The organism is Streptomyces hygroscopicus, assembly GCF_026168105.1.
Lineage (GTDB): Bacteria > Actinomycetota > Actinomycetes > Streptomycetales > Streptomycetaceae > Streptomyces > Streptomyces hygroscopicus_D.
The window spans coordinates 1-56,833 of record NZ_LBMW01000043.1 but is presented as its reverse complement, the minus strand read 5'-3'; the positions used below and the strand labels follow the sequence as shown (position 1 = coordinate 56,833).

Here is a 56,833-nt window from a genome sequence, read left to right as displayed (position 1 = left end):
GCGCGCCGGCCTGTTTCCCAGCGCCGTTGCGCGTCGGGGGCACAGCGGCACCGACATGGACATCAACGTGTGGTGCAGCAACGACTACCTCGGCATGGGACAGCATCCCGCCGTCCTCGAAGCCATCAAGGACGCCGTCGACGCGTTCGGTGCCGGGGCGGGCGGTTCCCGCAACATCAGCGGAACCAACCACTACCATGTGCTGCTCGAAAAGGAGATCGCGGCGCTGCACGGCAAGGAAGCCGCGGTCATCTTTCCCTCCGGGTACACCGCCAACGACGGCTCACTGTCCGTCCTCGCCGGACGTGCTCCTCACACGGTTGTCTTCTCCGACGAGCTGAACCATGCGTCCATCATCGACGGACTGCGCCACAGCGGCGCGGAGAAGCGCATCTTCCGTCACAACGACGTGGCGCACCTCGAAGCGCTGATGGCCGCCACGGACCCCGACCGCCCGAAGCTGGTCGTCCTGGAGTCCGTGTACTCCATGTCCGGCGACATCGCGCCGCTCGCCGAGATAGCCGCCGTGGCCAAGCGGTACGGCGCCACAACGTTCCTTGACGAGGTGCACGCGGTCGGCATGTACGGACCGGAGGGCGCGGGTATCGCCGCTCGGGAGGGACTGGCCGACGAATTCACGGTCGTCATGGGTACCTTGGCCAAGGGGTTCGGCACCGCCGGCGGCTACATCGCCGGACCCGCGTCGCTGGTCGAGTCCGTCCGCGGGTTCTCCCGTCCGTTCATCTTCACCACCTCCCTTCCTCCCGCCACCGCGGCCGGCGCCCTTGCTGCGATCCGGCACCTGCGGTCGTCCGAAGCGGAGCGGGAGCGGCTCGCCGAGAACGCGCGACTGCTCCACCGGCTCCTCACCGAGCGGGGCATCCCCTTCATCTCGGACGAGTCCCACATCGTCTCCGTCCTGGTGGGAGAGGACGCCCAGTGCCGCAAGGCGTGCGCCCTCCTCCTGGAACGGCACGGGATCTATGTGCAGTCCATCAACGCGCCGAGCGTCCGGGTCGGGGAGGAGATCCTGCGGGCCACCCCCTCCGCCACCCATACGTCCGGCGACGTCGAGAAGTTCGCCGAGGCGATCGACGGCGTCTGGCAGGAACTGGGACTGCCGCGCGGAGGAGAAACCCGCCACGCCTGAGCCGCCTCGGCAGGGCCTGGACGGTCCTCGCGCCGGGGAACAGGCATGGGACACCGGTGGCCGGGTGGGTTTGCCGCCGCCACCGGTGCCCTCAGCCGGCGCCCGTCGGTCGCCGGTCTGTCGGTTGGACAGCGATCGATGTGTGGAGCCCTCATGTCCCTCTCACTTGCGGCCGTACTCGCCGAGTCCGCAGCGCGGCGCCCGGACCACCCGGCCATCGTCCACGAGTCGCAGGAGATCGATTACCGGAGCCTGTGGTGCCGGGCGCGCCAGTATGCGTCGGTTCTCCGGGACCACGGAATCGGCCCCGGAGACAAGGTCGCCCTGCTGCTGCCGAACACGCCGCACTTCCCGATGGCGTACTTCGGCGTCCTGGCGCTCGGCGCGGCCGTGGTGCCCATGCACGCACTGCTCAAGGCGGAGGAGATCGGCCATGTCCTACGGGACTCCGGTGCCAGGACACTGGTCTGCGCCGCGCCGTTGCTGAGCGAGGGCCGCAAGGGCGCCGAGCAAGCGGGAGTCCCGGTACTCACGGTGATGGCGGACGACGACGCCGAAGGGGCACGCCTCGATGTACTCGCCGAACGGGCCGTACCGGTCGAGCACTACCGTCCGTGCGAGCCGGACGACATCGCGTTGGTCCTCTACACCTCCGGTACCACCGGCCGGCCCAAGGGGGCGGTGCTCACGCACTTCAACGTGACGATGAACATCACGGTCTCGATGCTGTCCCCGTTCGACTTCCGGGCCGATGACGTGTTGCTCGGTGTGCTGCCGCTCTTCCACACCTTCGGTCAGATCTGCGGGATGGGGGTGTGCTTCCGGGCCGGCGCCACCATGGTGCTGATGCCCCGCTTCGACGCCGCGCGCGCCATCGAGCTCATGGTGACCCACCGGTGCACCGTGTTCATGGGCGTGCCGACGATGTACATTGCCTTGCTCGACGCCGTCACACGAACCCCGCACCGGCCGACCCTCGACCGGGCGTTCTCCGGAGGATCGGCGCTGCCGGTCAAGGTTCTGGAGGATGTCCAGGAGACTTTCGGCTGTCCGATCTACGAGGGCTACGGTCTGACGGAGACCTCCCCGGTGGTCGCCTACAACCAGCGGGCGTGGCCGTGCCGCCCGGGAACCGTGGGACGACCGGTCTGGGGCGTCGATGTCGAGGTTGCCAGGGCCGAAGTGGAGGACCGCATCGAGTTGCTGCCGGCCGGCGAGGTCGGGGAGGTCGTGATCCGCGGTCACAACGTGATGGCCGGATACCTCAACCGCCCCGAAGCCACGGCCGAGGTGATGGTGGACGGCTGGTTCCGTTCCGGGGATCTCGGAGTGAAGGACGCGGACGGCTATCTGACCATCGTGGACCGCAAGAAGGACCTGGTGCTGCGTGGCGGATACAACGTGTACCCCCGTGAGGTCGAAGAGGTGCTGATGCGGCACCCGGCTGTCGCGCAGGTCGCCGTCATCGGGATCCCGCACGCCACTCACGGTGAGGAGGTCTGTGCGGTGGTCGTCACCGTGCCAGGAACAACGCCCGGAGCGGCTCTGGGCGAGCAGCTCGTGCTCTGGAGCAAGGAACGCATGGCCGCCTACAAGTACCCGCGGCGGGTCGAGTTCGTCGACGCGCTTCCGGTCGGTGCGAGCGGGAAGGTCCTCAAGCGGGAGCTGAAGACCTGGGGGGGAGATGATCCGGCTCCGCCACGTCCACGGGGCGCACTGGCGGGCGGTCATGAGACGCAAGGCCGGTCCATGCGGCAGTGCCTGAGGTTTCAGACGGACGTCACACGCTTGTGAACGGATCGCGTTGCTGAGCCCGTCATCGACCTCTTGCCCGAGCAGGACGATGCGTTCGTCCATGACCCGGTGCATGACCTGGTGGTTCAGGCTCCACCGCGCCGGGTGGAGACGACGCCCGTGGGTTCCATTGCTCCCGTCACGATGCCTTCCCTGCCTCGGGTTCGGTCACTGTTGTTTGGCTGTCTGTGACTGTTTGGCTGTCTGCGACGTCGCCTTTGTGTCTCCGGAGCCGTGCCGCGTGGCCTGGGCTTCGACGGCTCGTTCGGTTCGGAGGAGGTTCCTCCCCACGGCGAGGCCGCCGACGAACAGGAGAGCGGCACCGAGGAACTGACTGGACGACAAGCCGGTGATGAAGGCGTGACGGGTGGCGGCGATGAGTTCGGCGGAATCCGGTCGGGGCGCCGCCGCGGCCAGCGCAGCCGGCAAGGACTGACTACCCTTGTCTGCGAGCGCACTCGGCAGCAAGGACGTGAAGCGGGCGGAGAGCGCAGCACCCAGGACCGCCACGCCCAGGCTGGCGCCGAGCTCCTGGAGAGTGCCGTTGACTCCGGCGCCCGTGCCCGCGCGTTGGCGTGAAATCGCAGTCATGATCGCATTTGCCAGGGCGGGCATCGCAAGGCCCACCCCCGAACCGACAAGGACCAAGCCCACGAGAATTCCCCAGTAGCCTTCACGGGCGAAGAGACCGGCCGCTGCCATTCCCGCCGCAAGCAGGGGGATGCCCAGCATGACAGCACGGCCGGCGCCCAGTCGTCGCAGCACCCGCGCCCCCACGCCGGTCAGGTTGAAGGCCACCACGGTTGCCGCCATGGGCGCGATGGAAAATCCGGCCTTGATGGGGCTGAAACCCTGGATGAATTGCAGGTACTGGGTGAGCAGAAAGAGAGATCCGCTCATCCCTAACGCGACGAGAATTCCACCGGCGGCAGCGAAGCTGAACGACCGGTCACGAAAAAGGGACATGCTCAGCATGGGATGGTCGATGCGCCGCTCCCAGAGGATGAAGACCGCCATGACCAAGGCGCCGCCAATCATCGGAAGAACGCTCTGGAGTGATGTCCAGCCCTTCTCCGGACTGACGATCACGGCGTAGACGATTCCGACCATTCCGATGATGGACAGAGCGACTCCGACGAAGTCGGTTCGTCCTCCGCTCGGATTGCGGGATTCAGGCACCATGAAGATGACCGCGATGAAGCTGACGGCCGCAACCGGGAGGTTGATGAGGAAGATCGATCCCCACCATGCGTGGTCCAGCATGAATCCGCCGACCACGGGGCCCGCGGTGAACCCCAGGGCGCTGACACCGGCCCATACGCCGATGGCCTTGGGTCGCTCGGAGTCGGGGAAGATCTGCATGACCAGTGCCAGCGTCGTGGTCATGAGAAAAGCGCCGCCGATCCCCATGAACGCACGAGCGGAGATGAGTTGAAGCGGCGTGGTGGAGACGGTTGCGCCGAGCGACCCCAGACCGAAGATGCCGAGGCCGGAGAGTAGCGCGCGCTTGCGGCCGTACCGGTCTGCGGCGTTGCCGGCGGTCAATAACAGGCCGGCCTGCGCCAACGAGTAGGCGTTCACCATCCATTGGGTTTCGGCTGTGCTCGCGCTCAAATCCTTTACGAGGGATGGCAGGGCGACGTTCAGTACCGTGTTGTCCAGTACGACGGTCAACAGGGAGAAACTTAAGACACCGAGGATCAACCAGCGTCGCGGATGAGTGGCAGGATCGGTCACTATTACCTCCTATACACTGTAGAGGCCACACGTTAGCATCGGCGTCCGGTGCCGTGCAAGGAATCGCCCTTCGGTCGAACTGAACCGTTCCGGAACCGGTTGAGGAGCCCACCTGGGCGTCGATGTGGGCATGGATGCGGGCCCGGATGTGGGCGTAGGTGCGGGCATCGGCGCGTCCGGCGGTGCGGGCGAACCCGGCGTGAAGACCGTCAACCGTCGCGAGGGGCGGCGGCCCGCTCGGGCTCGGCGTCCTGACGCCGGGTCACTCCGCGTGCGTTGCCATGCCTGACCGGACTCCTGACCGCCGCGAACACCGGCTCGGTGCTCGGGGAGATCCCCAAGTCCCCTTGCCGACCAGCCCGGCGAAGGCCCCACGGCCTCAACGCTTTAGCTATTGCGCAAATGACGGAACCATTCCGGGGGTGCGGGCGTTGAAACAAGTGACCGTACGAACGGCCCGCAACCAGGAGGATGAGCCGTGGGAGTGTCCCTGTCCAAGGGTGGCAACGTGTCGCTGAGCAAGGAGGCGCCGGGGCTGAGTGCAGTACTGGTGGGGCTGGGGTGGGACGTGCGGACCACCACCGGTACGGACTACGACCTGGACGCCTCCGCGCTGCTGCTCAACGCGTCGGGCAAGGTCGTATCCGACCAGCACTTCGTCTTCTACAACAACCTCAGGAGCCCGGACGGTTCCGTGGAGCACACGGGTGACAACCTCGTCGGCGGCAGCGAGGGCGACGACGAGACCGTCAAGGTGAACCTCGCCGCCGTACCCGCCGAGGTCGAAAGGATTGCCTTCCCGGTGTCCATCCACGAGGCGGAGGTACGCGGGCAGAGCTTCGGCCAGGTGCGCAACGCGTTCATCAGGGTGGTGAACCAGGCGAACGGCCAGGAGATCGCCCGCTACGACCTGTCCGAGGACGCCTCCTCGGAGACCGCGATGGTCTTCGGCGAGCTCTACCGCCACGGCGCCGAGTGGAAGTTCCGCGCCGTCGGCCAGGGCTACGCCTCCGGACTGCGCGGCATCGCCGCCGACTTCGGCGTCAACGTCTGACCCTCCTCCCGCAGTCACCCGCCGCTCGCTGCCCATTGCCTTCCCGCGAGCGAGCGGCGGGCCCGGTCCCGGGCTCGGTCAGCGGCGGCTACCGCAGGCCGGGCAGAAGGCCGCACCGTCGGGCAGGTCCTGGTGGCAGGCCGAGCAACTCGTCGTCTGCGCGAGGCGGTTTCCGCAGGACGGGCAGAACGCCCCGCCGTGGGTTTCGGCACGGCAGTGCGGGCAGACCAGCTGACGCGGCGTCGTGACGTCGTAGCTGCCGGCCCGTTGCCTGCCCTCGTCGTAGGCGCGCTGCGCCACCGTGTCGTTCAGGCCTCTCTGCTGGGCCGCCTGCGCCTCGGCCGCGGTGTCCGGCGAACAGGTGAGACACAGTCCCTGTCCCGGGTTCCAGCAGCGGGCACAGACGTAGGCCGTGCAGCGGGGGCAGCGGTTGAAGTGGCCCTGCGCATGGGCGATGGCGCGGCTGAAGGCGGCGTCCCGCTGTGTGCCGAAGCTGGCCCCCGCCAGGCCGTCGGCCGCATCGGACACGGTGCGGCCGGCGCCGCCCATCAACGACCAGGCGGCGTTCACCCCCCGCGACAGCCAGCCGGCCATCTGGCCCGCGGTGAACGCCTCGAAGGGCGTGCGCCAGGTGTCGGAACAGCGTGAACAGTAGAACTCGAACTGGAAACCCGCCCCGGTGCCGTGCTGCTCGCACAGGTCGCGATAGTTGTTGCTGAAGTAGATCTCGGTACTCACGGCGTGCCCCCCAAGGCGACCTGTGGTGTTGTTCTGCCAAGGGGACGCGCGCGCACGTCCCGTAGTTCCCGCGCGCGGATCACGGTCGTACGATCTGGGTTTCGGCGGCGCTCACATGGGCGGCCGGAGTGGGCAGGGGCCGGCGCGCGGTGTCGCTCACCTTGATCAGGACGGCGATCATCAGCCAGTTGGCGACCATCGCCGAGCCGCCCTGGGCCAGGAACGGCAGTGCCTTGCCGGTGAGCGGGATGAGGCCGGTGACACCGCCTGCGACGACGAACACCTGGAGCACGAGGGACGTGGCCAGCCCCGCGGCCAGCAGTTTGCCGAACGGGTCGCTGACGGTGATCGCGGTCCGCAGGCCTCGTTCGGCGAGCAGGGTGTAGAGCAGGAGCACAACCGTCACACCGGCCAGGCCGAGTTCCTCGCCCACCGTGGTGAGGATGAAGTCGCTGCGCCCCGCGAAGCCGATGAGTTCGGGGTGGCCCTGGCCGAGTCCGGTGCCGAGCATCCCGCCCGAGCCGAAGCTGAACAGAGCCTGGGCGGCCTGGTCGGAGACCAGGCCGGCCGGCCGCTGGGCGGGCGGCAGATAGATGTCCATGGGGTGCAGCCAGGCCACCACGCGACCGTGCACATGCGGTTCCAGGGAGCCGATGACGAACGCGCCGACGGCGAACATACCGACGCCGAACACGACCCAGCTGGTCCGCTCGGTGGCCGTGTACAGCATGATCACGAACACCCCGAAGAAGATCAGCGACGTCCCCAGGTCCCGCTCGAAGATCAGTACCAGCAGGCTGAGGATCCACACCGCGGCGATGGGGCCGAGCTGCCGTCCGCGGGGGAGGTACAGCCTCATGAAACGCCGTCCGGCGAGCGCCAGGGCGTCCTTGCGGACCGTCAGATACCCGGCGAAGAAGACCACAATGATGATCTTCACGAACTCCCCCGGCTGGAACTCCAGCGGCCCCAGAAAGATCCACCGCTTTGCGCCGTAGACGTCACCGGGGTAGAACGCGGGTGCCATCAGCAGCACCAGGCCCACGGTGATGGTCACATACGGGTACCGCTGGAGCCTGCGGTGGTCCTTGAGCAGCACCATCACCGCGCCGAACCCGACGACCGCGATGGCGCACCACAGCAACTGGCCGGGGGCCGCCGCCGTCGAGCGGTAATGGGACCGGTAGGCGAGGTCGAGGCGGTGGATGAGGACCAGGCCGAGGCCGCTGAGCAGGGTGGCCATGGGCAGGATCAGCGGGTCCGCATGGGGGGCGAACCGGCGCACCGACACATGGCACACCAGCGGCAGCACGGCCGCGCAGGCGAGTTGGACCGCCAGCCCCGGCGGCAGCTTGCCGCTCGTGGCGAGGCCCGTCTCGATGTAGGCGTACCCGCAGATGACCAGTGCGCCCAGGACCAGGACGAGTTCCACGGTGCGGTCGGCGCTTCCGTGCCACGCATCCCGATGGCGTCGACCGCCCATTCGGCTCCCTCCGGTGAAGAGTCCCTTGCGAACTCGGGACCGTGACTCCGGACCCCGACGTGAAGGTTATACGCTTGCGCAATAACGCAACTGTAGTCGAGGGGAGGGCGAAGCCGAGGTGGCGGCAGGGAGGCGGCGCCGGAGGATGTGGCCGGCGGCGATCGGGGTGGGGCTGGTTCTGGCGCTCGTAGGTTATCTGGCGGCCCGCTGTACCAGGTCGGCGCAGGCCGAGCAGTGCACGGTGAACGGCGCGGACGGTACGAGCGTCACGCTGGATGTGGACCAGGCGTCCCATGCCGCGACCATCGCGGCGGTCGCCCACGCGCACGCCCTTCCGGAACGGGCCGTGACGATCGCCCTGGCGACCGCCCTCCAGGAGTCCAAGTTGAGGAACATCGACTACGGCGACCGGGATTCGCTCGGGCTGTTCCAGCAGCGCCCCTCCCAGGGCTGGGGCACTCCCTCCGAGGTGCGCGATCCCGTCCACGCCTCCGCACGGTTCTTCGACGCACTCGTCAGGGTGCCCGACTACCTGAGCCTCCCGTTGACAGAGGCGGCCCAGAAGGTCCAGCATAGCGGCTACCCCTCGGCGTACGCACAGCACGAGAGCACGGCGGCCGCCCTGGCGGCCGCCCTGACCGGCCGGGAGGGCCCCGCCCTGACCTGTACGGTGCACAAGGTGGCGGCGGCCGACTCCGCGGACCACGGCGGAACGGCGGTCACGGACGCGATCCGTCGCGAGTTCGGCCCCGGCCTCCACGGCGACCCGACCTCCGACACCGCCGACCTCGCCTACCCGGTGAGCGACACGACGACGGGATGGGCCCTGGCGCTGTGGACGGTCTCCCACGCCGCCACCCTGCACATCGCGTCGGTGACTTTCGAGAACCGCCGATGGAACGGCGCGGCCTCGGACCGGGGCTGGTCGCGCGGGGACGGCGCGTCCGGGGCCCCGCCCGAGGTCGACGTCACACTCGCCCGTGGCACGCGCTGAGGACACCACGGACGAGCGAGAGCCTCGGGGCGACGACGACGTCGCCCTGGGAATGTGCGACATCCCGCGATTTCACCTGAGCCCCGCTGAGTCCCTGCGCCCGTGGCCAGGGGGTTGTTCCTCCTTCGGGTGCTCTGCGGACTTGTGACGTAACTTCGGGATTCTTGAAGCGTTCTCACCTTGTCCGACCGATCCACAGTCGGGCCGAAGGTGAGGGGGCTTGGGTTGGCGGCGCTGGCAGCCGTACGGGACCTGCGCGAGCACTGGGCGCCCGCGTCGGCGGAGGAACTGAAGCAGTTCGAGACCGACGCGCTATCCGGGTTCGTCCTCGCACGCGCCTCGGCAGGACTGGCTGACGGCACGATCCGCGGGGATGTCGGGCATCTGGACCAGATCAGGTCCTGGTTCGGGCGACCGCTGTGGGACAGGGAGCCGGCCGACGCCGACGCGTACTTCGGGAAGGTGCTGCGTGGCTCGCCGAGCGGCACCCGGCTGGCCCGATCACAGGCGCTGACCACGTACTTCATGTTCCTGGAGCTGCGGCACAAGGTCGAGCTGCACAGGATGACCGGCCGGGTCATCGAGTGCCCGATCGACGAGATGAACCGGCTGCGCGGCACGAAGGACGCCCAGCTGCGGATCCCACCGAGTGAGCCAGAGGTCGGAACGCTCTTCGCCGGCTGGGGTGGTGAGCTGGCCACGTGCCGAAAGCTCGCTCCTACCGCGCGGAACGTCGCCGGGATGGAACGGGCTGCGAAGCGGCTGGAAGGACTGATCCGATGAGGTGGAACCTGCGGCTGACCGCCGCGAACAAAGGGGTCTGGAAGGCTTCTGAGCTTCAGCGGAGCCTGGCCGAGCACGGGTTGGTGATCTCGGCGGGGAAGATGTCCGGTCTGTGGTCCGGGCAGCCCGTCTCGCTCAAGTTGGAGGACCTGGACGTCATCTGTGTCGTCCTCGGCTGTGAGATCGGCGACCTGCTGATCCGCGAGCCGGAGAAGGTCAGCCGCCCGGGGCAGACGGAGACGGAACGAGCGGCGGTCGGTGCAGGGACCGCCGCACCGGCGGTGATCCCCAAGCGCCGGGACGGCCGGTCGCTGCCACCGGAGTGAACTGGTGGCACGCTTCCCGAAGGGCTACGTCAAGCCCACCAGCTCCTGCCCAGGTTGCCTGGCCTGGGGCGACTTCCGCGGTCGGCTCTGTCACACCTGCTACATGTTCGGCCGCAGCCACGAAACGGCCGTCTGCATCGGCTGCCAGCGAGTCCAGCCGCTGATGTGGGAGTACTGCCGTCTGTGCTGGTGCCAGGCCCGGCTCAACGCCAGGACCGCCACCGGCATGCCGACCGTCAGCGGCGAGGTGATGACCCCGTGGCTCCAGGCCGTCCGCCATCACCAGCTCTTCTTCGTGGGACTGCATTACCGCAGAGGATCGGCTCTCACCGCCCTGCACCACGTCAAGGCGCGAGAAGCATCCCGCAGGCCGCCGCCCGTGTCGCGCTCACGGCCGAGAACCGGTTGGAGGCAACTGCCACTGTTCGAGCAGGTTCCGCGTGACTACGGTCGGCTCGACCTGGCCGCCGCCGACCTGGCCAGCCCCTGGCTGGCCTGGGCGAAGCACCTCGCCCACCAACTCGCCGAAGCCCGGGGCTGGGACGCGGCATCCGCTTCGCTGTCAACCGCGGCCTGGCCATCGTGCTCACCGGATACACCGAGGGCGACATCCTCCGCCACAGCGAGATATTCACCCCGCTCCGTGCCCTCGACCTGCGGGTTGGCCACGTCGTCACGGTCCTTGAGGAGATGGGAATCTTCCTGGATGACGAGGAACCCTTCTTCGAGCGATGGCTCGCTGAGCGTCTGGAAGGCATTGCCCCCGGCATCGCTGCGGAAGCCGAACGCTGGACCCGAGTTCTGCGCGACGGCGGCCCCCGCAGCCTGCCCCGGCAGCAAGCCACGGTCCGGCTCTACCCAACCGGGCCCGCCCAGCGCTGTTGGCGTGGTCGAACCGCTACGACCATCTGCGGGAGGTGACCCGCGAAGACGTGCTGGCCCATGCCAAGACACTGCACGGCCGTCACCGCATGGACGAGCTGGTCGCCCTGCGCTCACTGTTCGCCTGGGCCAAGCGGTCCGGCCTGATCTTTCGCAACCCGGCCAGCCGTATCAAGGTCGGCCAGATCGAGTACAGCGTGCTCCAACCGCTCGCACCCGACAAGATCGACCGCTCCGTCGCCGCGGCCACCACCCCTGCCGCCCGGCTTGTCCTCGCTCTCGCGGCGGTGCACGCGGCCCGGGTCGCCCAGATCGCCACTCTCATGCTCGACGATGTCGACATCGGGAACCGCCGCCTGACCATCGCCGACCGTGTCCGGCCCGTCGACGATCTCACCCTGAAACTACTGCTGGCCTGGCTGGAATACCGGCGCGAGCGCTGGCCAAACACGGCCAACCTCCACCTGCTGATCAACAACCAGACCGCTACGGGCACTGGTCGCGCCAGTAACCGCTGGATCCGTGGGCCCCTGCGCGGCCAGGAGGCGACTTTGGAACGGCTCCGCGTCGATCGACAACTCGAAGAGGCCACGGCCCAGGGCCCTGACCCCCTCGACCTTGCTGAGGTGTTCGGGCTTCACGAGAAGACGGCCATGCGCTACGCGGAGTCCGCACGAGCTCTGCTGGAGCAGGCTGCCGAGACCGACCCCTCATGCGGATTCTTGGAAACGACCGGTGTTGCCCTCGCCTCACTTGATCCAGTTCTCAACGACTGGGGAGGGTTGGCAGGTATCACGCCGGCGACAAGCCGGTGCCGCGAGGCTGGTCAGGTGCAGCCCGGCTCGCGGCCCTGCTCAAGGCTGTACGAGAATCTTCCGGGCCTACTTTCGCCTCTTCCGCGGGAATGGCCGGCCGTGCCGCGTAGCGGCTGCGCATCGTGTCGCTGGCTGCGGGGCCCGCGGTGAAGACGTAGGCGGCGCTGTCGTCGAGTCGGCGGCCGGTTTTGGCGTCGACGACCACGGGCTCGACTTCCTCGCCGCTGTGCGCGTCGACGAGGATCATGCTGCGCTCCGTCGGCGTGAGGCGGGAGTTGCCCCACGCGGCCAGGGCGACGATCACCGGGCGCAGGGAGCGCCCGAGTTCGGTCAGGACGTACTCGTGCCGGACAGGGCTGGTCTGGTAGGGCCGACGCTCCAGCAGACCGTCCGCGACCAGGGTCTTCAGCCGGGTGGTGAGCATGCTGGAGGAGATGCCCAGACTCTCCTGGAACTGGTCGAAGCGGGTGTAGCCGTCGAAGGCGTCGTGAAGGATCAGCAGCGTCCACCACTCGCCGACGTGTTCCACCGTCGTGGACAGCGGGCACTCCCGGTCCTCCAGCCTGATCCGGCTCGCCACGGCGACCATCCCCTCAGTTACTGCTAAAGTCGAAGTTAGTAGCTTCTATTTTAGCAGTGGAGACGGGAGCGGCGCCTCGTATACCCGCACCCGGGAACGGAGCACAATGTGACCACCTCCATCAGCGAATCCCTCGAAGGCCGACGCGCTCTGGTCACCGGCGGTACCAAGGGCACCGGAGCCGCGATCGCCCGACGCCTGGCCCAGGCCGGTGCGATCGTGCTGGTCACCGCCCGCAGCCGCCCCGACGACGTCGAGGAGAAGACGTTCATCACCGCCGACCTGTCCACCGCCCAGGGCGCCGCCCACGTCGCCTCCGAGGTGGACGCCCGCATGGGAGGCGTCGACATCCTGGTCAACACCCTCGGCGGCTCCGAGGCACCGGCAGGAGGATTCGCCGCGCTCGGCGAGGACGACTGGGCAAGGGAGCTGAACACGAACTTGCTGGCCGCCGTCCGCCTGGACCGCGCACTCCTCCCGCAGATGATCGCCACGGGCAAGGGCGCGGTCGTGCACGTCACCTCGATCCAGCGCCGCATGCCGCTGTGGAACGGCACCCTGGCCTACGCCGCCGCCAAGGCCGCCCTGACCACCTACAGCAAGGGCCTGGCCAACCAGGTCGCCCCGCACGGCGTCCGCGTCAACACCGTCTCGCCCGGCTTCGTCCAGACCTCGGCCGCGGACAACCTCGTCACCCGGATCGCCGACGACGCCGGCATCAGCCAGGAAGCGGCGCTGGGCCGGCTCATGGACTCCCTGGGAGGCATCCCGCTCGGCCGTCCCAACCGGCCCGAGGAGGTCGCCGAGCTCGTCGCCTTCCTCGTCTCCGACCGCGCCTCCGCCATCGTCGGCGCCGAACACGTCATCGACGGCGGCACCACCCCCACCGTCTGAACCCGCCACCACCATCAGGAGCGTCATGCACGACAACCAGCCCCGGACCATCACCCCGGACGACCTGCCCGAGGTGATCACCCGCTACCTCACAGCGCACCGCGCCCACGACACCGCCACCGCGGTCACGACGTTCACCGACGACGCCACAGTGATCGACGACGGCAACACCTACCAGGGCAGCGCCGCGATCGAACGGTGGCTGGACCGATCCGCCACCGAATTCACCTACACCATCCACCTCGCGAACGCCCAGCAGACCGACACGGCCCACTACATCGCCACACACCACCTCGAAGGCAGCTTCCCCGGCGGCACCATCGATCTCCGCTATCGGTTCACGCTGCGCGACGACCTCATCGAACACCTCGCCATCGAACCCTGAGCCCGCTCCCACACCACCTATTCCCGGCCAGGGGAGAGGCCCCACCCACTCCAGACCGCCCCGTCCCAGCCCTCGTACCCATCCAGCCACCCGACCAAGAGCCAGCCCTCAAGTTCGGCATCCACCCGCAGATCAGCACTTGCACGCCTGAGGAATCAAGGCGAGCAACTCCGGGGCCATCCTCAGCACAGGGTGAGGAGATTCAAAGGTCTCCATCACCCCGCGAGTTGACCAACATCGGTACAGCGGTTATCAGCATCCGGGCCGGTCCGGCGGCGTTTCGCCGGCGGTGGATCGGCCTGGTGCCCCTGAGTACGCCGGTCAGCCGGCAGCGAGTCAGAACTTCCTCGTGGAGGCGCTCAGAGCCTGCCGGTGTGCCGGCTGCCAGGTGCGGAACGGTCGTCACGGCCAACGGCTACGCCAGGTTCACCATGGACGCCGTCGTCCAGCGCGCCGGCACCAGCCCTCCCGTGCCCTACCGCCGCTGGTCCGACCGCGACGAGCTCGTCCGGGCGGCCATCGCCCACGTCCTGGAGCAGTCCCGAGTCGACATTCCCGACACCGGGAGCCTGCGCGAGGACGTCCTCACCATCATGCGGACGATCAACGCCACCCGCGTCCAGCTCGTCACCGTCATGAGCGTGCACCTGGCCGGCTACTACCAGGAGACAGGCACCAGCCCCGGCGACCTCCTCGCCACAGGACGCGAGAAAACCGCCGACGTGCTCTTCGACCGCGCCGTCGGCCGCGGCGAGATCAAACCGGAACACCTCAGCGAACGCATCAGTCCCTCCTTTTCGACCTGCTGCGCCACGAAATCCTCACGACCTTCGCCCCCGTGCCCGACCGCGTCCTCGAAGAAATCGTCGACACGACCTTCCTCCCCCTCGTGCGCTGACCGCGACACCTGTCACAAACGGCCCTTTGACGCAGTACGGATCCCAGCCCCTCGGCTCAACGGCGGGGAGCTCTTCGACGGCGGCGACCATCTGCCCCCATGAAAAGGGCGTGCGGGCGATGGCCGACGCCGTCGACCTCACGAGTCTCGACCGCCGTCGTTGACGCGAGCCGCGTCGAAGCCGGTGACTCCGTTCGGCGTGTCGTTCAGGACAGACAGCCGACGTGGGCCAAGGCCTGCTTGAGCAGCACGGCCTGGCCGCCCGGCATCTCGTTCTGCACCACGGCCGAGGATGCCTCCTGCGGGCTGAACCACTCCAGGTCGAGCGCGTCCTGACGGGGGCGGCAATCGCCGGACACGGGAACGATGTAGGCGAGGGCCACCGCGTGCTGGCGCGGATCGTGGAAGGGGGTGATCCCCAGCGTCGGGAAGTACTCCGCGACGGTGAAGGGCTGCAGCGAGGGCGGGACGCGGGGGAGCGCCACCGGTCCGAGGTCCTTCTCCAGATGGCGCAGCAGGGCGTCACGCACCCGTTCGTGGTGCAGGACCCGCCCCGAGACGAGGGTGCGGCTGACGGTCCCGTCGGGCCCGATCCTCAGCAGCAGTCCGATGCTGGTGACTTCACCGCTGTCGTCGACGCGCACGGGCACGGCTTCCACGTACAGGATCGGCATGCTGGCGCGTGCGGACTCGAGCTCGTCGGAACTCAGCCAGCCGGGCGTGGTTTCGGTCGTGTCATGCATTGCCTGATCGTACGGTCAACGCCTCGCACTGTGGGCGTGTCACTCCAGGTCAGACGCAAGTCACACGACATCCGGGCCGCGAGCCGGTTCGGGCACCGTGCAGATCAGGTGACGATGCGATAGCGGTGTTCCGGACGACCTGTGGCCCCGTAACGGAGTTCCAGCCGCACCATGCCCTCTTTGACCAGGTACGACAGGTAGCGCTGGGCCGTGGCGCGGGATACCCCGGTGAGTTCGGCCGCCTCGGCCGCCGACACGGCGCCGCGGGCGCCGCGCAAGGCCTGATGGACCAGTGTCAGGGTGGGCGCGGAGTGGCCCTTGGCCGGTACCCGGGGGACGGCCGGCGGCCGGGTGGCGCTGAACAGGGCATCCACGTCGGCCTGGTCGGTCTCGGCGGCCGGGCCCAGAGCGCGCACCCGGTGCTGCAGCTCGCGGTAGGCGGTGAGCCGCTCTGCGAGGTCGGATGAGCCGAACGGCTTGACCAGGTACCCCACGGCGCCGAGTTTCATGGCGGTGCGGACCGACTCGATGTCCCGGTCCGCGGTGATCATGAGGGCGTCGGGCCGGGCGCCGCCCGCGTCCCCGGTGAGCCGGCGCAGCACGTCGAGTCCGCTGCCGTCCGGCAGGAAGACGTCGAGCAGCAGCAGCTCCGGGTGCAGGCTGTCCACCGCGTCCAGGGCCTCGGTCACGCTCGCGGCCTTGCCGACCACCTCGAAGCCCTCGACCCGGCTCACGTACTCGCTGTGGATGTGGCTCACCCGGAAGTCGTCGTCCACGACCAGGGTGCGGATCATCAGCGGTCACCTCCCACCGGCAACGCCGTCGTGAACAGTGCGCCCTGCGGCGCGGGTGCCGTGTCCGGCAGCGGCAGTACGACCGTGAAAACCGCGCCGGGCCCTTCGCTGACAGTGACCGTGCCACCGTGCCGCTGCACCAGCCGGTGCACCAGGGCGAGCCCCAGTCCGCGCCGGGCGGTCTCCCGCTCGGGCCTGGTCGACCAGCCGTCCTCGAAGATCGACTCGGCTGCGCCGGACGGGATCCCGGGACCGGTGTCCGCGACTCGCACCATCACCTGGCCGGGGTCCTCGACGAGGGTGAGCCGCACCTCGCGGCCGCCCGCGGGGGGCGGTCCGTCGCCCGCCGCGTCGACCGCGTTGTCCAGCAGATTGCCGACGATGGTCAGCAGCCGCCGCAGATGCGGCGGGTCCTGGCCGAGCGCGGAGCCGTCATCGAGCGCGATCCGCACCCCGCGTTCGGCGGCGACCGTGGTCTTCGCCACGATCAGCCCGACCATCAGCGAGTTCCCGATCCGCTTGCGCACGGACTCGGTCAGCGCCTGCCCGGCGCCGGCCGACCCGACGGCGAACTCGTACGCGTCGTCGTACTCGCCGATGTCAAGCAGCCCGGCCAGCGTGTGCATCCGGTTGGTGAACTCGTGCTGCTGGGCCCGCAGCGCATCGGTCAGCCCCCGGACGGAGTCCAGCTCGCGCAAGAGCCCGATCAGCTCGGTGCGGTCGCGCACGGTGACCACCGCGCCGAGCTCGCGGCCGCGCAGGGTCACCGGCATCCGGTTGACGACCAGGCAGTGCTCGTCGGTCAGGACGCTGACGTCGGTGCCGGTCAGGGTGCCGTCGAGCGCGCGGCGCAGCCGGCCGTCGGGCAGAGCCTCCTCGAGCGTGCTGCCGAGTGCCGTGCCGAGGCCGAGCAGCCGCCGGGCCTCGTCGTTCACCACGGTGATCCTGCCGTGCGGATCGAAGGCGACCACGCCCTCCCGGATGCCGTGCAGCATCGCCTCGCGGTCCTGCAGCAGTCCGGCGATCTCCTCCAGCTCGAGCCCGAACGTCGTCCGCTTCAGCCGCCGGGCCAGCAGATACGCGGCCGCGGCACCCAGTGCGGTGGCGATCGCGGCGTACAGGCCGAAGGTGGGCAGTTCACGCCAGAGCTCGCCGAGCACATTGCGCTCGGGGATGCCCGCCGACACCTCGCCGACAAGTCTGCCCGTCGGCCCGTACAGCGGGGCCTTGCCGTTGGCGGACCGCCCGGTGGCGCCCTGGTCGGCGCCGACGTGCGGGCGGCCGTCCCGTACGGCGATCCGGTCGCCCGTCGGCTCGCCGACCAGAGCCGGCATGGGGTGCGAGTGACGGATGCCTTGCAGGTCGAGGACGACCACGTACGACGCCCCCGACGCCCTCCTGATCCGCTCTGCGACGGTCTGCACCACGTTGCCGTCGGTGCCGTACTCCATGGCCTGCCGGATCTGCGGATCGGCGGCCGTGGTCTGCGCGATGTCCAGTGCCCGCTGCTCGTACGCCCGGTCGAGCTCCCCGCGCTGCGCCAGGGCGAACAGCCCGAAGCCGATCGCGCCGGTGAGGGCGAGGATGACCAGCTGGTTGATCAGGATCCGCGCGGAGAGCCTCCCCTTCCCGCCGCGGCCGGTCCCGATACGGATGGCTATCACAGGTGCCTCTTCGCCCCTGTTCGTACGTGGTGCCGGGCCGGCCCCTGCGCCGTACCCGTGGTGGCGTGATTGTGCCTGATGGCTGAGATTCTGCCCACCCCCCGGCTGGCTGAGCAGAACGCGCAGAACCAAATCAACGTGGAAAACCCGCAAACCCGCAAAACCTGCGCAGAGTGCGGAAGCCCCTGCCGCGAGGACCCGTCGCTCGCCCATACCGGTCACAGGTGGTTCGTGCGGGCACGTTCGGCAGCCGAAATCCGACGGGTTTCCCGTCGGCCGATCTAAATGAGCAGAACTCCGGTTAACGCAACTAGCGCGAGATACGTTGGAAATGGCGACGTGATACAGGGCGGCGTCTAGCGTCTGACTTCCTCGACCCCCGAGGCCAGGAAGGAGACGGCACCAGATGGCTTCGCGAAATGACGTCGCAACGAGCCCGATCGCCGGCGAAATACATCGGGATAACGCACGAATCGAGATATCAGGGCTCACCAAGCGATTCCTGACTCCTGCAGGCGAGGTGTTCACGGCCCTGCAGGGCGTTTCCTTCACCGTGGAGCCGGGCCAGTTCTGCGCGGTTGTCGGCCCCACCGGATGCGGCAAGTCGACGACGCTTGGCATGGTGTCGGGGCTCGACCGGCCGAGCGAGGGATCGGTCAAGGTCGGCGGTCGTGAAGTCGACGGCATCACCGACGGCGTCAGCTTCATGTTCCAGGCCGACGCGCTGCTGCCCTGGAAGACCGTCCTGGGCAACGTGCTGATGGGCCCGATCTTCCGCGGAGTGCCCAAGCAGCAAGCACAGGCGTCGGCGCGCGACTGGCTGCGCCGGGTCGGCCTGACCGGGTTCGAGGACCGCTACCCCCACCAGCTTTCCGGCGGCATGCGCAAGCGCGTGGCGATGGCCGCGGCGCTGATCAACGAACCCAAGATTCTGATCATGGACGAGCCGTTCGGAGCCCTGGACGTCCAGACCAAGGCCATCATGTCGACCGAACTGCTCGGGCTGTGGGAGCAGATCCGACCGTCGGTCATCTTCATCACCCACGACCTCGACGAGGCCGTGGCGCTCGCCGACCGGGTCGTCGTCATGACGTCCAGCCCCGGGTCGGTCAAGGCGGTCTTCGACATCGATCTGCCGCGCCCACGCGGTTCGGTCCAGGAGATCCGCTTCCAGCCCCGCTTCATCGAACTCCAGCACCAGATCTGGGAAACGCTGCGCGAAGAGGTGGAGCGCGCCTACGCACGCACCGCAGGAGGCACGGCATGAGCACGACGTCCACCCCTTCCGCCGCTCCGGTCACCGGCAACGGGCAGGCCTCGGCCGCGGCCGCCGCCAAACGCGCCGCCCGGCGGCGCATCGCGCTGGTGTGGGCGGGTCGCCTCGGCCTGGCGGCCGTCGTCCTCGGCGGCTGGCAAGCCTTCACCACCTGGGGGATCGTCGACCCGTTCTTCTTCGGACAGCCGTCGGGAATCTGGAAGCGTCTGATCGACCTCTTCCAGCACGGCACCGAGTTCGGCTCCTTCTACCAGAACATCTGGACCACCATCCAGGAGGCCCTCGTCGGCTTCGCCGCCGGCGCCGTCACGGGAGTCGTCTTCGGTGTCGCGCTGGGGCAGAGCCGCTTCCTCTCCGATGTGCTGGGTCCCTACATCAAGATGGTGAACGCGATCCCGCGCATCGTCCTCGGCTCGATCTTCATCGTCGCCTTCGGCATCGGCGTGACCCCGAAGATCCTCCTGGCCGCGGTGCTGGTGTTCTTCATCGTCTTCTTCAACGCCTTCCAGGGCGTCCGCGAGGTCGACCGCAACATCCTCGCCAACGCCAAGGTGCTCGGCGCCTCCCAGCTGCAGATCATCCGGCACGTCATCGTGCCCTCCGCGCTGACGTGGATCATCGCCAGCCTGCACAGCGCCTTCGGCTTCGCCATCGTCGGCGCGCTGGTCGGCGAGGTGCTCGGCGCGCAGAGCGGACTGGGCCTCGTCATCAAGACCGCGCAGAACAACTTCGACCCCAACGGCGTGTTCGCGACGATGTTCGTCATCGCGGTCATCGTGCTCGGCGCGGAGTGGCTGATCGGCAAGCTCGAGCACCGGCTGCTCTCCTGGCGTCCGCCGTCCCCCTCCGAGGCGAACCTCCTCTGACCCCCACCACTCCCCGACCCTCACCTCCTCGCCGCGTTTCGCGTCCCCCGAAATACCGAAAGGAATGTGCCACGCCATGCTCAGGAAAGCCCTCACCGCGTCGCTCGTCACCGTTCTCACCCTCGGCGCAGCCTCCGCGTGTTCCAGCAACTCCGGCAGCTCCTCCGGCTCGAGCGGCTCCGGCGGCACCCCGACCGTCAAGCTCATGGTCGGCGGCATCGACAAGCAGATCTACCTGCCGTACCAGCTCGCCCAGAACCTCGGCTTCTACAAGAAGTACGGCGTCGACGTCGTGCTGAGCACCGAGACGGACGGCGGCACCGGCGCCGAGGACGCCATGGCCTCGGGACAGGTGGACATGGCCGGCGCCTGGTACAACCACACGATCGACTTCCAGACGAAGGGCAAGGCGGTCGAGGACGTCGTCCAGCTGTCCGGGGCCCCGGGTGAGCGGGAGATGTGCGCCACCAAGAGCGGCGTGCACTCGGCAGCGGACTTCAAGGGCAAGACGCTCGGCGTCACCGACCTGGGCTCGGGCACCGACACGCTCACCCAGTTCCTGGCTGCCAAGAAGAACGTCAGGACCAGCCAGTTCACCCGGATCGGGGTCGGCGCGGGCGCCACCGCCGTCGCCGCACTGCAGAACGGCAAGGCCGCCTGCGTCATGACCACGCAGCCGACGGTCACCGCAATGGAGAAGAAGGGCGTCGGCTACTCCGCGGTCGACGTGGCCACCGTCAAGGGCGCCCAGGCCGCGACGGGCGGTGCCTGGCCGGCCGCGGGCGTCATCGCCCGTACCGACTGGGTGAACTCGCACAAGGACGCGGTGCAGAGAGTCGTCAACGCGCTCGTCGCCACCATGCACTGGATCAACACGCACAGCGCGGCCGACATCGCCGACAAGCTGCCGCAGTCGTTCGTGCAGAACCAGCTGGTGACCAAGGCCGACTACATCGCGGCCCTCACCCAGGACAAGGGGCAGTTCCTCCCGGACGGCATCATGCCGGCCGGCGGCCCGAAGAACGTTCTGGCCACCGAGGAACTGGTCGGCCACGCGACCTCCTCGGTGAACCTCGGCACGACGTTCACCAATGACTTCGCCGTCAAGGCCAACAAGACGGAGGGCTTCACGACCACGACGACCCCGGCGGGCTCGAACGGCTGAGTCCCCGGCGCCCGCAGGGCCCCCAGGTGACTGTCACCTGGGGGCCCGCGTCGTTCGGCCGGTCGCGCGTCCGGGCACATCAGGCTTCAACAGGCGTCTCAGCACCCAAATGTGACTGAGCGTCATGTCCACTGCGCTCGGTAGGTCACCACACCTGTCACCTCGAGTCACGAGCCGGTCGGTGGTCGGCGGACCGGCGTTCGGCGAGCCAGTGGAGGAGCGCCAGGACCGGCAGGGCCGCGCCGAGGACACCGACGGGGAGTGGTGGAAGCCGGGGCCGGTGAGGACATGGGAGATGGTGGTCCAGAAGGCACTGAAGGCGCCGAACATCGCGGCCTGGTAGAGGCCGCGGCGCAGCAGGGCGGGGTGCGTGCGCATCATGGCGAGAGTGGAACGCAGGACCTGTCCGTAGGGGACGGTCGTGGTGGGCGCGTGCCGTGGCAGCGCGGCGCGCAGGGCCACGGCGAGCAAGGGCCGTCAGCACGGCCGAGCCGAGGCAGACGACGCGCGAGCCTGCGAGGTCGGACCAGGCTGCTGAGGGTGCGGGAGAGCAGGATGCCGGTGAGCAGACCGCTCATCACGCGGCCCACGATCCGGCCGCGCGCATGGTCCGGGGCGAGTCCGGCGGCGAAGAAGACCAGGATCCAGGCCGTCGGCCAGGCCGTCGGCACAGTGGTCACGCATGGGTCGTTGAAGGTGAAAGCACCGACGTGCGAAGTCCCGCTCGACAAGAGATCATCATGGGGTGGAATCTCATCGGCCGCAGCCACGGAACCCACTGCGGCGCCGACCTCCAGCTGAAAGGCACCCCATGAGTCATCCGCCCGACGCCCCGACCGTCCAGCGGGTCGATGCCGAGCAGCATTACGAAATCCTGGTCGACGGGACGCGCGCCGGCCTCACCGCGTATCGCGACCGCGGACCGCAGCGGGTTTTCTACCACACCGAGGTCGACGACGCCTTCGCCGGACAGCGCCTGGGGTCGCGGCTGGTCGAGCAGGCGCTCACCGACGTGCGCGAGTCCGGGAAGCGGATCGTGCCGGTCTGCCCCTATGTGGCCAAGTTCCTGGAGAAACACGAGGAGTTCGCCGACATCACCGACCCCGTGACCCCCGAGATCCGGCAGTGGCTGGGGACGGAACTGGGCTGATCCTCCGCAGGGGCGTACGCGATCAGGCGGCGGTCGCGTCGCTCTGCACGTCCCGGTGCGAGACGGCCAGGTAGGCCACGAAGCCGAGGATCGCGACGGTCCAGGACAGGGTGACCGGGCCCAGGCCCCAGTCGAGTCCGCCACGGCTGTGGGGGAGGGCCATCCAGTCGGCGATCGACGCGCCGAGGGGGCGGGTGATGACGTACGCGGACCAGAACGCGGTCACCGGGCCCAGGAAGCCTGCGCGGTGGGCGAGAGCGGGTATGCAGATCGCGACCGCGAACAGCACGGCCGATCCCAGGTAGCCGAGGCCCAAGGAGGCGCTCAGGTCGCCCGCCGCCGTGCCGAGCGCGAACGTGGCCAGGACGGCCGCCCAGTAGAACGTCTCGCGGCGACGGGTGTTCACGGCGTGGATGGACAGGGTCCGCTCCCTCGTGTACCAGACGGCGAAGACGGCGGCCAGCGCGACCATGAAGAGCGGAGTCGAGAGCGCGTAGGGGACGCCGAGGCCCGCGTGCAGGACGTCGGCGGCCATCGTGCCGAACACGCTGACCATGACGATGGCGGTCCAGTAGATCCAGGCCACGTAGCGGCGGACGGCGAACTGGAGGACCAGGGACGCCACCAGGCCCAGCCCGCCGAGACCGACCGCCGGGACGGGGCCGAGCCGATGCGCCAGGTAGTCGGACGCGGTCTCGCCCATTCCCGTGGTCAATACCTTGATGATCCAGAAGTAGACGGTCACCTCCGGCACCTTGTTCGCCATCCGGCGGACCGGGGCATTGAGGTGGGGGCGATCATCAAGGACGTGCTCAGTGGTCATGACACGCACGATGACATGCTGAACTGCGGATTCCCCAGGCCTCTTTGCCATTGTTTTGGGGCTTCTGGTGCATGAGTTGCCAGAGCGGCCCGGGAACCTGAAAGCAACCTGAACATCATGGGGAACCGGCTGGTCAACGGCTTGCGCGAACCGATATGAAGAGAGGATCACTTCCGATGGTCACTGTCGCACCGCTGGGCCGTGTCGGACCCCGCGGTGTCCGCCGTGCCCGGCAGCAGTCCTCGTAGCGTCTCGCACTGCCGGTGATCGACCATGTGCTGGACGGCCTCTGTGACCGTCTCGGCGAGCGTCGGGGAGACCTCGCGCAGCAGTTGGCGTCCCTTGTCGGTGAGGGCGACCTCGATGCCGCGCTTGTCGCCGCACACCGAGCGCCGGGTGACCAGGTCGGCGTGGTGCAGACAGGCAATCTGGTAGGTCAGACGCGTCTTGGGGCGGCCCAGCGCCTCGGCGATCCGCGACATGCGCAGGGCCGCTCCGGGCTGGTCGGCGAGCAGACACAGCACCAGGAACTCGTCGTGCGTGACACCGAGGGCGTCCTTGACCCGGGAGCGCAGCCGTTGCTCGATCGCCCCGGCCGCGGCCAGCAACTGCATCCAGGCGCGCAGTTCGGGAGGCAGCAGCCCGTCCTCGACCGTCCGGTCGTGTCCGGGCTGGTCGGCGGGGGCGGGGGAGTCGGCCATGGTCCCCCAGTTTACCGGTCGTCCAGTTTTGGACGGGGACCGCGACCGGAGGCCGCCCTGCGCAGCGCGGCCTCCGGTCGCGGCGCCGCGACCGGCGCGGTGCCGTCGTCGCCGCGCCGGCGCAGAAGGAGCACGCCGAACCCGGGCGGCCCCTGGAAGTCCTCGTCGTCGGCCCCGCGTTCTCACAGTGCGGACCGCCCTCTTGACGCGGGCCGTGGCCGGATCGACACTCCACTTGAGATTTCCTAGCGAACGGGTAGGGAAATATGGGACGCCTGGAGCCGGTCATCGGCCGTGTGAACCGCACACGCCGGCAGTCCCTCCTGCTGACCTCTCGCCGTCATATCGATCTGCTGCGTGTCTGCAGCGCCACCAGCCCCCTGCGCTGAACCGGCGGTGCCGGGCTCCCCCAAGCCGTCCGGGCCGGGGAGCGCCGCCTGCCCTTGGGCCGCCACCCTCTGCACCTTCGCGTACCAGAACCCGGGGAGAGACATGTCCGCCCATGCCCTGACCGCACTGCCGTCCGCGCAGCCCGTCCCGGCCTTCCGGGGCCGCATCGGCAGCGACGCCCGCAGCGGCCACTACGCCGTGCCCCGCCGCTACCGTCTCCATCTGTCCCTGTCCTGTCCACGTTGTCTGCGGATCGCCATCACGCACAGCCTGCTCGGCCTCGAGGACGTCTGCCCCGTCACGCTGCTGCCCGCGGTGCCCGACGGGCCCGGCGGTGAGCACTCCGCGTTGCGCCCGCTGTACGAGGCGAGCGCCCACCGCTATGCCGGAGCCGCCGTGGCGCCGGTGCTCAGCGACGACTGGTCGGGCCGGATCGTCAGCACGCACGCCCCCGACATCATGCGCGACCTCGCCCGGCACTTCGGTGGCGGCCACCCCGTCCTGTACCCGCGGGGCACCGACGCGGAGATCGAGGGTGTCCAACGGCTGTGTGCGCAGGGCATCGATGAGGCCGCCCAGCGTGCCGGACGCGCCGACGCCGAAGCCGAGGAGCGGGCCGACTCACTCGCCTCGCTGCTGCGCACCCTGCGGTCGCTGGAGGGCAGGCTCGCCCAGCAGGGCCAGCTGCTGGGCGATCAACTCACCGCAGCGGACGTGGAGTTGTGGGTCGCCCTGGTGCAGCTCGACACCGTGGACCGGTGGCATCTGGATGCCACGGCGGTGCACCGCATCGCCGACCACCCCCACCTGTGGGCCTACGCCCGCCGGCTGGCCGCCCACCCCGCCTTCGGCCCGCATCTCGACCTAGACGGCATCGCGCGGCGCCACCACGCCCACTGCCGCGGACTCGAGGCCGCCGGCGCGGCGGTCCAGATCCTCGACTGGGACGCGCACGTTTCCGACAGGGCGGCCACGCGTCCCAGTTGACCGACCATGTGCCATGGGCGCAGGCATCAGGCGGCGGACGCACATCGACAGCCTCGGCGTCCTGCCTCAAGGACTTCGCCACCGTGACATGCGGGACCGTCGTCCGCGGCGGCCAAGCCACGGCGCACGGCCATGCACCTCCGACGACCTGCCGGTGCGGGCGGTCGCGGCCGTGTCCGGGAGCGAGGGAAACCCCCGCCCCGTGGGCGAGCACGGCAAACACCACCGGCGATCCGTTCGTACGAGCCGATCGGCTGCACCCTGCGCCGTCGCACGGCCGTCCTCCGGATCCGCACCCCGGAACAGACCGCGCGGCCCGGGCGTTGTGACCGGCAGACCGGCACGGCGGAGCCCGCCGTGCCCGACGGGCGGAGGTGACGGACGTGCCACGTGTACTGCACGGCGTCCGCCTCCACTCCCGGCCCCATATCGACCTGCTGCGCGTGGCCGGCGCGCTCTGTCGCGCCTGACCTTCCCCGAGCCTCCGGCCCGGGCCCACGTCCCGCCTTGCCCGACCGCCGCCGTGCCCGCGTGTCCATGAGGGCCGGCGATCCCGTACGGACATCCAGGAAGGCACCCACTCGTGTCCTCAACTCCACCCGCTCATCTGCATCTCGCCGTCGCCCTGGAGGGCACCGGCTGGCATCCGGCCTCCTGGCGCGAGCCGGTGGCCCGCCCCCGCGACCTGCTCACCGCCGGATACTGGGCCGACCTGGTCGCCGAGGCCGAGCGCGGTCTGCTCGACTTCGTGACCATCGAGGACGGCCTCGGCCCCCAGTCCTCCCTCTTCCCCGAGCCGGACGAGCGCACCGACCAGGTGCGCGGCCGCCTCGACGCCGTCCTGATCGCCTCCCGTATCGCTCCGTTGACCCGGCACATAGGCCTGGTGCCGACCGTGGTCGCCACCCACACGGAGCCGTTCCACATCTCCAAGGCGATCGCCACCCTCGATTACGTCAGTACCGGTCGCGCCGGGCTGCGCGTGCAGATCACGGCGCGCCCGAACGAAGCCGCGCACTTCGGCCGCCGCACGATCCCGCGCATCGACGCCTACGACAGCCCCGCCGCGCAGGACGCCGTGGCGGACCTCTTCGACGAGGCCGCCGACTACGTGGAGGTGGTGCGCCGGCTGTGGGACAGCTGGGAGGACGACGCGGAGATCCGGGACGTGGCCACCGGCCGGTTCATCGATCGCGACAAGCTGCACTACATCGACTTCGAGGGCAGGCACTTCAGCGTCAGGGGGCCCTCCATCACCCCGCGCCCGCCCCAGGGCCAGCCCCTTGTGACCGCCCTCGCCCACCACACCGTGCCCTTCCGGCTCGTCGCCCGGGCCGCCGATCTCGGCTACGTCACCCCCCACGACGCCGAGCAGGCCCGTGCGGTCGTCGCCGAGATCCGCGCCGAGCGGACCGCCGCGGGCCGCGCGGAGGAGCCGCTGCACATCTTCGGCGACCTGGTGGTCCTCCTCGACGACGACCCCGCCCAGGCCGCCGCGCGCCGCGACCGCCTCGACACCCTCGCCGGGCACCCGTACACCGGTGACGCCCCCGTGTTCTCCGGCACGCCCGCACAACTCGCCGATCTCCTGGAGGAGTTGCGGTCGGCCGGGCTCTCCGGCTTCCGGCTGCGCCCGGCCGTCGCCGGCCATGACCTGCCGCGGATCACCCGTGGTCTGGTCCCCGAACTCCAGCGCCGGGGCGCGTTCCGCACCGCGTACGAGGCCGGCACTCTGCGCGGGCTGCTCGGTCTCGAACGCCCCGCCAACCGCTACGCTTCCGTCGCCTGAGCCGGCGGGAAAGGACCACCGACCATGAGCAAGCCGCTCAAGCAGATCCATCTCGCTGCCCACTTCCCCGGCGTCAACAACACCACCGTGTGGAGCGACCCGAAGGCGGGCAGTCATATCGAGTTCAGCTCGTTCGTGCACTTCGCCCAGACCGCCGAACGCGCCAAGTTCGACTTCCTGTTCCTCGCCGAGGGACTGCGCCTGCGCGAACAGGACGGGAAGATCTACGATTTGGACGTCGTCGGCCGCCCCGACACCTTCACCGTGCTGGCCGCCCTCGCTGCCGTCACCGACCGGCTCGGCCTCACCGGCACCATCAACTCCACTTTCAACGAGCCCTACGAGGTGGCCCGCCAGTTCGCCAGCCTCGACCACCTCTCCGGCGGACGCTCCGCCTGGAACGTCGTCACCTCCTGGGACGCCTTCACCGGCGAGAACTTCCGCCGCGGCGGCTTCCTGCCGCAGCAGGAGCGCTACTCCCGGGCCAGGGAGTTCCTGGCCACGGCCAATGAACTCTTCGACTCATGGCACGGCGACGAGATCGTCGCCGACCAGGCGGCCGGCACTTTCCTGCGCGACGCGAAGGCCGGAGCCTTCGTCCACCGGGGACAGCACTTCGACATCCACGGCCGGTTCAACGTCCCCCGGGGCCCCCAGGGCCGCCCGGTGATCTTCCAGGCCGGTGACTCCGACGAAGGGCGCGAGTTCGCCGCCTCCGGTGCCGACGCGATCTTCAGCCGGTACAGCACCCTGGAGGCGGGCCAGGCCTTCTACACCGACGTCAAGGGCCGGCTGGCCAAGTACGGGCGCCGCCCCGACCAGTTGCTGATCCTGCCCGCCGCGACGTTCGTCCTCGGCGACACCGACGCGGAGGCCGAGGAACTGGCCCGCGAGGTGCGGCGACAGCAGGTCAGCGGTGCCACCGCGATCAAGCACCTCGAGTTCGTCTGGAACCGCGACCTGTCGGCCTACGACCCGGACGGCCCGCTCCCGGAGATCGACCCGGACCTAGGGGAACACCACATCGCCCGGGGTCGTGCCCAGGTGCGCATGTACCGAGACCCGCTGGCCACCGCCCGGGAGTGGCGGGAACTGGCCGCCGCGAACAACTGGTCCATCCGGGACCTGGTCATCAACACCGGCAATCGCCAGACGTTCGTGGGGTCCCCGGCCGCCGTCGCACGGACCATCGACGACTTCGTCCAGGCCGACGCCTCCGACGGCTTCATCCTCGTCCCGCACATCACCCCAGGCGGCCTGGACGTCTTCGCCGACACCGTGGTCCCGCTGCTGCAGGAGCGCGGCGTGTTCCGCACCGAGTACGAGGGCACGACGTTGAGGGACCACCTGGGGCTGGCCCACCCCGACGCCGAGGCGCCCAGGGAGCGGGCGGCGTCGTAAGGCCCGGTGTCGGGGCGAGCGAGCGGGAGGACACGCAACCGCCCCGGCCGGATCCGATCCGGCCGGGGCGGCTGTCACACGGTGCGGCCGGCGGTCCTCACGCGAGGGACGCCAGGGCCTCGTTCCAGGTCGCCGAGGGACGCATGACCGCGGCCGCCTTTGCCGGGTCGGGCTGGTAGTAGCCGCCGATGTCGGCCGGCTTGCCCTGGACGGCGATCAGCTCGTCGACGATCTTCTGCTCGTTGGCGGCAAGCGTCTGGGCGAGCGGGGCGAACGCCTTGGCCAGCTCCGCGTCGTCGGTCTGCTGGGCCAGCTCCTGCGCCCAGTACAGGGACAGGTAGAAGTGGCTGCCGCGGTTGTCGATGCCGCCGAGACGACGGGTCGGGGACTTGTCCTCGTTGAGGAAGGACGCCGTGGCACGGTCGAGGGTGTCGGCGAGCACCTGGGCCCGCTGGTTTCCGGTGGTCTTCGCGTACTGCTCGAAGGACGGCACGAGCGCGAAGAACTCACCCAGCGAGTCCCAGCGCAGATAGTTCTCCTTGACCAGCTGCTGGACGTGCTTCGGGGCGGAGCCGCCGGCACCCGTCTCGAACAAGCCACCACCCGCCATCAGCGGGACGACCGACAGCATCTTGGCGCTGGTGCCCAGCTCCAGGATCGGGAACAGGTCGGTCAGGTAGTCGCGCAGCACGTTGCCGGTGACGGAGATGGTGTTCTCGCCGCGGCGGATGCGCTCCACGGACAGCTTGGTGGCCTCGACCGGGGACAGGATACGGATGTCCAGGCCCTCGGTGTCGTGCTCCGGCAGGTACTGCCGGACCTTGGCGATCAGGTTGGCGTCGTGCGCTCGGGTCTCGTCCAGCCAGAAGACGGCCGGGTCGCCGGTGGCGCGGGCGCGGGTGACGGCGAGCTTCACCCAGTCCTTGATCGGGGCGTCCTTGGTCTGGCAGGCGCGGAAGATGTCACCGGCGGAGACGGTCTGCTCGATGACGACGTTGCCCGCCTGGTCGACCAGGCGGACCGTGCCGGTGGTCGGGATCTCGAAGGTCTTGTCGTGGCTGCCGTACTCCTCGGCCTTCTGCGCCATGAGGCCGACGTTCGGGACGGAGCCCATGGTGGACGGGTCGTAGGCGCCGTTGGCGCGGCAGTCGTCGATGACGGCCTGGTAGACGCCCGAGTAGCTGCTGTCGGGCAGGACCGCGAGGGTGTCGGCCTCCTGGCCGTCCGGACCCCACATGTGGCCGGAGGTGCGGATCATCGCCGGCATCGAGGCGTCGACGATGACGTCGGACGGGACGTGCAGGTTGGTGATGCCCTTGTCGGAGTCGACCATGGCCAGCGCGGGGCCCTCGGCGAGCTCGGCGTCGAAGGAGGCCTTGATCTCGGCGCCCTCCGGCAGGGCCTGAAGACCCTTGAAGATGCCGCCCAGACCGTCGTTCGGGGTCAGACCCGCCGCGGCGAAGGTCTCGGCGTACTTGGCGAAGGTCTTCGGGAAGAAGGCGCGCACCACGTGACCGAAGACGATCGGGTCGGAGACCTTCATCATCGTGGCCTTCAGGTGCACGGAGAACAGGACGCCCTCCTCCTTGGCGCGGGCGACCTGCTCCGTGAGGAACTCGCGCAGGGCCGCGACACGCATCACGGAGGCGTCGACGACCTCGCCCTCGAGGACCGGTACGGACTCGCGCAGCACGGTGGTGGAGCCGTCGTCGCCGACCAGCTCGATGCGCAGCGAACCGGCCTCGGAGATCACCGCGGACTTCTCGGTGGAGCGGAAGTCGTTCTGGCCCATGGTCGCCACGTTGGTCTTGGAGTCGGGGGTCCAGGCGCCCATGCGGTGCGGGTGGGTCTTGGCGTAGTTCTTCACCGAGGCGGGCGCGCGGCGGTCGGAGTTGCCCTCGCGCAGCACCGGGTTCACGGCGGAGCCCTTGACCTTGTCGAAACGGGCGCGGATCTCCCGCTCCTCGTCGGTCTTCGGCTCGTCCGGGTAGTCCGGCAGCGCGTAGCCCTTGGCCTGCAGCTCGGCGACGGCCGCCTTCAGCTGCGGTACGGACGCCGAGACGTTCGGCAGCTTGATGATGTTGGCCGCGGGGGTCTTCGCCAGCCGGCCGAGCTCCGCGAGGGCGTCGTCGATCCGCTGGTCCTCGTTCAGGTACTCGGGGAAGACCGCGAGGATGCGCCCGGCCAGCGAGATGTCCCGGGTGTCCACAGCGACGCCCGCCTGCGAGGCGTACGCCTGGACCACCGGCAGGAAGGAATACGTCGCCAGGGCCGGGGCCTCGTCAGTGTGCGTGTAGATGATGGTCGAGTCAGTCACCGGGTGCTCCGCTCCACGTCTGTAACATTGCTCGACATCAAGATATCTCGTGAGCGCACCCCGCTCGACAGTGGCCCGGGCCACGGGGCCGCACAGGGTGGGGACCGCGTCGCACTCGGTGCCGCGAGCCTGCACGGAGAGTGAGCCGGTACGGAGAGTGGTCCAGGCCGGGCGCCTCAGGGGGCCGGGCCGGTCGGGCCGGTCGGGCCGCGGTCGCAGGGGCGCGTGGGCCGGCTCCCCACGCGCCCGCCGGGTACGGCAGCACGTCGCGGTCGCGTGCCGGGCGACGAAGACGGATGGCCGCCGCCTAAGGGCTGTCCCGTAATCCCCGGCGGGCGCACGACGACAGCTACGTCACCTCGCTGCGTTGTCGGATCGACCGAATACGCCCAGTATGAGGACGATCCTCCACCTTGCGATGCACCGCATCTGACGCCGCGCGCTGATCCACCGGGGATTACGGGAGAGCCCTTAGGGAAGGACGGTGTCCCCGCTGCGCTGCTGCGGAATGACGACCGGGCCCTGCTGGAGCGCCACCGTCCGGGTCGGCGCCGGAATGCGGATGCCCTCGGCGCGGTACCGCTTGTGCAGGCGCTTGATGAACTCGTGCTTGATGCGGTACTGGTCGCTGAACTCGCCGACGCCCAGGATCACCGTGAAGCCGATCCGGGAGTCCCCGAAGGTGTGGAAGCGGACGGCCGGTTCGTGGTCCGGGACCGCGCCGGTGATCTCCGTCATCACCTCCGCGACGACCTCGGTGGTGACCTTCTCGACGTGCTCCAGGTCGCTGTCGTAGCCGACCCCCACCTGCACCAGCACGGTCAGCCGCTGCTCGGGACGGGTGTAGTTGATCATGTTCGTCTTCGCGAGCTGACCGTTGGGGATGACGACCAGGTTGTTGGAGAGCTGGCGCACCGTCGTCTGCCGCCAGTTGATGTCCACGACATAGCCCTCCTCGCCGCTGCTCAGCCGGATGTAGTCGCCCGGCTGGACCGTCTTCGAGGCGAGGATGTGAACGCCCGCGAAGAGGTTCGCGAGGGTGTCCTGAAGGGCGAGCGCGACGGCCAGGCCGCCGACACCCAGGGCGGTGAGCAGCGGCGCTATGGAGATGCCCAGTGTCTGCAGCATCACCAGGAACCCCATGGCCAGCACCACGACCCGGGTGATGTTCACGAAGATCGTGGCCGATCCGGCGACACCGGACCGCGACTGGGTGACCGTCCGCACCAGACCGGCGATCACCCGGGCCGCCGTCAGCGTGGTGACGAAGATGATCAGCACGCTCAGGGTCTGATCGACGTGGTGCTGCACCGTCCGGGTGAGGGGCAGCACCGCGGCCGCGGAGGCCGCGCCGCCCGCGATCGCCGCCCACGGCACCACGGTCCGCAGGGCGTCCACGATCACGTCGTCGCCGCCCCACTTGGTGCGGCCGGCGTGTTTGCCCAGCCAGCGCAGCACCGTGCGCAGCAGGACCGCCGCAAGCAGGCCCGCGGCCAGGGCGATTCCGGCGATGATCAGGTCGTCCAGGGTGAGCGCGCGGTTCACCGGCCACCTCCCGCGCGGGAGTGAGGGCCCTGGAGCCGGATGTGCGGGTTCGTCACTTGCCACCTGCTCGAATCACGGGATGCTCGATCACCTCCGGACAGGTGTTCGCCGCCCGGAGCGAAGGTTCATCCTGCCGTATGGCCGTGTCGGGTCGTCATCGGACCGGCGGTGAGCCGCCATTGACGTCCGCTCGGCCGTTGCAGCAGGCTGGCGCACGGTGATCGGAGCCGGACGGACGGGGTGGACCATGAGCGGTGGCGCGGTGCTCGCCGTCGACCAGGGCACGTCCGGCACCAAGGCTCTCGTCCTCTGCCCAGACCGCGGAGTGATCGGCTCCGCCACCGTTCCCGTACGGCCGCGCCATCTGCCCGGCGGACTGGTCGAGGCGGACCCGGCCGAGCTGTACGAGTCCGTCGTGGACGCGGGGCGGCGCGCGCTCGAGGCGGCGGGGGCACCCGTCGTCGCCGTGGGGCTCGCCAACCAGGGCGAGACCGTCCTCGCCTGGGACCCGGACACGGGCGCCCCGCTGACCCACGCACTCGTGTGGCAGGACCGGCGTGCGGAGAGCGTGTGCACAGAACTCGCCGACCGGGCCGAAGAGTTACGGCAGCTGACCGGCCTGCCGCTCGATCCGTATTTCGCCGCGCCGAAAATGGCCTGGATACGACGTCACCTCACCCGCGAGGGGATCGTCACGACCAGCGACGCATGGCTGGTGCACCGGCTCACGGGCGCCTGTGTCACCGACGCCGCCACCGCGGGCCGTACCCAGCTCCTCGATCTCGGCCGGGTGGAGTGGTCACCGGCCGCCCTGGACGTCTTCGGGCTGTCCGGCGAGCGGCTGCCCGAGATCGTGGACGCGGCCGCACCCGTGGGCACGACGACGGCCTTCGGACCGGAACTCCCCCTCACCGGGCTGCTGGTGGACCAGCAGGCGGCGCTCCTCGCCCAGCGTGTGACGCGGGCGGGAAGCGCCAAGTGCACCTACGGAACCGGCGCGTTCCTGCTCGCGCACACCGGGGACTCGCCCCGGCGCGGCACCTCCGGTCTGGTCAGCTGTGTCGCCTGGCGGCTGGCCGGGCGCACCTCCTACTGCCTGGAGGGGCAGGTCTACACGGCCGCTTCCGCGGTGCGCTGGCTCGCCGATCTGGGTGTCATCTCCGGCGGCGCGGATCTCGACCCCGTCGGCGCCACCGTGCCCGACAGCGGCGGCGTCACCTTCGTCCCGGCCCTCGCCGGACTCGCCGCCCCCTGGTGGCGCGGCGATCTGCGCGGCTCGCTCACCGGACTCGGTCTCGGCACCACACCGGGCCACCTGGTGCGCGCCCTGTGCGAGGGCATCGCCGCCCAGGTCGCCTCTCTCGCCGACGCCGCCGCCACCGACCTGGGCACCCCGCTCGGCGCCCTGCGCGTCGACGGCGGACTGACCCGCTCGTCCCTGCTCATGCAGACCCAGGCCGATCTGCTCCAGCTTCCTGTGGAGGTCTCCGAGTTGCCCGACACCACCGCCCTCGGTGTCGGAGCCGCCGCCCGCCTCGGCCACGACCCCGCACTCACCCTCGAGGAGGTTCTTCCGGCCTGGCGGCCCTCCGCCGTCTACGAGCCGCGCATCTCCGCCGACGACGCCGCCGACCGTCTCGCCCGCTTCCGTACGGCCGTCGCCGCCCTCCTCGACGGGACGCCCGCATGACGGTCACCACCGGCGGCCCCCTGCCCCATGCGACGTACGACGTGGTCATCGTGGGCGCGGGAGTCGTCGGCTGCGCGATCGCCCGTGAACTCGCCCTTCATCCACGGCTGCGCGTCGCCCTCGTCGAGGCCCAGGACGACGTCGGCCAGGGCACGTCCAAGGCCAACACCGCGATCCTGCACACCGGATTCGACGCCGTCCCCGGCTCCCTGGAGGCCCGGCTCGTACGGGAGGGGGCGCACAGGCTCGCCGCGTACGCGGCCGAATCGGGTATCCCCGTCGAACCCGTCGGCGCTCTGCTGGTCGCCTGGGACGACGAACAGCTCACGGCTCTGCCCGGGCTGGCGGCCAAGGCGGAGAAGAACGGCTACGAGGATGCGCGGTTCCTGGGACCCGAGGAGGTGTACGCCCGGGAACCCCGGCTGGGCCCCGGAGCCCTCGGCGCCCTGCACATCCCCGGCGAGAGCATCATCTGCCCCTGGACGACCACCCTCGCCTACGCCACCCAGGCGGTGCGGGGCGGCGTCGACCTCCACCTCAACTGCCGTGTGCGGCAAGCCGGTACGGGCGTCCTGCACACCACGCGCGGCACCCTGCACACCCGCCGCATCGTGAATGCCGCGGGCCTCGGCTCCGACATCCTCGACCGGGACCTCGGCCACTCCGACTTCACCGTGACCCCGCGCCGCGGCCAGCTGATCGTCTTCGACAAGTTCGCACGCGAACTGGTCCGGCACATCCTGCTGCCCGTTCCGACCGCGCTCGGCAAGGGAGTCCTGGTGACGCCCACCGTGTACGGGAACGTCCTGCTCGGCCCCACCGCCGAGGACCTGGACGACAGGACGGCCACCGGATCCACTCCGGAGGGGCTCGCGCTGCTGCGGGACAAGGGGCGGCGGATCCTGCCGGACCTGCTGGACGAGGAGGTCACCGCCGTGTACGCCGGACTGCGCGCCGCCACCGAGCACGACGACTACCAGATCCACGCCCGCCACGGGCAGGGGTACGTCACCGTCGGCGGCATCCGCTCCACCGGCCTGAGCGCGTCCATGGCGATCGCCGCGCATGTGGTCGGACTTCTCGCCGAGGGCGGCCTCGACCTGGGCGTACGGGACGAGCTGGAACCGGTCCGCATGCCGAATCTGGGCGAGGCCTTCCCCCGCCCTTACCAGCGGCCCGACCTCATCGCCGCCGACCCCGCCTACGGCAACCTCGTCTGCCACTGCGAACGCGTCACGCTCGGCGAGATCCGCGACGCCCTCGCGAGCACCATCCCGCCGGGGGGCCTCGAGGGCCTGCGCCGCCGCACCCGGGCGCGCGCCGGCCGCTGCCAGGGCTTCCACTGCGGGGCGGCGGTACGCGAGCTCCTCGAGGGGCGACGCCCATGAGATCCGTGGACGTGCTGGTGGTCGGCGCCGGTCCCGCCGGTCTCGCCATCGCCGGCCGGCTGGCCGCCGCGGGAGCCGGACGCGTCGAGGTGCTGGACCGGGAGACGACGGCCGGAGGAGCGCCACGCATCCGCCGGCCCCGGGCCGGTCGCCGACGGGCCGGGGCCGCCGAGCGGGCCGGGGCGGTGGTCAGGACCGGCGTGACCGCGCTCGGCTGGTCCGGGCCGCTCGCCCTGGACACGGTGGGCGCGGGCGGCCACGAGACGATCACCGCCCGGGCCGTCGTCCTCGCCACCGGGGCCCGTGAACGGCCGCGCACCGCACAGCTGGTGGCGGGCACCAGGCCCGCAGGGGTGTACACCACGGGGGAGTTGCTGCGGGCCGTCCACGGATACGGTCAGCGGATCGGCGAGCGGGCGGTCGTCGTCGGCGCGGAAGGCGTGAGCTATCTGGCGGTGGCCACCTTGAGGACCGCCGGGGTCGCCGTCACCGCGATGGTCACCGACCTGCCCCGGCACCAGGCCTCCGCCGTACGGGCGGCCGAGACCCGGCTGCGCCGGATGATCCCCCTGCTGACGGACGCCACGGTGACCGAACTGCTCGGGCACGGCCGGCTGAGCGGTGTCCGACTCCGCCACCGCGACGGCCGCACCACGACCCTCGCCTGCGACACCGTCGTCTTCACCGGCGACTTCGTGCCCGACCAGGAACTGGCCCGGCGCGGCGGTCTGGCCCTGGACCCGGGCACCAGGGGGCCGGCCGTCGACGGAGCGTTCCGCACCTCCCGGGAGGGTGTGTTCGCCGTCGGCAACGTGCTGCACGCCGTGGAGAGCGCGGACGCCGTGACCCGTGAGGGCGAGCACGCCGCCCGCCACGTCCGCGACCATCTGGCCGGGGAGCCATGGCCGTCGACGCTTCCCGTCCTTGTCGAGCCGCCCCTGCGCTGGATCGCTCCCAACCGCCTGGCTCCGGCGGACGCGTGCGGATTCGTGCTCCGCACGACCGAGGTCCTGCCCCGCCCGCTGCTGACGGTCACCCAGGACGGCCGCGTACTGCACCGCCAGGAGCTGCCCGGAACAGCCGTACCGAACCGGCCGGTGTACGTCGTCGGACATTGGGTCGTTTCGGTCGACCCGCTCGGCGGCCCCGTGCGGGTCACGGCCCGCCGGGGCTGACGCCCGCCGGCCCGGGCGGTCGCGACGCACCCCGGTCACACGTCCGTGAACGTCCCGTGCCGCCCGGCCCCCGCGGCGAAGCGGGCGGCACCCTCCAGGCTCTCCGCCAGCACATCCATGCCGTAGCCCAATTCGCGCCGCATGGCCGTCGTCTCCTCCAGTCCCTCCTGGTCGAGGACGGAGGCGCGGTCACCCCGCAGACAGGCCTGCGGGAATCGGGCCACCTCGGCGGCGAGCCGCTCGGCCTCGGCGCGGGCACGGCCGGTCGGCACCACGCGGTTGGCGAGTCCCATGTCGTACGCCTCCCGGCCCGGTACCGGACGTCCGGTGAGGATCATGTCCATCGCACGACTGGTACCGATCAGCCGCGGCAGCCGTACCGTCCCGCCGTCGATGAGCGGTACGCCCCAGCGGCGGCAGAAGACCCCGAACACCGCGTCCTCCTCGGCGACCCGCAGATCGCACCAGAGCGCCAGCTCCAGCCCGCCGGCCACCGCGTGCCCGGCGACCGCCGCGATCACCGGCTTGGACAGTCTCAGCCGGGTCGGCCCCATCGGGCCGTCACCGTCCTGAGCCACCCGGTTGCCGCGGTCGGTCCCGATCGCCTTGAGATCGGCACCCGCGCAGAACGTCCCGCCCTCGCCCCACAGCACCGCCACCCGTGCCGAGGGGTCCGCCTCGAACTCCCGGAAGGCGGCGGCGAGTGCGGCGGCGGTCGGCCCGTCCACCGCGTTGCGGGCCTCGGGGCGGGAGAGGACGACGGTGGTGACATATCCCTGACGTTCGATCCGGACCGGCATCGGGCTGTCCCTTTCAGGGGCGGGGAGGACGGACCCGGCCGAGGTTACTCCCGAGTACGGCCCGTGTCCGCGATCAGATCACCTTCAGCCGCACCAGCGCCCCGAGCGTCAGCGCCCCCGGCAGCAGCGGCAGCCACACGGTGATGATCCGGTACGCCAGGACCACCGCCGTCGCCACGGCCACCGGGCCGCCCGCCGCGACCAGGGCCACGACGAGGGCCGCCTCGACCGAGCCGATACCGCCGGGGGTGGGCACGGCGGCCACGGCGAGCGTCGCCGCCAGATACGCGACCGCCATGCGCACGGGTGGCACCGGAAGCGCCAACGCCTGTCCCACTGCCGCGAGTCCCGCCGCCTGCAGCGCCGGGAAGGCCAGCGAACCGCCCCACAGCGCGAGCGCCCGGGCGGGGCGCGTGTGCACCGAGCGGGCCTCGCGCAGCGCCGTGCGCAGGAAGGACGACACCGCCGTACGCAGCCGCCGGACCAGCAGCAGGACCGCGACCGCGACGCACACCGCCCCGGCCGCCGCGAGCAGGACCGGCCCCGTCGCCGAGGCGGGCACCAGGCCACCGGTGTGCAGGGCGTCCGGGAAGGCGAGCAGCAGGGCCAGCAGCAGCACGGTCCGGGTGATCGACTCGGCGAGCATGTACAGGGCGAGCGCCGCCGACGAGCGGGCGAGCGGCACCCCGCACACCGTCATGAAGCGCAGGTTCACCGCGCTCGCGCCCAGACCGGTCGGCAGCAGGTGGTTGGCCGCGCCCGCCGCGAACTGCGTGGCGAGCAGCCGACATGCGGGCAGCCGCTGCATCACCGCGCCCTGCCGCGTGAAGGCGGCCGCGACCCAGGTCAGACAGGTCGCGCCGACGGCGGCCGCCAGCCACGGCCACTCGGCCGACTCCAGCCGGCCGAAACCCTCCGCGAGCACGGACCGGTGATGCACCGCTACCGCGAGCACCAGGGCGAGCGGGACCAGGCACAGGATCTGGCGGACCGGAACACGTCTGGGGAGTCCCAGGGGGAGACGTACGGCAGTCACATCCGGAGAGGTTCTCCGCGCCGCGCCAACGCGAGGTTGCGGGCGTGGGGACGGCGGCTGACGTGCGGGGCAAGCCATGGGGGGACCCGGGTCCGCCCGCCGCGCATTGACCTCAACGAAGCTTGAGGTTCTAACGTCTCTTTCATGAGCATGGAGACCACCGCCTGGCACCAGCTGCACAGCGTCATGAACGCGCAGCAGGAGCGCCGCGCCTTCGACAGATCCACACTGCGCCGCATCGGCGCGTTCGCCCGGCCGCACCGCCGCCGCATCGCACAGTTCGTCCTGATCAGCGTGATGACCGCGCTGCTCGCCGTCGCGACCCCCGTGCTCGCCGGCCGCGTCGTCAACGCGATCGTGTCGCACGGGCACCAGGGCACAGTCGTACGGCTGTCGTTGCTGATCGCCCTCATCGCGCTCGCCGAGGCGGCACTCGGGCTCCTCGGGCGCTGGCTGTCGGCCACACTCGGGGAGGGCCTCATCCTCGATCTGCGGACGGCTGTGTTCGATCATGTGCAGCGCATGCCGGTCGCGTTCTTCACACGTACCCGTACGGGCGCGCTGGTCAGTCGTCTCAACAACGACGTCATCGGCGCCCAGCGCGCGTTCAGCAATACCCTGTCCGGCGTCGTCGGCAACCTGGTCACGCTGCTGCTCACGCTCGCCGTGATGCTGACCCTGTCCTGGCAGATCACCCTGCTCGCCCTGGCCCTGCTGCCGGTCTTCGTGGTCCCGGCCCGGCGGATGGGCAGCCGGATGGCACGGCTGCAGCGGGAGGCCGCCAACCTCAACGCCGCCATGGGCACCCGGATGACCGAACGCTTCTCGGCGCCCGGCGCCACGCTCGTGAAGCTCTTCGGGCGGCCCGACGACGAGTCCGCCGAGTTCTCGGCGCGGGCCCGGCGGGTGCGGGACATCGGCGTGCGCACGGCGATGGCGCAGTCTGCGTTCATCACCGCGCTGACCCTCGTCTCCGCCCTGGCGCTCGCGCTGGTCTACGGCCTCGGCGGCTGGTTCGCCCTCCGCGGCACCCTGCAGCCGGGGTCCATCGTCTCGCTGGCCCTGTTGCTCACCCGGCTCTACGCACCGCTCACGTCCCTCGCGGGGGCGCGGGTCGAGGTCATGAGCGCCCTGGTCAGCTTCGAGCGCGTCTTCGAGGTGCTGGACCTGAAGCCGCTGATCGAGGAGAAGCCGGATCCGCGGAGGGTTCCCGACGGGCCGGTGACGGTGGAGTTCGAGAACGTCCGCTTCGGCTACCCGGCCGCCGACAAGGTCTCCCTCGCCTCGCTGGAGGAGGTGGCGACCCTGGACACGCGCGGCGGCGCCGAGGTCCTGCACGGCGTCACCTTCCGCGCCGAACCGGGGCAGACGGTCGCGCTCGTGGGCTCCTCCGGCGCGGGCAAGTCCACCGTCGCCGCACTGCTCCCACGGCTGTACGACGTGGACGCGGGCGCCGTGCGCGTCGGCGGCGTCGACGTGCGCGACCTGAGCGCCGCCTCCCTGCGCGAGACCCTCGGCATGGTCACCCAGGACGGCCACCTCTTCCACGACACGGTACGGGCCAACCTGCTGCTGGCCCGACCGGAGGCGAGCGAGGACGAGCTGTGGGGCGCCCTGCACCGGGCCCGCCTCGACGACCTCGTACGCTCCCTGCCCGACGGCCTCGACACGGTCGTGGGGGAGCGCGGCTACCGTCTGTCCGGCGGCGAACGCCAGCGTCTGACCATCGCACGCCTGCTGCTCGCCCGGCAGCGCGTCGTCATCCTCGACGAGGCCACCGCCCATCTGGACAACACCTCGGAGGCGGTCGTCCAGGAGGCCCTGACGGAGGCGCTGGAGGGCCGTACCGCCGTCGTCATCGCCCACCGCCTGTCCACCGTCCGCACCGCCGACGCGATCCTTGTCGTCGAGTCCGGCCGGATCGTGGAGCGGGGCACGCACGAGGAGCTGCTGGCCGCGGGCGGGCGGTACGCCGAGCTGTACCGCACGCAGTTCGAGCAGACGGGGGTGTCCCGGACGACGCCCGAGCCGGAGGCGGCGTAGGGCGGCGCGCGGCGGCCGCCCAGTCGCGGTGGGCGTCGGACCCGGGCGGCTCGTAGCGTGAAGGGGCGGAGTCAGGGGAGGGCGGAAAGGGACACGGTGACGAGGATGGCACGGATGGACTACGCGGCGCTCTTCGCCGCCACACCGAGCCCCTACCTGGTGCTGGCCCCCGACCTGACCATCGCCGAGGTGAACCAGGCCTATCTGGACGCCACCCGGCGCACCCGGGACGACTTGATCGGCCAGCACATCTTCGAGGCCTTCCCGGACAACCCCGCCGACCCCGAGGCCGACGGGGTACGGAACCTCAACGCCTCGCTGCACCGGGTCCTGGTCTCCCGGGAGCCCGACACGATGGCCCTCCAGAAGTACGACATCCCCATCGTCGGGCGCGACGGTGCGTTCGAGGAGAGGTGGTGGTCTCCCACCAACACGCCGATCCTCGGAGCCGACGGGAACGTGGCATGGATCATCCACCGGGTGGAGGACGTGAGCGCGTACATCCAGACCCATGGCGCACGTGACTGGCGCGCGCCCAAGCAGCTCTCCGAGCGCGAGGCCCTGGAAGCCGAACTGTATGCGCGGGCGCGCGAGCTGCAGTTGCTGAACGACGAGCTGCGGCAGGCCCACACCCGTGAGCGACAGGTGGCCGTCACCCTGCAGGAGGCCATGCTCCAGGCTCCCGACCTGGCACGGCACGAGAACGTCGCGGTGCGCTACCTGCCGGCCACCGGCTCGCTGAACGTGTGCGGCGACTGGTACGACGTGGCGGACCTGCCGGACGACCGCTTCGCGGTGGCGGTCGGCGACGTGGTCGGACACGGCCTCGAGGCCGCCGCCGTCATGGGGATGCTGCGCAGCGCGCTGAGCGCGGCCACCCGTACCCTTGCGCGGCCCGCCCAGGCTCTGGAGGTGCTGGGCCTGTACGCCCGCTCGGTCGAGGGCGCGCTGAACACCACCGCCGTCAACGCGCTGGTGGACCCCCGCAGTCAGCTGATCATCTACAGCAACGCCGGTCACCCGCCCCCGGCGCTGGTCCATCTGGACGGCACGTGCGAACTGCTGGAGCAGGCCACCGACCCTCCGCTGGGCGCCCGTCCCGAGCACGTACCCCGTCCCCAGGCCGGCCAGAACTACCGCCCGGGGGACACCCTCGTGCTCTACACCGACGGGCTGATCGAGCGCCGCGGTGAGCACATCGAGGCGGGTCTGCACCGCTTGACCGACATCCTCGGCCGCCACTGCACCCTCAGCCCGCAACGCATGGCCGACGTCCTGCTGGCCCAGTTGGGTGTGGCCGGCGGCGCCCGCGACGACATCGCCCTGGTCATCGTCCGGCTGTGAGGGCCCGCGTCGGTGACGGGGCCCTGCGCGTCCGCTGCCCGGCGGTCACGTCGGCGCCTCCGGCCCGGCACCGCGGCATCTGGTGGAACGCCCTTGATCCGGCCGCGAGTTGGTGTCCGGCAGGCGGCGGTACCACGGTCCGGCCGTGCTTGTCGTGGAATCTTTTAAAGGTTGCGCAAGTCGGGAACTATTACACTCGCCATCCTCCGACCGCACTCGATCGCGGCAGACCGGCACACGTCGGCGGGTGCCGCGGCTTCGTCCATTGGGGGGCCACATGCTCGATCCCGCGCCGTCGCAGTCGGAGGTCCGCGCCGCTTTCGACTGGGTTCTGGACCGGGCACTGGACTCCCAGCAGGTCGCCGACGCCCTCCAGGGCTCCGGTGGATCACTGAATCGCGAGCAGTTGCGCACCCGGGCGCTGGAGGCCCGCACCGCCATCGTGGCCGCCGCGGACATCGAGTACCGCGAGTATCTCGACGCGAGGGCCAGGGCCACGAGGCGCGGTGGCCGACCGGATCCCGGCGATTCCGACACGGCGGACGGGCGCGAGTCCGGCGGGCTGCTGCCGACGCTCGCCGTCCTGGTGCCGACTCTGTCGGCCGTCTCCGCGACGGTGTTCCTCCTGACCGGGTTCGGTCTGCGCGCCTTCGACGACCGTCCCTACGTCGGCGGCGGGCTGATCACCGCCGGGCTGATCGCCGCGGCCGTGACCGTCGGCGCGGCGATCGGCGACGGCGTCTGGCTGCTGAGGGCGGCCGCGCGCAACCGCCCCGCGGAGGACGGCGCCTCCGCCGCCCCGGGGCCGGAGGTGAGCACGGCATGGAACGAGTGGCAACTGGCCCTGCTGGAACGTGGGATCCTGCCCTTCCTGCTCGGCCGCATCGAGGCGGGCCGGACGGGCCGGCCAGGCGGACGCCCCGTGCGTTGACCAGGGTCCGGCGTGTCTCCTCCCGTCCGGCGGCGCCCACCTGGTTCCTTCTACGGTGCTGCAATACGAGCGCGGTTGCCGACCATCGATTACTTTTTTGATTGCGCAATCGAGGAACCGTAACGGCGGAGGCCACGTCGTTCCAGGTGAACGAGGTGGGCCGAGCAGGAGCAGAGGAGTCCCATGGGCGTCCCCTTGACCAAGGGCGGCAACGCGTCGCTGAGCAAGCAGGCCCCCGGCCTGACTGCCGTGACGGTCGGGCTGGGCTGGCAGACGGATTCCACCCCGGGAAGCGACTGCGAACTGGACGTCAGTGCGCTGATGTGCGACGGATCCGGCACCGTCCTGTCCGACCGGCACTTCGTGTTCTTCAACAACCTCAGCAGCCCGGACGGTTCGGTCCGGCTGTCCGGCGGTGGTGACCTTCCGCCCGCCGGAGAGGACAGGACGCGGATCCAGGTCGACCTCGTCCGGGTCCCGTCCCAGGTCGAGAAGATCGTCTTCCCGGTGTCCCTGTACGACGCCCAGGTCCGCGGCCAGAGTTTCCGCCAGGTTCGCAGGGCCCACATCCGCGTCCTCGACGGCGAAGGCGGCACCGAACTCGCCCGCTACGACCTCGCGACCGCGGGTTTCGCGGCGGAGACGGCGCTTGTCTTCGGCGAGTTGTACCGCCATGGAGCCGAGTGGAAGTTCCGTGCCGTGGGCCAGGGGTACGCCACCGGCCTGGCGGGAATCGCCACCGACTACGGCGTCGACGTCCTGCGCGACGCCGCGGGATCCGCACCGCCCGCCGCCGTCAAGGCCGAGGTACCCGCATCCGCCCCCGCGGCGTATGCGCAGCCCGTCACCCCACCGACTCCGACCGTCGTCGTACCGCAGGTGCCGACGGTCGGCGCACCACCGCAACCGACAGGGAGTTCTTCCGTGACGTGTTTCTTCGACCCCAGCCACGGCCCCGGCATCTCGTCCGTGACGTGGTCCCCGCAGTGGGGCGTACCCCGGCCGATCCAGGCGTGCGGCAACTGCGCACAGCGGGTGCAGACCACGCCACCGCCGTTCTACACGCCGCCCCAGCAGGGCTATCCGCAGGCGGGCTATCCGGCACCGGTTCAGCAGGGCTACCCCCAGCAGGGCTACCCGCAGCAGGGCTACCCGCAGCAGGGCTACCCGGCCCAGCCCGTGGACCATCACCACGATCAGGGCGGCCGCCGGTTCGGAACGGGAGCGCTCATCGGCGCCGGTGCGGCGGGCCTCGTCGGCGGAGCACTCCTCAACGAGGCGTTCAGCGACGACGAACCGGAAGTGATCGTCAACAACTATTACGACGAGGACTGACGGGTACCGTCTCGTTGGCGCCCGGCCGCGCTCCGTGCGCCGGCCGGCGCCAACGGCACGGTCGACCTCGTGGGGCGGGACGGGAGATGAACGCTGTGGCAGCACAGACCGATCGTTTCGAGGACCCGCCCGCCGAGGTGCTGGCCGAGGCGGCCGCGGCCTTCGGGCTGCTGGCCTCCGCGGCGCGCCTGCACATCATGTGGGTGCTCTCGCGCGGCGAGAGCGATGTCACCCATCTCGCGGACCGGGTGGGCGGAGCCCTGCCCGCCGTCAGCCAGCACCTGTCGAAACTGAGGCTCGCCGGCCTCGTACGGTCGCGTCGCGAAGGCCGACGGCAGGTGTACTACGTGGACGACCCCGACGTGGTGACCGTGGTGCGGCGGATGGTCGGGCAGTTGGCGGCGCGGACCGAGGAACCCCCAGGGGTGCGGGTCGGCCGTGGGTGAGGCCGGAGAAGGGTTCGCCGCCACGGACTCCCCGGCCGTCGGCCCGTGCGGGGGACGATCGGCGAAATCAAACGCTTGTACTGTTGCGCAAAGTGGTAACCGTCACGGATGGTGGTAGACGCCCGGCTGTTGCCGAGGCCCGCTGAAGAGAAGGGACAAAGTGGGATGCTTCGCAACGGACTGGAACCGTGGCACCTGTTGATCGTGGCGATCGTGCTCATCGTGCTGTTCGGTTCGAAGAAGCTGCCGGACACCGCCCGGGCGCTCGGCAAGTCGATGCGCATCCTCAAGAGCGAGGCGAAGGCGATGAAGGAAGACGGCGACGGTCAGCCGTCCACCTCCACCTCCACCTCCGCCCCGTCCGGTGAGGCGGCCGACCAGTCGGCGCAGCGGGTGATCAAGGGCGCTCCCGGGGAAGCCGCGTCGGCCCGCTCCACCACGGAGAGCACTACGGCCGGGTAAGTCCCCGAGCATGCCGCGCCCCCGGTCAGGGGCTTGCGGCGTCGAAGCCGTACCGCAGGGGCTCGGTCTGCACCTTCAGGTCCCGGCGGTAGATGTACAGTGCCTCCGCCCGCATGCCGCCGGGCGGAGAGCTCAGCTCGCAGGGGTAGGTGACCTGGAGCGCTCTCGGCCGATGGGTGACCTGTACGCGCAGTCCGTCCGCGGGGCCTCCGTGAAGCGTCGCGCTTTCCGGACCCGTCGTGCTGCTCGCATCCATGGTCGATACTTTAGCAGTTACGCAAGTATTGAAGTATTTCTTCGGTGCCCATGCCCTCGTCGCACGTGACCAGGGTCTCCCGCCAGCTGGGTCCAGAAATCCGGACATCCCTGATAGAAATGTCGAATAGGTGTCCGTTTTATGCAGGGAAGCCCGCTCATGGCCCACGAGAGCACCCCCGACCATCACATATTCGAGATGGATCTCACCCGTGACGAAGCCCGTCGGCGGGCGGAGTTCTTCGCCGCGATGGGACCCGACTGGGACCCGGGGGCGGCGCTGGCGGAGGAGGACGCGGCGCACCGCATGCTCTACTCCGGCCTCGACGACCGGCAGCAGGAGATCTACGACCGCCTCGTGGCCGCCGGAGTGCTTCCCGCCCACCTCCGGGACGGCCATGCTTCCGATTGATCCCTCCGCCGACAAGGCGCGCCGGGCCTGGCTGCCCTGCCCTCAGTGCGGGGATCACGAGGACTGCGAGATCTGCCGCTCGGGACGCACCTGCCGCCACCACTGGCGGTATCTGCTGGGCAACGTCGCACACGTGGTCCACCTGCAGTGCCCGAACTGCACCCACGTCTGGTCCCAGGACACGTCCGGCTGACCATCGGCGCGGAGGGCTTCGCCGGGCCCCTGCGTGGTGCGGGCCGTCATGGTTCGCGATGCTCGTGCGCCGCCCGTTCCAGTCCCTCGGCCTCAACCTCGGCCAGCGCCTTCTCCGCTTCCACGTCGATCGACCGGGTCAGCAGCCAGTAGAGCAGCGCCGCGACCGGCAGCCCGACGAACAGGGAGATGTCGGCTCCGCCGAGTGCCTTGGCGGCGGGACCGACGTAGAGGTTGTCGACGGAGAAGAACGGCACCATGACGGCGAACCCCACCAGATACGCGATGATTCCGTGCGGGCCCCAGCGGCCGTAGATGCCGCGCGGATTGAAGATCTCGGCGATGGCGTAGTGCCCACGGCGCACGACGTAGTAGTCCATGAGGTTCACCGAGGTCCACGGGATGAACAGATAGAGCACCAGCAGCAGGAAGTTGTTGAAGTTCTGCAGGAAGTGGGATGTCGCGGCCAGCGCGCCGGCCAAGGACAGCGCCGCCGTGAGCCCGATGGTCACCAGCCGTACGGCGAGCGTCGGCCGCACCCTCCTGAACGAGTCGATGGCACTGATGAGCGTCAGTGACCCGCCGTACATGTTGAGCGCGGTGACGGACACCAGGCCCAGCGCCGCGAACAACAGCACGATCGCGCCGAAGCCGCCGAACACCGTGTCCCCCGCGTCCTTGATCGAGCGGATCGTGTCGAAGTCCTTGCCCGCCCATGCGGCGAGCAGTGTCCCGAGGACCATCAGCCAGATGCCGCCGAGCGCCGACCCGAAGTAGGTCCAGTAGAAGGTCTTGCGGACGGTCACGTCCGGCGGGAGGTACCGCGAGTAGTCCGAGACGTAGATGGCCCAGCTGATCTGGTAGCCGGCCACCACGCCGAACTGGGCGAGGAACGGGGTCCACTTGAAGCCGCCGAGGTCGAAGGAGCCCGGCGGATAGTGCAGGTTGACCAGGACTCCCACGGTGAAGACCCCGAAGACGACCAGGAAGGTGTACGTCAGGACGCGCTCGGCGCGGTGGATGACGTCATAGCCCACCAGCGCGATGAGGAGGGCGGCCACGGTCACCAGGACCACCCACAGTTCGACGCTTCCGTGCAGGGTGGTGTGCAGGGCGTCCCCGGCGAGGATGGTGTTGAAGACGTTGAAACCCGCGTACTGCACATAGGCGAAGAGCCACACCAGAAGGGCCCCGACATAACCGAACTGGGGCCGCGACTGGATCATTTGCGGCAGCCCCAGCTGTGGGCCCTGAGCCGAGTGGAAGGCCATGAAGAACGTGCCGACGACGGTCCCCGCCACGATCGCGACGAGCGACCAGACCAGGTTGCCGCCCCCGGTGATGCTGATCAGCCCCACCGCCAGCGTGGCGATCTGCGCGTTCGACATGAACCACAGTGGCCCCAGATGCCACAGCTTGCCGTGCCGCTCGTCCAGGGGGACATAGTCGATGGACCGGATCTCCAGCCCCGACACCCTCGGTTGTGCTGATGTGGTCACGGTGCCTCCCGGGTGCTGACCCGCTACTGTGGCCGGATTCATCTCCAGATCACCACTGGTCAAAACCGGTCGCAATATGGCCGATCAAACGGTGATTCGTACCGGGAGCACGGCGACAGGCACCGCGCAGGGTCCGGCGGACCGTAACGAGAGTGCAAACGTCCGATCGCCGCCAAACGGTCCTGGAACGTCGGCCTTGACGGCGGCCAGGAGGCCGGCATCGGTTTCATGCTCACGACCCCCTCCAGCCGCCGGACCCAGGAGCAGACAACGTTGTGGAGCGGACCCGCTCACGCAGGCATCTGGCTCAGCACCGCAGAGTGCCACACTTCGCCACGTCCAGGGCGGCCGATGAGGGCGGGCCGGGACGCCGGGCTCAGGCGAGGTCGAACCGGTCGAGATTCATCACCTTGTTCCACGCTGCCACGAAGTCACGTACGAACTTCTCTCTCGCATCCTGGGACGCGTAGACCTCCGAGACGGCTCGGAGCTGGGAGTGCGCACCGAAGATCAGGTCGACGGCAGTGGCGGTCCACTTGACCTCGCCGGTGGCGCGATCCCGGCCTTCGAACACGTTCTCGTCCGTAGCCGACGTCTTCCACTCCGTGCCCATGTCGAGCAGGTTGACGAAGAAGTCGTTGGTCAAGATTCCCGGCCGGTGGGTGAAGACACCGTGGGGTGATCCCTTGAAGCCGGTGTTCAGGGCCCGCATGCCGCCGATCAGCACCGTCATCTCGGGAGCGGTCAGCGTCAGCAGGTTGGCGCGGTCCAGCATGAGGGTCTCCGGCGACAGCTTCTCGCCCGCCGGAAGGTAGTTGCGGAAGGCATCCGCCTTGGGCTCCAGCACGGCGAATGCCGCCGCGTCGGTCTGCTCCTGCGAGGCGTCCGTACGCCCCGGTGCGAACGGAACCGTGACGTCGTACCCGGCGTTCCTCGCGGCCTGCTCGACGGCCGCGCACCCGCCGAGGACGATCAGGTCGGCGAGGGAGACCCGGGTTCCGCCGGATCGGGAGAGGTTGAAGTCCTGCTGGATCCGCTCGAGCGTGCGCAGTACCTCGGTCACCTCGGGGAGGTCGTTGAGCTCCCAGTCCTTCTGCGGCGCGAGCCGGATTCGTGCCCCGTTCGCCCCGCCGCGCTTGTCGGTGCCGCGGAAGCTTGCCGCCGACGCCCAGGCGGTGGTGACCAGCTGGGAGATGGAAAGGGTCGAGGCGAGGATCCTGCTCTTGAGGGCAGCGATGTCCTCGTCCCCGACGAGTTCGTGCTCGACGTCGGGAACAGGGTCCTGCCACAGCTGCGGCTCGGGAATCCACGGGCCGAGGTAACGAGAGAGGGGTCCCATGTCGCGGTGCAGCAGTTTGTACCACGCCTTGGCGAACGCCACCGCGAGCTCGTCCGGGTTCTCGTGAAACCTCTTCGTGATCGGGCCGTAGACCGGGTCCACCTTCAGCGCGAGGTCCGTCGTCAGCATCATGGGGGCGTGCCGCTTCGACGGATCATGGGCGTCGCGCACGGTGTTCCCGGCCGCGGGATCCGAGGGGGTCCACTGGTGGGCGCCGGCGGGGCTGCTCGTCAGCTCCCACTCGTAGCCGTAAAGATTGTCCAGGTACCCGTTGTCCCACTTGGTCGGCTCGCGGGTCCATGCGCCCTCCAGACCACTGGTGAGCGAGTGCGGGCCCGTGCCGCTGCCGTATGTGTTCCGCCAGCCGAGGCCCTGCTGCTCGATGGGGGCGGCCTCGGGTTCCGGGCCGATATAACTGGCTTCGACCGCGCCATGACACTTGCCGAAAGTGTGGCCGCCGACGATGAGTGCGACCGTCTCCTCGTCGTTCATCGCCATGCGCCCGAACGTCTCCCGAACGTCCTGGGCGGCAGCCATCGGGTCCGGGTTTCCGTTGGGCCCCTCCGGATTGACGTAGATCAGTCCCATCTGCACGGCGGCGAAAGGACCGGTGAGTTCCCGGTCGCCGCTGTAGCGCTCATCTCCGAGCCATGTGTCCTCGGGCCCCCAGAAGATCTCCTCCGGTTCCCAGATGTCCTCTCGTCCGAAGCCGAACCCGAACGTCTTGAACCCCATGGATTCCATGGCACAGTTACCGGCGAAGACCAGAAGATCGGCCCAGGAGATTTTCCGGCCGTACTTCTGTTTGACCGGCCAAAGCAGACGGCGCGCCTTGTCCAGGCTCGCGTTGTCCGGCCAGCTGTTGAGGGGGGCGAAGCGCTGTGCGCCGCTGCCGCCACCGCCGCGGCCGTCCGCGATGCGGTACGTTCCCGCGGCATGCCAGCTCATCCGGATGAAGAGCGGCCCGTAGTGACCGTAGTCGGCAGGCCACCAGTCCTGGGATGTCGTCATGACCTCGAAGAGGTCACGCTTCAGCGCATCGACGTCGAGGGTCGCGAACTCTTCCGCGTAGTCGAAGTCCTCGTCCATCGGGTTGGATCGGGGCGAGTGCTGGTTGAGAACCTGAAGGTCCAGCTGATTCGGCCACCAGTCCCGGTTGGTCCTGGGCCGCCGAGTCGGCGTGGGCGTCGGTGAAGGGATTGCTGGATTCTCGCTTTCACTGCCGGACATGCCCGTCCTTCTTCCTGTCTCGGTGTTCCTTCTGTCGGCTGCCGCTCTTGACGTCGTTGGCTTTGCCGGTGTCGAGCACGTCGACCCACACAATCAGCGCGCCATGGCGCCCACCGGCTGGAAAATGTGCTGTGCCGGTCCGTATGGTCGCGCACCGCAGACCACACCTCTATGAAACACGCAGAGCACCCCGCATGACAGACGTGAGAGAAAGGGCGACCTTTCTGCTCCCGTGCCGATTTCCGACGCAAGCCGAATCGAATACGACAGCCCCGGGACTCGCCGGAGGAGCCTGGCTGGTGGCGGCCGTAAGGCGTGGCACGCCTCGACCAGTGGGCGAACGATCAGGAATGACGAACGGCCTGAGTGAGCAGTCGTCCATCTTGATCGTCATCTGTTGGACGACGCGTTGGACGCCCGCTGGACCTGGATCCGTGCGTCCTGGGGACTCATGCTCGAGGTCGTCTCGCCGCGCAGTGCCGCCGACACGTCGCTCAACCGTTTTCTGGAGCGGACCGGTGGCGGGTTGCATCACGTGTCGTTCGACGCTGCCGACCTCGGCGTCTTTCCCTCGCGCTTGAGATCGTCATGACGGTGGGCTGCGGCCTGCGCGCTCGGGGAACGGGATACCGATCACCGACGTGGCGGAATGGATGGGCCGCAAGTCTATCGGGGGGACGTATCGCACCCACCGGCATCTGATGCCCGGGAGTATCACGAAGGCGGCGCGCATCCTGGATGCCGGCCACTGGGAAGCAGCCTGATTCCGTCGGCTCCGGGGAACAGCAGGTTCTTCGTCTGCAGGTGGTACAGGGGTTACACGTCGCTGGCCAGAGTGGACGGTGCCGCTCTGAGCTTTGGCGGGATCGTCGGCCCGGAACAGTCCGGGTCTTGGACGACGCGGTTCCTCGGACTGCGTGGCCGCCCCGAACCCGCACCGATCAGGAGGTGGGAAGTAGGACGAGCTGCTGCAACTGCTCACTCTCCTATGTGCGGTGGCCACTGATTCCGGTCCAGTGAGACGGGAACCCGCACACTCGTGCCGTAGAACGACACGCCGCCCGCCGTGGTGGACCGGACGGGCGCGCTTGGCCTCTGCGAACCGAGGAATGCCACTCCGGCCGTTCGCGACGCAGCCTCAGGCGGTCACGATCTCGCGGTGAGTAAGCCCCTTTTGCAGGCAAGCAACTGGGGCGGTCACCCCGCTGATGCGTCGGCGGATCTCCGTGAGTGGGAGGCCTGGACCAGGTATGCCGGAAGGGTTGTCGTGCCGCGTCGGGTCACCGGCGCGGGACGGGCGATCGGTATCACGGCGCGATGTCATGCCTTGTGTTAGTGTCACGCGTTTGCGTGGTCGTCGCGGTGGGCAATTCTGCACGTTCGGTTCCGCTTGGGCGTGGGCTGTTCAATCCTGCCGGGCCTTCCTCGGTACGTTCCCCTGCGGAAGGCTGTTCATGAAGCATCCCGATGACTCCGGCATCGCTCCCGGCGGTCCCGCCCAGCCCGGGGCCACGACCCCGGCGCTGCCGCCGGCCGTCTCCTTCGCTGGCCTGGAACTGCCGGTGGAAGTGCTGCGGACACTGAGCGAAATCGGGGTGTGCGAACCCTTTCCGATCCAGGCCGCCACACTGCCCGATGCCCTGGAGGGGCGCGACGTCCTCGGACGCGGGCGCACCGGATCGGGCAAGACGCTCGCCTTCGGCCTGCCGCTGCTGACACGTACGGCCGGGCGGCGCGCCGAACCGAAGCAGCCCCTCGCTCTGATCCTTGTGCCCACCCGGGAGCTGGCCCAACAGGTCACCGAGGCGCTGGCGCCGTACGCCGAGGCACTGCGGCTGCGGATGGCCACGGTCGTCGGCGGCATGTCGATCGGCCGGCAGGCCGCCGCGCTGCGCCAGGGAGCCGAGGTGGTCGTCGCCACCCCCGGACGCCTGCACGACCTTGTCGAGCGCAACGCCTGCCGCCTGGGACGGGTAAGGATCACCGTGCTGGACGAAGCCGACCAGATGGGCGACTTGGGATTCCTGCCGCAGATTGTCGACGTGCTCGACCAGGTGCACCCCGACGGTCAGCGGATGCTGTTCTCGGCCACTCTGGATCGCGACGTCGATCAGTTGGTCCGCCGCTACCTCCACGACCCCGTCGTCCACTCCGTCGACCCGTCCGCGGGCACCGTCTCGACGATGGAGCACCACGTTCTGGTCGTCCACGGCCCTGACCGCTACGCCGTCACCACGGAGATCGCCGCCCGCGACGGCCGCGTACTGCTGTTCCTCGACACCAAGCACGCCGTCGACCAGCTCACCCGGCATCTGCGGGCCAGCGGGGTGCACGCCGGGGCCCTGCACAGCGGCAGGCCCCAGCCACAGCGCACACGGACGCTGGCGCAGTTCAAGAACGGCCAGATCACCGTTCTGGTGGCGACCAATGTCGCGGCCCGTGGCCTGCACGTCGACGACCTCGAGCTCGTGGTCAACGTCGACCCGCCCACCGACCCCAAGGACTATGTGCACCGGGCGGGCCGCACCGCCCGCGCCGGTGAGTCCGGCAGCGTGGTCACGCTCGTGCTGGCGGGCCAGCGCCGCGAGACGAGCCGCATGATGGCCGCGGCCGGCATCGAGCCGACCGTCACCAAGGTGCGCTCGGGCGAGGCGGAGCTGAGCCGGATCACCGGCGCCAAGGCTCCCTCCGGGATCCCGCTCGACGGCGGGCTCGCCGTCCCCCGGCCCAGGAACACCAGCGCTCCCTTCCGGGGCTTTGGCACCGGCAAGGACACCTCCCGCGGCGCCGGCGGCAAGTCCCGGAGGGCCGGCGAGGCCCGCAAGCTCGCCGAGGCCCGTAAGGCCGCCCACGTGCGTCGCAACCGCTGAGAGCCGTTGCCCTGGCAGCGAATGTCCTGGCCCCGGGCTCGACAACCTTCGGCCCGGCCCGAAGCCCGTCCTGTGCCTCCACCTACGAAGCGAGCGCCCTCGACCGCGACGGGGATACCCGCCGGAACGGAGCAGGATGATGTTGCCGGCGCCCCGCACTGCGCCCGGCATGACAAGCTGTGCTTGCCCACCCCCGAACCCAGGAGACCACCATGACCGCAGAGCCCGAATCTACGGAAGGTTCGGAACCGGCTGCCCCGGAGACGTCCTCTCTGGCGCCGGACAGCGACGGCAAATACGACCTCAAGCACAAGTTCCGCGAAGCCCTGGCGCGCAAGCGCGGTGCGCAGGCGGACGCCGCCGATGCTGCCGCCAACCCCAATGCGTCGAAAGTGCGTGCGGCGCGCGGCCCGGCTGCGAGCCAGCGATCGTTCAGGCGCAAGAGCGGCGGCTGAGTCGATCAGCTCCGGGATCCGGCCGCTTCACCAGCACTCTGAGCGCTACCCACTCGCGCGCCCCGTGCAGTGGCCCGCAACGTGCGCATACCCCTGTGCGCGTTGCGGGCGAGCCGTAGCCGGGGGTCTCGCCTGTGGGAGTGGCCCACTGCGGTTGGCTCGGGTCGGTGGCGCCGCCGCACTGTCATTCCGGCCAGGACGTCCAGACGCCGACGTTGCACGGTGGCCAGGACGTAGCTGCTGCCTGCTCCGCGCGTTCCCTGTGGGCATGGCCGTTCGCCGCTGTCTCGACGATGAGCACGACCATGCCCTGGGAGACGCCGTCCTGAGTCAGGGGCGTGGCCGGAGTGCGAAGTCGCCCCGGAGGGGGACGCCCGGATGAAAAGGCACTCGGTCAAGCGTAGAGCCATATGATGCGCCGCAGCAGGCGTTTGAAGTCACGGTGGGTGCGGCCGCCGGTGTCCTCGAAGGTGTCCAGCAGGATCACGGGTAGCGCGCTCTTGTCGGCCATGAGTTGGGCCAGGTCCCAGGCGAGAAGATGCGGGTAGAGGCTGAGGGCTTCCAGATCGGGCTCTGCCTCCAGGAGGTCGGCCAGACGGGAGCAGCCAGCGAGGGCACGGACGGACTGGCGCCGCTCGCGCAACGCCTTGATGAGCGCTCCGGCTCCCCTGTCTGAGCGCGCTGCCGACGGTACCGGACAGGACCAGGGCGGGGCCTGACGAGTGGTTCCCGAGAGCGGTGCAGGAACGCCTGCCCGAGCAGCCGACCCCTCCGAACGAAGGCACCCCCCGGTGCGAAATACTCTCCCGATGAGTTCACGCACTTCCCCGATCAGTCAGCCGATCACCATACGGAGGGCCGTCGCGCGGGATGCCAAAAGGCTCACACGGCTCGTGCGTGGCTCAGGCGCCTACGAGGGCAAGTACGCAGCCGCAGTCGCGGGCTACCGGGTCGGCCCTGATTACATTGAGGCCCACTGCGCCTACGTAGCCGTCGCCTCCGACGAGCATGGAGGCCGGGTCCTCGGGTTCTACTCGCTCGTCCTCGCTCCACCGGAGCTCGACCTGCTGTTCGTCGCCGACGAAGCGCAAGGACGGGGTATTGGACGACTGCTCGTCGCGCACATGCAATCCGAGGCCCGTGCCGCCGGGCTCGACCGTGTCATGGTCGTGTCGCACCTTCCCGCCGAGGACTTCTACCACCGCGTCGGCGCAGTACGGATCGGGACCGCCCTCGCGAACCCGCCCGCCGTCCTGTGGGACCGTCCCGAATTCGAGTTTCGCATTCCTTCGGAATGACGCGGTATGCCGGTTCGCAGGGCACCGGCTTCGCCTGCATGGCGCGCTCCGTGTGTGCCGTCGTCTCTGCCCTGGCGAGGGGATCGCCTGCGTCGGCGGCCTCTCCCTCACCCGAGGCCGACGATCTGGAAGAGGCGTGCGGCGGCACCGCCCGGGGAGTCCGTCGCGGGCGGGGCCGCGGCCGGAACGGGGACCGTGCTGCCGGGCTATGGATCAGGCGTCGATGATGACGGGGATGATGAGGGGCTTGCGGCGATAGGTGCGGAAAGCCCAGTTCGCCACGGCGCGGGCGAGGAGTTGTTCGAGTTGGCGTGCGTCCCCGACGCCTTCCTCGGCTGCGGTGGCCAGGGTCTTCTCGATGACGGGGATGACCGGCTCGAAGGTGGCGTCGTCGTGGACGAAGCCCCGGGCCAGGAAGTCGGGGGCCTCGGCGAGGGCGCCGGTGTCCGCGTCGACGATCGCCACCACCGTGACCACGCCTTCGGCGGCGAGGGTGAGGCGGTCCTTGAGGGACGCTTCGGTGGCGCCGCCGACTTCCATGCCGTCCACGTAGACGTTGCCGGCGGCGACCTTGCCGGTGATGGATGCGCGTCCGTCGACCAGGTCGACGACGACGCCGTCCTCGGCGATGACGACCCGGTCGGGGTCGACACCGGTACGGATGGCGAGGTCGGCGTTGGCCCGCAGGTGGCGCCATTCGCCGTGCACGGGCATGACGTTGAGGGGTTTGACGATGTTGTAGCAGTAGACGAGTTCGCCGGCGCTGGCGTGCCCGGAGACGTGCACCTTGGAGTTGCCCTTGTGGACCACGTGGGCGCCCCACCGGGTGAGTCCGTTGATCACCCGGTAGATGGCGTTCTCGTTGCCAGGGATGAGGGAGCTGGCGAGCAGGACGGTGTCGCCCTTGCCGATGCGGATCAGGTGGTCGCGGTTGGCCATCCGTGACAGCGCGGCCATCGGTTCGCCCTGGGAGCCGGTGCACACCAGCGTGATCTTGTGGTCCGGGAGCTTCTCCAGCTCCTTCGTGCTCACGACCAGACCGGAGGGGACCTTCAGATAGCCCAGGTCACGGGCGATGCCCATGTTGCGCACCATCGACCGGCCGACGAAGGCGACCTTGCGGCCGTGCTGGTGGGCGGCGTCCAGGACCTGCTGGATGCGGTGCACATGGCTGGCGAAGCTGGAGACGATGACCCGGCGCGGCGCGGTGCGCATCACCTGCTCGATCGCCGGATTCAGCTCACGCTCGGAGGTGGTGAAGCCAGGTACCTCGGCGTTGGTGGAGTCGGTGAGGAACAGGTCCACGCCCTCCTCGCCGAGGCGGGCGAAGGCGCGCAGATCGGTGATGCGGTCGTCGAGAGGGAACTGGTCCATCTTGAAGTCGCCGGTGTGCAGCACCATCCCGGCCCGGGTGCGGATCGCGACCGCGAGGCTGTCGGGGATGGAGTGGTTGACCGCCACGAACTCGCAGTCGAAGGGCCCGAAGCCACGCCGGTCGCCCTCCCGCACCCGCACCGTGCGCGGCCGGATGCCGTGTTCCTTGAGCTTGGCCTCCAGGAACGCCAGCGTCAGCTTGGAGCCGACGACGGGAATGTCGGACCGCTCCCGCAGCAGGTACGGCACGCCGCCGATGTGGTCCTCGTGGCCGTGGGTGAGTACCACGGCCACGATGTCGTCCAGCCGGTCCCGGATCGAGGTGAAGTCCGGCAGGATCACGTCCACACCGGGCTGGGTCTCCTCGGGGAACAGTACACCGCAGTCGACGATGAGCAGCTTGCCCGCGTGCTCGAAGACGGTCATGTTGCGGCCGATCTCGCCCAGGCCGCCCAGGGCGATGACCCGCAGCCCTCCTTCGGGAAGGGGCGGTGCGGCCTTCAGCTCGGGGTGCGGATGACTCATACCCTGACGGTACCCGGAGAGCGGGACAGGGTGATCCACTGCCTGTGTGATCCAACGAGCGCTCGATACGACCCGACGCCGGAGACGTACTGGCGCTCAGGTCGGCAACCGTCTCATCTGCCTCCTGCCCCGGCCCCAGGACAGGAGGGCATCCGAAGCCACAGCGACCGCCGCGGGTGCCGGGGTGGCTTCGTGGGTCGCGCGGGCGGTGAGCACCCCGCCTGCATTTGCATGGGTCGGCCGGCACACAGGTCCTGCGCGGGTAGCGGGCCGGCCCCGGCCGTGCAGCAGCCGCGATGCTGCCGCACGGCGCACGGGCCCCTGCTGCACGCAGCGTCCGTTGTTGAACATCGGCCGACGAGGCGTTCGGCTCTGCACGGGTGTTCTCGGTGTGGTGGAACTCGGTCCCGAAGCCGCGTGCCTGGCAGACGTCCTTCGCATCCAGGCCGTCGTCACCCCTTTCGAACAGGGCTCCACGCTCGGTCCGGGGTGTGTCAGGCCTGCTGCGCGGGAGAGTGCAGCACCGGGGTGAGGGCGGGGGCAGGGGTCTTGGGGGTGTGGGCCGGGGTCTTGGGGGTGTGGGCCGGGGTGTTGGGGGTGTGAGCAGGGG

Annotated in this window: 51 protein-coding genes and 4 pseudogenes (1 of these 55 cut by a window edge); 37 read left to right on the top strand and 18 right to left on the bottom strand. The window is 69.8% G+C overall.

The genetic code is table 11. The annotated features are described in order from the left end of the window. Both hemA and AAW14_RS30845 read left to right on the top strand, forming a co-directional pair. Positions 1 to 1,150, top strand: the 3' portion of a protein-coding gene (gene hemA, locus AAW14_RS30850) for a 5-aminolevulinate synthase (RefSeq protein ID WP_265567688.1). 80 nt of this gene lie to the left of the window's left edge; only the last 1,150 of its 1,230 coding nucleotides appear in the window; the start codon falls outside the window, past its left edge; the stop codon is at positions 1,148 to 1,150. Between the two features lie 153 nt (positions 1,151 to 1,303). After that, positions 1,304 to 2,944, top strand: a complete 1,641-nt coding sequence (locus tag AAW14_RS30845; protein WP_265567686.1) for a long-chain-fatty-acid--CoA ligase — start codon at positions 1,304 to 1,306, stop codon at positions 2,942 to 2,944. Between the two features lie 168 nt (positions 2,945 to 3,112). Here the strand turns inward: AAW14_RS30845 and AAW14_RS30840 are convergent, their stop codons facing one another. Beyond that, the gene (locus tag AAW14_RS30840) at positions 3,113 to 4,681 is read right to left on the bottom strand and encodes an MFS transporter (protein ID WP_265567684.1); all 1,569 of its coding nucleotides are present in this window, start codon (positions 4,679 to 4,681) and stop codon (positions 3,113 to 3,115) included. Between the two features lie 478 nt (positions 4,682 to 5,159). Here AAW14_RS30840 and AAW14_RS30835 point away from each other — a divergent pair, with 478 nt between their 5' ends. Further along, the gene (locus AAW14_RS30835) at positions 5,160 to 5,735 is read left to right on the top strand and encodes a TerD family protein (RefSeq protein ID WP_265567683.1); all 576 of its coding nucleotides are present in this window, start codon (positions 5,160 to 5,162) and stop codon (positions 5,733 to 5,735) included. Between the two features lie 78 nt (positions 5,736 to 5,813). Here AAW14_RS30835 and AAW14_RS30830 read toward each other — a convergent pair whose 3' ends face one another. After that, positions 5,814 to 6,473 carry a zinc ribbon domain-containing protein gene (locus tag AAW14_RS30830; protein WP_265567682.1) on the bottom strand — a complete coding sequence of 220 codons (660 nt, stop codon included), beginning with the start codon at positions 6,471 to 6,473 and terminating at the stop codon, positions 5,814 to 5,816. A gap of 79 nt (positions 6,474 to 6,552) precedes the next feature. Beyond that, positions 6,553 to 7,956 carry an FtsW/RodA/SpoVE family cell cycle protein gene (locus AAW14_RS30825; RefSeq protein ID WP_265567680.1) on the bottom strand — a complete coding sequence of 468 codons (1,404 nt, stop codon included), beginning with the start codon at positions 7,954 to 7,956 and terminating at the stop codon, positions 6,553 to 6,555. A gap of 145 nt (positions 7,957 to 8,101) precedes the next feature. Between AAW14_RS30825 and AAW14_RS30820 the strand changes: the two genes are divergently transcribed. From AAW14_RS30820 to AAW14_RS30800, 5 genes are all read left to right on the top strand, one after another. Continuing rightward, on the top strand, positions 8,102 to 8,950 hold the full coding sequence (locus AAW14_RS30820) for a heavy metal transporter (RefSeq protein WP_265567678.1): 849 nt from the start codon (positions 8,102 to 8,104) through the stop codon (positions 8,948 to 8,950). Positions 8,951 to 9,175: 225 nt separating this feature from the next. Beyond that, complete coding sequence (locus tag AAW14_RS30815) at positions 9,176 to 9,733, top strand: hypothetical protein (RefSeq protein ID WP_265567676.1); 558 nt, start codon at positions 9,176 to 9,178, stop codon at positions 9,731 to 9,733. Then, entirely contained in the window at positions 9,730 to 10,059 is a 330-nt protein-coding gene (locus AAW14_RS30810; protein ID WP_265567673.1) for a helix-turn-helix domain-containing protein, read from the top strand. The genes AAW14_RS30815 and AAW14_RS30810 overlap by 4 nt, the downstream gene beginning before the upstream one ends. Before the next feature lie 582 nt (positions 10,060 to 10,641). Continuing rightward, positions 10,642 to 10,980, top strand: coding sequence for a hypothetical protein (locus tag AAW14_RS30805; RefSeq protein ID WP_265567671.1), 339 nt, complete (start codon positions 10,642 to 10,644; stop codon positions 10,978 to 10,980). After that, positions 10,977 to 11,906 carry a hypothetical protein gene (locus AAW14_RS30800; protein WP_265567669.1) on the top strand — a complete coding sequence of 310 codons (930 nt, stop codon included), beginning with the start codon at positions 10,977 to 10,979 and terminating at the stop codon, positions 11,904 to 11,906. The genes AAW14_RS30805 and AAW14_RS30800 overlap by 4 nt, the downstream gene beginning before the upstream one ends. Here the strand turns inward: AAW14_RS30800 and AAW14_RS30795 are convergent. After that, positions 11,836 to 12,345, bottom strand: a pseudogene (locus AAW14_RS30795) (winged helix-turn-helix transcriptional regulator); the annotation flags it as partial. The gene AAW14_RS30800 and the pseudogene AAW14_RS30795 sit on opposite strands and share 71 nt — an antisense overlap. Positions 12,346 to 12,444: 99 nt before the next feature. Between AAW14_RS30795 and AAW14_RS30790 the strand changes: the two are divergent. From AAW14_RS30790 to AAW14_RS30780, 3 genes and pseudogenes are all read left to right on the top strand, one after another. Next, positions 12,445 to 13,230 (top strand): SDR family oxidoreductase, encoded by a 786-nt coding sequence (locus AAW14_RS30790; protein WP_265567667.1) that lies wholly within the window; start codon positions 12,445 to 12,447, stop codon positions 13,228 to 13,230. A 25-nt stretch (positions 13,231 to 13,255) separates the two neighbouring features. Further along, positions 13,256 to 13,615: a nuclear transport factor 2 family protein gene (locus tag AAW14_RS30785; protein ID WP_265567666.1), complete on the top strand. Its 360-nt coding sequence runs from the start codon at positions 13,256 to 13,258 to the stop codon at positions 13,613 to 13,615. Positions 13,616 to 13,989: 374 nt separating this feature from the next. Next, a pseudogene (locus tag AAW14_RS30780) lies at positions 13,990 to 14,513 on the top strand (TetR/AcrR family transcriptional regulator). 206 nt (positions 14,514 to 14,719) lie between these two features. Here AAW14_RS30780 and AAW14_RS30775 read toward each other — a convergent pair. The 3 genes from AAW14_RS30775 to AAW14_RS30765 all read right to left on the bottom strand — a co-directional run bounded on the left by AAW14_RS30775 (position 14,720) and on the right by AAW14_RS30765 (position 17,714). Next, positions 14,720 to 15,256: an NUDIX hydrolase family protein gene (locus tag AAW14_RS30775; protein ID WP_265567664.1), complete on the bottom strand. Its 537-nt coding sequence runs from the start codon at positions 15,254 to 15,256 to the stop codon at positions 14,720 to 14,722. A gap of 104 nt (positions 15,257 to 15,360) precedes the next feature. After that, on the bottom strand, positions 15,361 to 16,050 hold the full coding sequence (locus tag AAW14_RS30770) for a response regulator (RefSeq protein ID WP_265567662.1): 690 nt from the start codon (positions 16,048 to 16,050) through the stop codon (positions 15,361 to 15,363). Then, positions 16,050 to 17,714, bottom strand: coding sequence for an ATP-binding protein (locus AAW14_RS30765; RefSeq protein WP_265567660.1), 1,665 nt, complete (start codon positions 17,712 to 17,714; stop codon positions 16,050 to 16,052). The genes AAW14_RS30770 and AAW14_RS30765 overlap by 1 nt, the downstream gene beginning before the upstream one ends. Before the next feature lie 520 nt (positions 17,715 to 18,234). Between AAW14_RS30765 and AAW14_RS30760 the strand changes: the two genes are divergently transcribed. From AAW14_RS30760 to AAW14_RS30740, 5 genes are all read left to right on the top strand, one after another. Continuing rightward, on the top strand, positions 18,235 to 18,981 hold the full coding sequence (locus tag AAW14_RS30760; RefSeq protein ID WP_265567658.1) for an ABC transporter ATP-binding protein: 747 nt from the start codon (positions 18,235 to 18,237) through the stop codon (positions 18,979 to 18,981). Beyond that, positions 18,978 to 19,856 carry an ABC transporter permease gene (locus tag AAW14_RS30755; protein ID WP_265567656.1) on the top strand — a complete coding sequence of 293 codons (879 nt, stop codon included), beginning with the start codon at positions 18,978 to 18,980 and terminating at the stop codon, positions 19,854 to 19,856. Before AAW14_RS30760 ends, AAW14_RS30755 begins: the two co-directional genes overlap by 4 nt. Before the next feature lie 76 nt (positions 19,857 to 19,932). Next, positions 19,933 to 21,021, top strand: coding sequence for an ABC transporter substrate-binding protein (locus AAW14_RS30750; RefSeq protein WP_265567654.1), 1,089 nt, complete (start codon positions 19,933 to 19,935; stop codon positions 21,019 to 21,021). Between the two features lie 181 nt (positions 21,022 to 21,202). Further along, a complete protein-coding gene (locus tag AAW14_RS30745; RefSeq protein WP_265567652.1) occupies positions 21,203 to 21,364 on the top strand; it encodes a hypothetical protein in 162 nt (53 codons plus the stop codon). Between the two features lie 468 nt (positions 21,365 to 21,832). Beyond that, a complete protein-coding gene (locus AAW14_RS30740) occupies positions 21,833 to 22,171 on the top strand; it encodes a GNAT family N-acetyltransferase (protein ID WP_265567650.1) in 339 nt (112 codons plus the stop codon). Positions 22,172 to 22,193: 22 nt separating this feature from the next. Here the strand turns inward: AAW14_RS30740 and AAW14_RS30735 are convergent, their stop codons facing one another. Next, positions 22,194 to 22,994 carry a hypothetical protein gene (locus tag AAW14_RS30735; RefSeq protein ID WP_265567648.1) on the bottom strand — a complete coding sequence of 267 codons (801 nt, stop codon included), beginning with the start codon at positions 22,992 to 22,994 and terminating at the stop codon, positions 22,194 to 22,196. A gap of 167 nt (positions 22,995 to 23,161) precedes the next feature. Next, entirely contained in the window at positions 23,162 to 23,695 is a 534-nt protein-coding gene (locus AAW14_RS30730) for a MarR family winged helix-turn-helix transcriptional regulator (RefSeq protein WP_265567646.1), read from the bottom strand. Positions 23,696 to 23,961: 266 nt separating this feature from the next. On the opposite strand from AAW14_RS30730, the gene AAW14_RS30725 reads away from it, so the two are divergent. The 5 genes from AAW14_RS30725 to AAW14_RS30710 all read left to right on the top strand — a co-directional run bounded on the left by AAW14_RS30725 (position 23,962) and on the right by AAW14_RS30710 (position 28,262). Beyond that, positions 23,962 to 24,084, top strand: coding sequence for a hypothetical protein (locus AAW14_RS30725; RefSeq protein WP_265567644.1), 123 nt, complete (start codon positions 23,962 to 23,964; stop codon positions 24,082 to 24,084). A 103-nt stretch (positions 24,085 to 24,187) separates the two neighbouring features. Then, positions 24,188 to 25,072, top strand: coding sequence for a glutathione S-transferase C-terminal domain-containing protein (locus AAW14_RS30720; RefSeq protein ID WP_265567642.1), 885 nt, complete (start codon positions 24,188 to 24,190; stop codon positions 25,070 to 25,072). Between the two features lie 374 nt (positions 25,073 to 25,446). Further along, on the top strand, positions 25,447 to 25,542 hold the full coding sequence (locus tag AAW14_RS39890) for a putative leader peptide (RefSeq protein ID WP_416223400.1): 96 nt from the start codon (positions 25,447 to 25,449) through the stop codon (positions 25,540 to 25,542). A gap of 113 nt (positions 25,543 to 25,655) precedes the next feature. Next, a complete protein-coding gene (locus tag AAW14_RS30715; protein WP_265567640.1) occupies positions 25,656 to 26,861 on the top strand; it encodes an LLM class flavin-dependent oxidoreductase in 1,206 nt (401 codons plus the stop codon). Between the two features lie 24 nt (positions 26,862 to 26,885). Then, positions 26,886 to 28,262, top strand: coding sequence for an NtaA/DmoA family FMN-dependent monooxygenase (locus AAW14_RS30710; protein WP_265567638.1), 1,377 nt, complete (start codon positions 26,886 to 26,888; stop codon positions 28,260 to 28,262). A gap of 97 nt (positions 28,263 to 28,359) precedes the next feature. Here AAW14_RS30710 and AAW14_RS30705 read toward each other — a convergent pair whose 3' ends face one another. Both AAW14_RS30705 and AAW14_RS30700 read right to left on the bottom strand, forming a co-directional pair. Continuing rightward, complete coding sequence (locus AAW14_RS30705; RefSeq protein ID WP_265567636.1) at positions 28,360 to 30,579, bottom strand: NADP-dependent isocitrate dehydrogenase; 2,220 nt, start codon at positions 30,577 to 30,579, stop codon at positions 28,360 to 28,362. A gap of 471 nt (positions 30,580 to 31,050) precedes the next feature. After that, on the bottom strand, positions 31,051 to 32,124 hold the full coding sequence (locus AAW14_RS30700) for a mechanosensitive ion channel family protein (protein ID WP_265567634.1): 1,074 nt from the start codon (positions 32,122 to 32,124) through the stop codon (positions 31,051 to 31,053). A gap of 247 nt (positions 32,125 to 32,371) precedes the next feature. On the opposite strand from AAW14_RS30700, the gene AAW14_RS30695 reads away from it, so the two are divergent. Genes AAW14_RS30695 through AAW14_RS30685 form a run of 3 tightly spaced genes read left to right on the top strand, consistent with a single transcriptional unit; the run spans position 32,372 to position 36,377 of the window. Then, positions 32,372 to 33,814 (top strand): FGGY family carbohydrate kinase, encoded by a 1,443-nt coding sequence (locus AAW14_RS30695; protein ID WP_265567631.1) that lies wholly within the window; start codon positions 32,372 to 32,374, stop codon positions 33,812 to 33,814. Next, on the top strand, positions 33,811 to 35,202 hold the full coding sequence (locus AAW14_RS30690) for an FAD-dependent oxidoreductase (RefSeq protein WP_265567628.1): 1,392 nt from the start codon (positions 33,811 to 33,813) through the stop codon (positions 35,200 to 35,202). The genes AAW14_RS30695 and AAW14_RS30690 overlap by 4 nt, the downstream gene beginning before the upstream one ends. Next, complete coding sequence (locus tag AAW14_RS30685) at positions 35,199 to 36,377, top strand: NAD(P)/FAD-dependent oxidoreductase (protein ID WP_265567626.1); 1,179 nt, start codon at positions 35,199 to 35,201, stop codon at positions 36,375 to 36,377. The genes AAW14_RS30690 and AAW14_RS30685 overlap by 4 nt, the downstream gene beginning before the upstream one ends. A 35-nt stretch (positions 36,378 to 36,412) precedes the next feature. On the opposite strand, the gene AAW14_RS30680 is transcribed toward AAW14_RS30685, so the two are convergent. Beyond that, positions 36,413 to 37,177 carry a crotonase/enoyl-CoA hydratase family protein gene (locus tag AAW14_RS30680; protein ID WP_265567625.1) on the bottom strand — a complete coding sequence of 255 codons (765 nt, stop codon included), beginning with the start codon at positions 37,175 to 37,177 and terminating at the stop codon, positions 36,413 to 36,415. A gap of 73 nt (positions 37,178 to 37,250) precedes the next feature. Next, positions 37,251 to 38,213 carry a lysylphosphatidylglycerol synthase transmembrane domain-containing protein gene (locus AAW14_RS30675; RefSeq protein ID WP_265567623.1) on the bottom strand — a complete coding sequence of 321 codons (963 nt, stop codon included), beginning with the start codon at positions 38,211 to 38,213 and terminating at the stop codon, positions 37,251 to 37,253. Positions 38,214 to 38,363: 150 nt separating this feature from the next. On the opposite strand from AAW14_RS30675, the gene AAW14_RS30670 reads away from it, so the two are divergent. The 6 genes and pseudogenes from AAW14_RS30670 to tatA all read left to right on the top strand — a co-directional run bounded on the left by AAW14_RS30670 (position 38,364) and on the right by tatA (position 44,774). Beyond that, the gene (locus AAW14_RS30670; RefSeq protein ID WP_265567694.1) at positions 38,364 to 40,256 is read left to right on the top strand and encodes an ABC transporter ATP-binding protein; all 1,893 of its coding nucleotides are present in this window, start codon (positions 38,364 to 38,366) and stop codon (positions 40,254 to 40,256) included. Between the two features lie 105 nt (positions 40,257 to 40,361). Then, on the top strand, positions 40,362 to 41,600 hold the full coding sequence (locus AAW14_RS30665; protein WP_265567621.1) for a PP2C family protein-serine/threonine phosphatase: 1,239 nt from the start codon (positions 40,362 to 40,364) through the stop codon (positions 41,598 to 41,600). Positions 41,601 to 41,877: 277 nt separating this feature from the next. Further along, positions 41,878 to 42,531: a hypothetical protein gene (locus AAW14_RS30660; RefSeq protein ID WP_265567619.1), complete on the top strand. Its 654-nt coding sequence runs from the start codon at positions 41,878 to 41,880 to the stop codon at positions 42,529 to 42,531. A gap of 183 nt (positions 42,532 to 42,714) precedes the next feature. After that, positions 42,715 to 43,290, top strand: a pseudogene (locus tag AAW14_RS30655) (TerD family protein); the annotation flags it as partial. A gap of 662 nt (positions 43,291 to 43,952) precedes the next feature. Continuing rightward, complete coding sequence (locus AAW14_RS30650; protein ID WP_265567618.1) at positions 43,953 to 44,312, top strand: ArsR/SmtB family transcription factor; 360 nt, start codon at positions 43,953 to 43,955, stop codon at positions 44,310 to 44,312. A gap of 165 nt (positions 44,313 to 44,477) precedes the next feature. Further along, positions 44,478 to 44,774, top strand: a complete 297-nt coding sequence (tatA, locus tag AAW14_RS30645; protein WP_265567616.1) for a Sec-independent protein translocase subunit TatA — start codon at positions 44,478 to 44,480, stop codon at positions 44,772 to 44,774. A gap of 25 nt (positions 44,775 to 44,799) precedes the next feature. Here the strand turns inward: tatA and AAW14_RS30640 are convergent, their stop codons facing one another. Further along, complete coding sequence (locus tag AAW14_RS30640; protein ID WP_265567614.1) at positions 44,800 to 45,030, bottom strand: hypothetical protein; 231 nt, start codon at positions 45,028 to 45,030, stop codon at positions 44,800 to 44,802. Positions 45,031 to 45,189: 159 nt separating this feature from the next. Between AAW14_RS30640 and AAW14_RS30635 the strand changes: the two genes are divergently transcribed. Next, complete coding sequence (locus AAW14_RS30635) at positions 45,190 to 45,441, top strand: DUF6400 family protein (RefSeq protein WP_265567612.1); 252 nt, start codon at positions 45,190 to 45,192, stop codon at positions 45,439 to 45,441. Next, the gene (locus AAW14_RS30630; protein WP_265567610.1) at positions 45,428 to 45,634 is read left to right on the top strand and encodes a hypothetical protein; all 207 of its coding nucleotides are present in this window, start codon (positions 45,428 to 45,430) and stop codon (positions 45,632 to 45,634) included. Before AAW14_RS30635 ends, AAW14_RS30630 begins: the two co-directional genes overlap by 14 nt. Positions 45,635 to 45,680: 46 nt before the next feature. Here AAW14_RS30630 and AAW14_RS30625 read toward each other — a convergent pair whose 3' ends face one another. Together AAW14_RS30625 and katG are read right to left on the bottom strand one after the other, a co-directional pair. Beyond that, positions 45,681 to 47,132 carry a purine-cytosine permease family protein gene (locus AAW14_RS30625; protein WP_265567608.1) on the bottom strand — a complete coding sequence of 484 codons (1,452 nt, stop codon included), beginning with the start codon at positions 47,130 to 47,132 and terminating at the stop codon, positions 45,681 to 45,683. Between the two features lie 376 nt (positions 47,133 to 47,508). Then, the gene (gene katG, locus AAW14_RS30620; protein ID WP_265567606.1) at positions 47,509 to 49,701 is read right to left on the bottom strand and encodes a catalase/peroxidase HPI; all 2,193 of its coding nucleotides are present in this window, start codon (positions 49,699 to 49,701) and stop codon (positions 47,509 to 47,511) included. A gap of 397 nt (positions 49,702 to 50,098) precedes the next feature. Between katG and AAW14_RS30615 the strand changes: the two genes are divergently transcribed. From AAW14_RS30615 to AAW14_RS30600, 4 genes and pseudogenes are all read left to right on the top strand, one after another. Continuing rightward, positions 50,099 to 50,293 carry a hypothetical protein gene (locus AAW14_RS30615; protein ID WP_265567604.1) on the top strand — a complete coding sequence of 65 codons (195 nt, stop codon included), beginning with the start codon at positions 50,099 to 50,101 and terminating at the stop codon, positions 50,291 to 50,293. Between the two features lie 25 nt (positions 50,294 to 50,318). Beyond that, positions 50,319 to 50,465, top strand: a pseudogene (locus AAW14_RS30610) (integrase); the annotation flags it as partial. Between the two features lie 690 nt (positions 50,466 to 51,155). Further along, entirely contained in the window at positions 51,156 to 52,571 is a 1,416-nt protein-coding gene (locus AAW14_RS30605; RefSeq protein ID WP_265567602.1) for a DEAD/DEAH box helicase, read from the top strand. A 212-nt stretch (positions 52,572 to 52,783) separates the two neighbouring features. After that, complete coding sequence (locus AAW14_RS30600) at positions 52,784 to 53,026, top strand: DUF5302 domain-containing protein (protein ID WP_265567600.1); 243 nt, start codon at positions 52,784 to 52,786, stop codon at positions 53,024 to 53,026. A gap of 394 nt (positions 53,027 to 53,420) precedes the next feature. On the opposite strand, the gene AAW14_RS30595 is transcribed toward AAW14_RS30600, so the two are convergent. Continuing rightward, the gene (locus AAW14_RS30595) at positions 53,421 to 53,669 is read right to left on the bottom strand and encodes a hypothetical protein (protein WP_265567598.1); all 249 of its coding nucleotides are present in this window, start codon (positions 53,667 to 53,669) and stop codon (positions 53,421 to 53,423) included. Between the two features lie 166 nt (positions 53,670 to 53,835). Here AAW14_RS30595 and AAW14_RS30590 point away from each other — a divergent pair, with 166 nt between their 5' ends. Further along, the gene (locus AAW14_RS30590) at positions 53,836 to 54,324 is read left to right on the top strand and encodes a GNAT family N-acetyltransferase (protein ID WP_265567595.1); all 489 of its coding nucleotides are present in this window, start codon (positions 53,836 to 53,838) and stop codon (positions 54,322 to 54,324) included. 213 nt (positions 54,325 to 54,537) lie between these two features. On the opposite strand, the gene AAW14_RS30585 is transcribed toward AAW14_RS30590, so the two are convergent. Beyond that, positions 54,538 to 56,223, bottom strand: a complete 1,686-nt coding sequence (locus AAW14_RS30585; protein WP_265567593.1) for a ribonuclease J — start codon at positions 56,221 to 56,223, stop codon at positions 54,538 to 54,540. Between the last annotated feature and the right edge of the window lie 610 nt (positions 56,224 to 56,833).

Coding starts and splice junctions, on each gene's coding strand:
- AAW14_RS30845 (WP_265567686.1), top strand. CDS start 1,304: ATGTCCCTCTCACTTGCGGCCGTACTCGCCGAGTCCGCAGCGCGGCGC.
- AAW14_RS30825 (WP_265567680.1), bottom strand. CDS start 7,956: ATGGGCGGTCGACGCCATCGGGATGCGTGGCACGGAAGCGCCGACCGC.
- AAW14_RS30820 (WP_265567678.1), top strand. CDS start 8,102: ATGTGGCCGGCGGCGATCGGGGTGGGGCTGGTTCTGGCGCTCGTAGGT.
- AAW14_RS30810 (WP_265567673.1), top strand. CDS start 9,730: ATGAGGTGGAACCTGCGGCTGACCGCCGCGAACAAAGGGGTCTGGAAG.
- AAW14_RS30785 (WP_265567666.1), top strand. CDS start 13,256: ATGCACGACAACCAGCCCCGGACCATCACCCCGGACGACCTGCCCGAG.
- AAW14_RS30775 (WP_265567664.1), bottom strand. CDS start 15,256: ATGCATGACACGACCGAAACCACGCCCGGCTGGCTGAGTTCCGACGAG.
- AAW14_RS30770 (WP_265567662.1), bottom strand. CDS start 16,050: ATGATCCGCACCCTGGTCGTGGACGACGACTTCCGGGTGAGCCACATC.
- AAW14_RS30755 (WP_265567656.1), top strand. CDS start 18,978: ATGAGCACGACGTCCACCCCTTCCGCCGCTCCGGTCACCGGCAACGGG.
- AAW14_RS30750 (WP_265567654.1), top strand. CDS start 19,933: ATGCTCAGGAAAGCCCTCACCGCGTCGCTCGTCACCGTTCTCACCCTC.
- AAW14_RS30740 (WP_265567650.1), top strand. CDS start 21,833: ATGAGTCATCCGCCCGACGCCCCGACCGTCCAGCGGGTCGATGCCGAG.
- AAW14_RS30735 (WP_265567648.1), bottom strand. CDS start 22,994: ATGACCACTGAGCACGTCCTTGATGATCGCCCCCACCTCAATGCCCCG.
- AAW14_RS30730 (WP_265567646.1), bottom strand. CDS start 23,695: ATGGCCGACTCCCCCGCCCCCGCCGACCAGCCCGGACACGACCGGACG.
- AAW14_RS30725 (WP_265567644.1), top strand. CDS start 23,962: ATGGGACGCCTGGAGCCGGTCATCGGCCGTGTGAACCGCACACGCCGG.
- AAW14_RS30720 (WP_265567642.1), top strand. CDS start 24,188: ATGTCCGCCCATGCCCTGACCGCACTGCCGTCCGCGCAGCCCGTCCCG.
- AAW14_RS30710 (WP_265567638.1), top strand. CDS start 26,886: ATGAGCAAGCCGCTCAAGCAGATCCATCTCGCTGCCCACTTCCCCGGC.
- AAW14_RS30695 (WP_265567631.1), top strand. CDS start 32,372: ATGAGCGGTGGCGCGGTGCTCGCCGTCGACCAGGGCACGTCCGGCACC.
- AAW14_RS30690 (WP_265567628.1), top strand. CDS start 33,811: ATGACGGTCACCACCGGCGGCCCCCTGCCCCATGCGACGTACGACGTG.
- AAW14_RS30685 (WP_265567626.1), top strand. CDS start 35,199: ATGAGATCCGTGGACGTGCTGGTGGTCGGCGCCGGTCCCGCCGGTCTC.
- AAW14_RS30680 (WP_265567625.1), bottom strand. CDS start 37,177: ATGCCGGTCCGGATCGAACGTCAGGGATATGTCACCACCGTCGTCCTC.
- AAW14_RS30670 (WP_265567694.1), top strand. CDS start 38,364: ATGGAGACCACCGCCTGGCACCAGCTGCACAGCGTCATGAACGCGCAG.
- AAW14_RS30665 (WP_265567621.1), top strand. CDS start 40,362: ATGGCACGGATGGACTACGCGGCGCTCTTCGCCGCCACACCGAGCCCC.
- AAW14_RS30660 (WP_265567619.1), top strand. CDS start 41,878: ATGCTCGATCCCGCGCCGTCGCAGTCGGAGGTCCGCGCCGCTTTCGAC.
- AAW14_RS30650 (WP_265567618.1), top strand. CDS start 43,953: ATGAACGCTGTGGCAGCACAGACCGATCGTTTCGAGGACCCGCCCGCC.
- tatA (WP_265567616.1), top strand. CDS start 44,478: ATGCTTCGCAACGGACTGGAACCGTGGCACCTGTTGATCGTGGCGATC.
- AAW14_RS30640 (WP_265567614.1), bottom strand. CDS start 45,030: ATGGATGCGAGCAGCACGACGGGTCCGGAAAGCGCGACGCTTCACGGA.
- AAW14_RS30635 (WP_265567612.1), top strand. CDS start 45,190: ATGGCCCACGAGAGCACCCCCGACCATCACATATTCGAGATGGATCTC.
- AAW14_RS30630 (WP_265567610.1), top strand. CDS start 45,428: ATGCTTCCGATTGATCCCTCCGCCGACAAGGCGCGCCGGGCCTGGCTG.
- katG (WP_265567606.1), bottom strand. CDS start 49,701: ATGTCCGGCAGTGAAAGCGAGAATCCAGCAATCCCTTCACCGACGCCC.
- AAW14_RS30605 (WP_265567602.1), top strand. CDS start 51,156: ATGAAGCATCCCGATGACTCCGGCATCGCTCCCGGCGGTCCCGCCCAG.
- AAW14_RS30600 (WP_265567600.1), top strand. CDS start 52,784: ATGACCGCAGAGCCCGAATCTACGGAAGGTTCGGAACCGGCTGCCCCG.
- AAW14_RS30590 (WP_265567595.1), top strand. CDS start 53,836: ATGAGTTCACGCACTTCCCCGATCAGTCAGCCGATCACCATACGGAGG.
- AAW14_RS30585 (WP_265567593.1), bottom strand. CDS start 56,223: ATGAGTCATCCGCACCCCGAGCTGAAGGCCGCACCGCCCCTTCCCGAA.